Origin of the sequence: Micromonospora inaquosa, from assembly GCF_003857055.1 — a bacterium.
Classification (GTDB): Bacteria; Actinomycetota; Actinomycetes; order Mycobacteriales; family Micromonosporaceae; genus Micromonospora; species Micromonospora inaquosa.
Map to the genome: position 1 here is coordinate 1 of NZ_QGSZ01000263.1, position 57,475 is coordinate 57,475.

48 protein-coding genes and 1 pseudogene are annotated in these 57,475 nt (G+C 69.5%); 34 read left to right on the plus strand and 15 right to left on the minus strand.

The window, feature by feature from the left end; genetic code table 11:
• Positions 1-66: 66 nt before the first annotated feature.
• Both DLJ59_RS23605 and DLJ59_RS23610 read right to left on the minus strand, forming a co-directional pair.
• Positions 67-717 (minus strand): hypothetical protein, encoded by a 651-nt coding sequence (locus tag DLJ59_RS23605; RefSeq protein ID WP_124774790.1) that lies wholly within the window; start codon positions 715-717, stop codon positions 67-69.
• 96 nt (positions 718-813) lie between these two features.
• Positions 814-2,052: an MFS transporter gene (locus DLJ59_RS23610; protein WP_124774791.1), complete on the minus strand. Its 1,239-nt coding sequence runs from the start codon at positions 2,050-2,052 to the stop codon at positions 814-816.
• 177 nt (positions 2,053-2,229) lie between these two features.
• On the opposite strand from DLJ59_RS23610, the gene DLJ59_RS23615 reads away from it, so the two are divergent.
• The gene (locus DLJ59_RS23615) at positions 2,230-2,943 is read left to right on the plus strand and encodes an alpha/beta fold hydrolase (protein WP_124774792.1); all 714 of its coding nucleotides are present in this window, start codon (positions 2,230-2,232) and stop codon (positions 2,941-2,943) included.
• 65 nt (positions 2,944-3,008) lie between these two features.
• Here DLJ59_RS23615 and DLJ59_RS23620 read toward each other — a convergent pair whose 3' ends face one another.
• Positions 3,009-4,892 carry an alpha/beta hydrolase-fold protein gene (locus DLJ59_RS23620; protein WP_158630896.1) on the minus strand — a complete coding sequence of 628 codons (1,884 nt, stop codon included), beginning with the start codon at positions 4,890-4,892 and terminating at the stop codon, positions 3,009-3,011.
• Between the two features lie 237 nt (positions 4,893-5,129).
• Between DLJ59_RS23620 and DLJ59_RS23625 the strand changes: the two genes are divergently transcribed.
• On the plus strand, positions 5,130-5,522 hold the full coding sequence (locus tag DLJ59_RS23625; protein WP_124774794.1) for a nuclear transport factor 2 family protein: 393 nt from the start codon (positions 5,130-5,132) through the stop codon (positions 5,520-5,522).
• 214 nt (positions 5,523-5,736) lie between these two features.
• Positions 5,737-6,336 carry an NAD(P)H:quinone oxidoreductase gene (gene wrbA, locus DLJ59_RS23630; protein ID WP_341869633.1) on the plus strand — a complete coding sequence of 200 codons (600 nt, stop codon included), beginning with the start codon at positions 5,737-5,739 and terminating at the stop codon, positions 6,334-6,336.
• Positions 6,337-6,429: 93 nt separating this feature from the next.
• Here the strand turns inward: wrbA and DLJ59_RS23635 are convergent, their stop codons facing one another.
• Entirely contained in the window at positions 6,430-7,032 is a 603-nt protein-coding gene (locus DLJ59_RS23635; protein ID WP_124774796.1) for a class I SAM-dependent DNA methyltransferase, read from the minus strand.
• Positions 7,033-7,085: 53 nt separating this feature from the next.
• Here DLJ59_RS23635 and DLJ59_RS23640 point away from each other — a divergent pair, with 53 nt between their 5' ends.
• The 4 genes from DLJ59_RS23640 (at position 7,086) to DLJ59_RS23655 (ending at position 9,818) form a co-directional block, all read left to right on the plus strand.
• Positions 7,086-7,883 carry a hypothetical protein gene (locus DLJ59_RS23640; RefSeq protein WP_124774797.1) on the plus strand — a complete coding sequence of 266 codons (798 nt, stop codon included), beginning with the start codon at positions 7,086-7,088 and terminating at the stop codon, positions 7,881-7,883.
• Positions 7,884-7,959: 76 nt separating this feature from the next.
• The gene (locus DLJ59_RS23645) at positions 7,960-8,796 is read left to right on the plus strand and encodes an alpha/beta fold hydrolase (protein WP_124774798.1); all 837 of its coding nucleotides are present in this window, start codon (positions 7,960-7,962) and stop codon (positions 8,794-8,796) included.
• On the plus strand, positions 8,789-9,379 hold the full coding sequence (locus tag DLJ59_RS23650) for a TetR/AcrR family transcriptional regulator (protein WP_124774799.1): 591 nt from the start codon (positions 8,789-8,791) through the stop codon (positions 9,377-9,379). Before DLJ59_RS23645 ends, DLJ59_RS23650 begins: the two co-directional genes overlap by 8 nt.
• Before the next feature lie 124 nt (positions 9,380-9,503).
• The gene (locus DLJ59_RS23655) at positions 9,504-9,818 is read left to right on the plus strand and encodes a chorismate mutase (protein ID WP_124774800.1); all 315 of its coding nucleotides are present in this window, start codon (positions 9,504-9,506) and stop codon (positions 9,816-9,818) included.
• A gap of 19 nt (positions 9,819-9,837) precedes the next feature.
• Here the strand turns inward: DLJ59_RS23655 and DLJ59_RS23660 are convergent, their stop codons facing one another.
• Positions 9,838-10,722 (minus strand): IclR family transcriptional regulator, encoded by an 885-nt coding sequence (locus DLJ59_RS23660; RefSeq protein ID WP_124774801.1) that lies wholly within the window; start codon positions 10,720-10,722, stop codon positions 9,838-9,840.
• A gap of 69 nt (positions 10,723-10,791) precedes the next feature.
• Here DLJ59_RS23660 and DLJ59_RS23665 point away from each other — a divergent pair, with 69 nt between their 5' ends.
• The 7 genes from DLJ59_RS23665 (at position 10,792) to DLJ59_RS23695 (ending at position 19,717) form a co-directional block, all read left to right on the plus strand.
• On the plus strand, positions 10,792-12,039 hold the full coding sequence (locus DLJ59_RS23665; protein WP_124774802.1) for an ABC transporter substrate-binding protein: 1,248 nt from the start codon (positions 10,792-10,794) through the stop codon (positions 12,037-12,039).
• 75 nt (positions 12,040-12,114) lie between these two features.
• Positions 12,115-13,068 (plus strand): carbohydrate ABC transporter permease, encoded by a 954-nt coding sequence (locus tag DLJ59_RS23670; RefSeq protein ID WP_124774803.1) that lies wholly within the window; start codon positions 12,115-12,117, stop codon positions 13,066-13,068.
• A complete protein-coding gene (locus DLJ59_RS23675) occupies positions 13,065-13,895 on the plus strand; it encodes a carbohydrate ABC transporter permease (protein WP_124774804.1) in 831 nt (276 codons plus the stop codon). Before DLJ59_RS23670 ends, DLJ59_RS23675 begins: the two co-directional genes overlap by 4 nt.
• Positions 13,896-13,903: 8 nt before the next feature.
• Positions 13,904-15,085, plus strand: coding sequence for a mandelate racemase/muconate lactonizing enzyme family protein (locus DLJ59_RS23680; protein WP_124774805.1), 1,182 nt, complete (start codon positions 13,904-13,906; stop codon positions 15,083-15,085).
• On the plus strand, positions 15,082-16,290 hold the full coding sequence (locus DLJ59_RS23685; RefSeq protein WP_124774806.1) for a fumarylacetoacetate hydrolase family protein: 1,209 nt from the start codon (positions 15,082-15,084) through the stop codon (positions 16,288-16,290). Before DLJ59_RS23680 ends, DLJ59_RS23685 begins: the two co-directional genes overlap by 4 nt.
• Complete coding sequence (locus DLJ59_RS23690; protein ID WP_124774807.1) at positions 16,287-17,804, plus strand: aldehyde dehydrogenase family protein; 1,518 nt, start codon at positions 16,287-16,289, stop codon at positions 17,802-17,804. Before DLJ59_RS23685 ends, DLJ59_RS23690 begins: the two co-directional genes overlap by 4 nt.
• 329 nt (positions 17,805-18,133) lie before the next feature.
• Positions 18,134-19,717, plus strand: coding sequence for an alpha/beta hydrolase-fold protein (locus DLJ59_RS23695; protein WP_158630897.1), 1,584 nt, complete (start codon positions 18,134-18,136; stop codon positions 19,715-19,717).
• A 122-nt stretch (positions 19,718-19,839) separates the two neighbouring features.
• Here DLJ59_RS23695 and arfA read toward each other — a convergent pair whose 3' ends face one another.
• The gene (gene arfA, locus DLJ59_RS23700; protein WP_124774809.1) at positions 19,840-21,363 is read right to left on the minus strand and encodes an arabinosylfuranosidase ArfA; all 1,524 of its coding nucleotides are present in this window, start codon (positions 21,361-21,363) and stop codon (positions 19,840-19,842) included.
• 386 nt (positions 21,364-21,749) lie between these two features.
• On the opposite strand from arfA, the gene DLJ59_RS23705 reads away from it, so the two are divergent.
• The 8 genes from DLJ59_RS23705 (at position 21,750) to DLJ59_RS23740 (ending at position 34,047) form a co-directional block, all read left to right on the plus strand.
• Positions 21,750-24,122 carry a glycoside hydrolase family 3 N-terminal domain-containing protein gene (locus tag DLJ59_RS23705; RefSeq protein ID WP_208648807.1) on the plus strand — a complete coding sequence of 791 codons (2,373 nt, stop codon included), beginning with the start codon at positions 21,750-21,752 and terminating at the stop codon, positions 24,120-24,122.
• Positions 24,123-24,410: 288 nt separating this feature from the next.
• A complete protein-coding gene (locus DLJ59_RS23710) occupies positions 24,411-25,433 on the plus strand; it encodes a LacI family DNA-binding transcriptional regulator (RefSeq protein WP_124774810.1) in 1,023 nt (340 codons plus the stop codon).
• A 214-nt stretch (positions 25,434-25,647) separates the two neighbouring features.
• Positions 25,648-27,789 carry an alpha/beta hydrolase gene (locus tag DLJ59_RS23715; protein ID WP_244236188.1) on the plus strand — a complete coding sequence of 714 codons (2,142 nt, stop codon included), beginning with the start codon at positions 25,648-25,650 and terminating at the stop codon, positions 27,787-27,789.
• Between the two features lie 104 nt (positions 27,790-27,893).
• Complete coding sequence (locus DLJ59_RS23720; RefSeq protein ID WP_124774812.1) at positions 27,894-29,234, plus strand: ABC transporter substrate-binding protein; 1,341 nt, start codon at positions 27,894-27,896, stop codon at positions 29,232-29,234.
• Positions 29,235-29,306: 72 nt separating this feature from the next.
• Entirely contained in the window at positions 29,307-30,248 is a 942-nt protein-coding gene (locus DLJ59_RS23725) for a carbohydrate ABC transporter permease (protein WP_124774813.1), read from the plus strand.
• The gene (locus DLJ59_RS23730) at positions 30,249-31,133 is read left to right on the plus strand and encodes a carbohydrate ABC transporter permease (protein ID WP_124774814.1); all 885 of its coding nucleotides are present in this window, start codon (positions 30,249-30,251) and stop codon (positions 31,131-31,133) included.
• Between the two features lie 87 nt (positions 31,134-31,220).
• Positions 31,221-32,948: an IlvD/Edd family dehydratase gene (locus DLJ59_RS23735; protein WP_124774815.1), complete on the plus strand. Its 1,728-nt coding sequence runs from the start codon at positions 31,221-31,223 to the stop codon at positions 32,946-32,948.
• Between the two features lie 112 nt (positions 32,949-33,060).
• The gene (locus tag DLJ59_RS23740) at positions 33,061-34,047 is read left to right on the plus strand and encodes a LacI family DNA-binding transcriptional regulator (protein WP_124774839.1); all 987 of its coding nucleotides are present in this window, start codon (positions 33,061-33,063) and stop codon (positions 34,045-34,047) included.
• 84 nt (positions 34,048-34,131) lie between these two features.
• Here DLJ59_RS23740 and DLJ59_RS23745 read toward each other — a convergent pair whose 3' ends face one another.
• Complete coding sequence (locus DLJ59_RS23745) at positions 34,132-35,847, minus strand: cellulose binding domain-containing protein (protein WP_124774816.1); 1,716 nt, start codon at positions 35,845-35,847, stop codon at positions 34,132-34,134.
• A gap of 427 nt (positions 35,848-36,274) precedes the next feature.
• Between DLJ59_RS23745 and DLJ59_RS23750 the strand changes: the two genes are divergently transcribed.
• The gene (locus DLJ59_RS23750) at positions 36,275-37,081 is read left to right on the plus strand and encodes an SAM-dependent methyltransferase (RefSeq protein ID WP_208648810.1); all 807 of its coding nucleotides are present in this window, start codon (positions 36,275-36,277) and stop codon (positions 37,079-37,081) included.
• A gap of 116 nt (positions 37,082-37,197) precedes the next feature.
• Positions 37,198-39,486, plus strand: a complete 2,289-nt coding sequence (locus tag DLJ59_RS23755) for an LLM class flavin-dependent oxidoreductase (RefSeq protein ID WP_124774817.1) — start codon at positions 37,198-37,200, stop codon at positions 39,484-39,486.
• 30 nt (positions 39,487-39,516) lie between these two features.
• Here the strand turns inward: DLJ59_RS23755 and DLJ59_RS38330 are convergent.
• From DLJ59_RS38330 to DLJ59_RS23770, 3 genes and pseudogenes are all read right to left on the minus strand, one after another.
• Positions 39,517-39,726, minus strand: a pseudogene (locus tag DLJ59_RS38330) (alpha/beta hydrolase-fold protein); the annotation flags it as partial.
• A 177-nt stretch (positions 39,727-39,903) separates the two neighbouring features.
• Complete coding sequence (locus DLJ59_RS23765; protein ID WP_124774818.1) at positions 39,904-41,958, minus strand: N-acetylmuramoyl-L-alanine amidase; 2,055 nt, start codon at positions 41,956-41,958, stop codon at positions 39,904-39,906.
• A gap of 20 nt (positions 41,959-41,978) precedes the next feature.
• Positions 41,979-42,800 (minus strand): FG-GAP repeat domain-containing protein, encoded by an 822-nt coding sequence (locus tag DLJ59_RS23770; RefSeq protein WP_124774819.1) that lies wholly within the window; start codon positions 42,798-42,800, stop codon positions 41,979-41,981.
• 239 nt (positions 42,801-43,039) lie between these two features.
• Here DLJ59_RS23770 and DLJ59_RS23775 point away from each other — a divergent pair, with 239 nt between their 5' ends.
• Both DLJ59_RS23775 and DLJ59_RS23780 read left to right on the plus strand, forming a co-directional pair.
• Positions 43,040-44,167, plus strand: coding sequence for a DUF4185 domain-containing protein (locus DLJ59_RS23775; protein ID WP_124774820.1), 1,128 nt, complete (start codon positions 43,040-43,042; stop codon positions 44,165-44,167).
• A gap of 231 nt (positions 44,168-44,398) precedes the next feature.
• Positions 44,399-45,112, plus strand: a complete 714-nt coding sequence (locus tag DLJ59_RS23780; protein WP_124774821.1) for a GAF and ANTAR domain-containing protein — start codon at positions 44,399-44,401, stop codon at positions 45,110-45,112.
• A gap of 109 nt (positions 45,113-45,221) precedes the next feature.
• On the opposite strand, the gene DLJ59_RS23785 is transcribed toward DLJ59_RS23780, so the two are convergent.
• Positions 45,222-45,737: an STAS domain-containing protein gene (locus DLJ59_RS23785; protein ID WP_158630898.1), complete on the minus strand. Its 516-nt coding sequence runs from the start codon at positions 45,735-45,737 to the stop codon at positions 45,222-45,224.
• Between the two features lie 283 nt (positions 45,738-46,020).
• Between DLJ59_RS23785 and DLJ59_RS23795 the strand changes: the two genes are divergently transcribed.
• The gene (locus DLJ59_RS23795) at positions 46,021-46,905 is read left to right on the plus strand and encodes a pyridoxal-phosphate dependent enzyme (RefSeq protein ID WP_124774824.1); all 885 of its coding nucleotides are present in this window, start codon (positions 46,021-46,023) and stop codon (positions 46,903-46,905) included.
• Between the two features lie 3 nt (positions 46,906-46,908).
• On the opposite strand, the gene DLJ59_RS23800 is transcribed toward DLJ59_RS23795, so the two are convergent.
• Positions 46,909-47,550, minus strand: a complete 642-nt coding sequence (locus tag DLJ59_RS23800) for an HD domain-containing protein (protein WP_124774825.1) — start codon at positions 47,548-47,550, stop codon at positions 46,909-46,911.
• An 88-nt stretch (positions 47,551-47,638) separates the two neighbouring features.
• Between DLJ59_RS23800 and DLJ59_RS23805 the strand changes: the two genes are divergently transcribed.
• The 5 genes from DLJ59_RS23805 to DLJ59_RS23820 all read left to right on the plus strand — a co-directional run bounded on the left by DLJ59_RS23805 (position 47,639) and on the right by DLJ59_RS23820 (position 51,390).
• Positions 47,639-48,697 carry a GlxA family transcriptional regulator gene (locus tag DLJ59_RS23805; RefSeq protein ID WP_124774826.1) on the plus strand — a complete coding sequence of 353 codons (1,059 nt, stop codon included), beginning with the start codon at positions 47,639-47,641 and terminating at the stop codon, positions 48,695-48,697.
• A 56-nt stretch (positions 48,698-48,753) separates the two neighbouring features.
• Positions 48,754-48,909, plus strand: coding sequence for a hypothetical protein (locus tag DLJ59_RS36435; RefSeq protein WP_158630899.1), 156 nt, complete (start codon positions 48,754-48,756; stop codon positions 48,907-48,909).
• 176 nt (positions 48,910-49,085) lie between these two features.
• Positions 49,086-50,276, plus strand: a complete 1,191-nt coding sequence (locus tag DLJ59_RS23810; RefSeq protein WP_208648808.1) for an MFS transporter — start codon at positions 49,086-49,088, stop codon at positions 50,274-50,276.
• 63 nt (positions 50,277-50,339) lie between these two features.
• Positions 50,340-50,969, plus strand: a complete 630-nt coding sequence (locus tag DLJ59_RS23815) for a VOC family protein (protein ID WP_124774827.1) — start codon at positions 50,340-50,342, stop codon at positions 50,967-50,969.
• A 37-nt stretch (positions 50,970-51,006) separates the two neighbouring features.
• Positions 51,007-51,390 (plus strand): aldo/keto reductase, encoded by a 384-nt coding sequence (locus DLJ59_RS23820; protein ID WP_124774828.1) that lies wholly within the window; start codon positions 51,007-51,009, stop codon positions 51,388-51,390.
• Positions 51,391-51,405: 15 nt separating this feature from the next.
• Here the strand turns inward: DLJ59_RS23820 and DLJ59_RS23825 are convergent, their stop codons facing one another.
• Both DLJ59_RS23825 and DLJ59_RS23830 read right to left on the minus strand, forming a co-directional pair.
• Positions 51,406-52,233 carry a GNAT family N-acetyltransferase gene (locus DLJ59_RS23825; RefSeq protein WP_124774829.1) on the minus strand — a complete coding sequence of 276 codons (828 nt, stop codon included), beginning with the start codon at positions 52,231-52,233 and terminating at the stop codon, positions 51,406-51,408.
• 7 nt (positions 52,234-52,240) lie between these two features.
• The gene (locus tag DLJ59_RS23830) at positions 52,241-53,824 is read right to left on the minus strand and encodes a helix-turn-helix transcriptional regulator (RefSeq protein ID WP_124774830.1); all 1,584 of its coding nucleotides are present in this window, start codon (positions 53,822-53,824) and stop codon (positions 52,241-52,243) included.
• Between the two features lie 198 nt (positions 53,825-54,022).
• Between DLJ59_RS23830 and DLJ59_RS23835 the strand changes: the two genes are divergently transcribed.
• Positions 54,023-54,283, plus strand: a complete 261-nt coding sequence (locus DLJ59_RS23835) for a hypothetical protein (RefSeq protein WP_124774831.1) — start codon at positions 54,023-54,025, stop codon at positions 54,281-54,283.
• A gap of 13 nt (positions 54,284-54,296) precedes the next feature.
• The gene (locus DLJ59_RS23840) at positions 54,297-55,430 is read left to right on the plus strand and encodes a cupin domain-containing protein (RefSeq protein ID WP_124774832.1); all 1,134 of its coding nucleotides are present in this window, start codon (positions 54,297-54,299) and stop codon (positions 55,428-55,430) included.
• A 56-nt stretch (positions 55,431-55,486) separates the two neighbouring features.
• On the opposite strand, the gene DLJ59_RS23845 is transcribed toward DLJ59_RS23840, so the two are convergent.
• Entirely contained in the window at positions 55,487-57,364 is a 1,878-nt protein-coding gene (locus DLJ59_RS23845) for a copper resistance CopC family protein (protein WP_124774833.1), read from the minus strand.
• Positions 57,365-57,475 lie beyond the last annotated feature (111 nt).

Genomic DNA, 57,475 nt, shown 5'->3' on the forward strand with positions numbered 1-57,475 from the left:
CATCGCCTACCGTTTGCGCTGGTCAAACTGGCGACGCCGACACCAAGCATGCGCCAAACGAGCCCACTACGCCCGCCGCCTCAACCTCGAATTCCCACCATGATCACGAATGGCGGCTGTCGTACTAGTGCCGGTAGGCCCTTTCGCGAGCGCCAGGACCAACGCCGGTGGCCCCGGTGCGGGACGGTCGGGCGGGCCGGGCCGCTCTGCGGTGCGGGCGGTCGGCGTCGCCCGGCCCCGTTCCGGTGCCCGGCCTCCGGAGGTGCCCTGGGCGCCGCTGCGGGACACCGTCGCTGGCGTGGGCGTCGACGGTGCCGGCGACAGTGGCGAGGCGACGCGGGCAGCCGGCGAAGCCGGGGTCGACGGCGCGGGTGTGGCCTGGGGCGATGACGACGGGGCTCGGGTCGGCCGACTCGACGCGGTGGTGACGGGCTTGGTCGACAGTGTCGGCACCGTAACGGCCGACGGCAGGGGCAGCGGGTTCGTCGACGGTAGTGGCAGAGGTACGACCGCGGTCGGCAACGGCAGCGGGACATCCAGCTGCACCTCGACGACATCGTCCACCGAAACCTCGATGGCCTCCGGTGAGGTGGTGACCTCCACCAGCGGGAGCCGCAACGGCGGCGGCGGGTCGGCGTGGGCGGGGTCGGCACCCAACGCCGCGCCGAGCGCCGCCGCCCCGAGCGCCACCGGGGGGAGGCTGTGCCTCAGCCGCATGCCGTTCCCTGCATGTGCGGGGTCTTGCCCCGGGGAACCGAGGGCTACACCTTCCGTCGATGTCCGCAGTGAGCAATGTGGACCCGCCGAGAGTGTTCACACCCGGGCCTCGGTGGGTGCCGGTGTGGCGTCGAGCGGCAGGTCACGCAGCCGGCGGATCGGCGTCGACAGGTAGATGATCGGGGACAGCACGGTGAGTGCCCCGAAGATCAGCAGGGTGGTGCGGGCACCGAGCGGCCCGGCCAGGATTCCGGCGAGCAGGCCACCCACCGGGATGGCGCCCCAGGAGACGAACTTGACCGTGGCGATCACCCGGGACAGCAGTTCCGGCGGGCTGGCGAGCATCCGGTACGTGCGGGTGGTCACGCTGAGCACCACTGTGGAACTGGCCAGAATGAGGTTCCCGACGACGAAGGCCAGGAATGCGGTGGTGCCGGTGCCCAGCGGGATGATGAGGGCGCCGACCACGCCGACGAAGGCCGCGATGATCAGGCCACGGGCGGTGCCGAAACGGTTGGTGAAGCGGGTCGTCAGCGCGGCGCCGACGAGCGTGCCGAGGCCGTCGGCGGCGATCAGCAGCCCGACCATGAACGGCGGTGCGTGCAGCTCGCGCACCAGGTAGAACGGGAAGAGGGCCAGCATCGCGCCGCTGACGAAGTTCGTCGCCGTGGCGTCCCACATGGCCGGCCCGATGATCGGGTGTCGGAGCACGAAGTGCCAGCCCTCCCGGATCATCGTGACCATCGGTGGCCGCTCGGTCGGTCGCTGCACCCGCCGGGCCGGCAGGGTGCGCAGCAGCACTGCGGAGAGCAGATAGCTGACGGCGTCCACGAGGAGCGTCGGCACCGCACCCAGCACCTGCACCGCGAGACCGCCCAGGGACGGCCCGCCCAGCGCGGTGGCGGCATGCGTACCGGAGGTGAGGCTGTTGCGGGCCTGCAACTGCGCGGCCGGCACGATCTCCGGTAGGAAGGTCTGGTTCGCCACGTCGAACAGCACGTTGGCGAAGCTCACCACCAGGGCGACCGCGATCAGTTGGGCCACCGTCAGCAGGTCGAACCACCAGGCCAGCGGGACCGACGCGATGGCCAGGGCCCGCACCAGGTCCAGGCCGACCTGCATGCCGCGCAGCGGCACGCGCTGCACGATCACTCCCGCCGGCAGGCTGATCAGCAGGTACGCCAGGTAGCTCGCCGCCGTGATCAGGCCCATCTCGAAGGCCGACGCGCCGAGCACGGTCAGCGCGGTCAGTGGTAGGGCCAGCGTGCCGACCGCCGACCCGAGGTGACTTGTCGTGCCGGCGACCCACCACCGCCAGAAAGCAGTAAGTCCCATAATGGAACTCACTATAGGTGTGCCTGGAGAAAGGCGTCGACCCCGCCGCCGCGGGCTCGGCCGACCACGTCGGTCACCAGCCAGTCGGACCGGACGTTTCACCTTCGCGGAACGGGTATCCAGGCGTACCAGTGCGACCGACGGTGAACAGGTTCACGGAGTGAGGGGGCACCTGTCATGCCTGATCCACAGCCCACCATCGTGCTCGTGCACGGCGCGTTCGCCGAGTCGGCGAGCTGGAACGGAGTGCTCGAGCGGCTGGGCGCCGCGTACAACTCCGTGGCCGTCGCGAACCCGCTGCGCAGCGTCGCAGGCGACGCCGCGTACGTGCGGGATGTCGTCCGTGGGATCGGCGGACCGGTCGTCCTCGTCGGTCACTCGTACGGCGGCATGGTGATCACGCAGGCCGCAGACGGCGACACCTCGGTGCGGGCCCTCGTGTACGTCAACGCCTTCGCCCCGGACACCGGTGAGTCGGCGTTGATGCTGTCGGCGAAGTTCCCCGGCAGCACCCTCGCCGACACGCTGGTGCAGTACCCGGTGTCGACCGGTGGCAACGAGGTGGCGATCGGCCAGGACCAGTACCACGCGCAGTTCTGCGCGGACGTGTCGAACAACATGGCCGCGCTGATGGCCCGGACCCAGCGACCGATCACCGAAGAGGGCCTGGGCGGCAAGCTCATCGGCGACCCCGCCTGGCGATCGCTGCCGAGCTGGTTCGTGTTCGGGGACGCCGACAAGAACATCCCGGTCGACGCACACCGGTTCATGGCCGAGCGGGCCAACCCCCGGGGGCAACGCGAGATCGTCGGTGGATCGCACGCGATGGCGGTGGCCCAACCGAGCGAGGTCGCCGAGACGATCATCGAGGCGGTTCGGGGCGTGAGCTGACGGTCCGGACGGGCGGCTGACGGTGGGCCGACGACGAGCGGTCGCCGGCCCACCCGGATTGCTGTCTAGCGGACCCGCAGCTGCTGATGGACCGCTGCGGTGGGGGCGTGCACCGGGTCACCGGAGTAGGCGACGTGCACCGGGTACGTCCCAGCGGAGAGCCCGTCGGTCGGCAGCTCGACGACGACCGCGCCGCCGTGGAGCGCAACGACCTGGGTCGCGCCGGCGAAGGTGACGGCGACTTCGCCGGTCACCTGCGAAGCCTTCGGGTGCGCACGCTGTGCCCGCACGTCGACGGTCAGGGTGAACGTGTCACCGTGGACGACCGAGGCAGGCGCGGCCTTCGCCTTCACCACGACCCGTGCCGGGCCCGGTGGCGTCAGGGTGACCTGGGCGGACCGTGACTTGGTCGGATCGACCACCGACGTCGCCACGACGGTGAGCGACGACGCGGTCTCCGCGGCGGCGACCGAGAGCAGACCCGCCGCGGAGATGGTGGTGTCCGGGGAGGTCGCTCCCTGGACCGACCACGTCACCGCCGGGCTCACCCCCTCGTTGGTCGTCACCTGGGAGGTGAACTGCCTGGCCCAGTTCCAGCCCTTCGTCAGGTTCACCGTCGTGGGCGTCACCGACACGGAGTCGACCCCCGACCACAGGTGATCCCGGGCGAAGATGGTGAACAGTTGGCCGGCCGTCATCCCGTCGTGCGCGCCGGGGACCTGGGTCGTCGCGGCTGCGTAGCCCCGGGCCCGGAAGTTGTCCGCGATGGCGTTCTGGGCGTTGAGGTTGCCCTCGAAGACGCCGTTGCCGAGGAAGACGGAGAGCTCATCGTCCCCGACCGCGTTCGCGATGGTGTCGTAGTCCTGGGTGGTGAGGGACGGGTTGCCGGAGAAGTGTCCGTAGAACGCGAAGGTGGTCGGGTAGTTCTTGATGACGACGCCGCCCGTCATCCCGCCGTACGAGAACCCGGCGTAGGCGCGCCCGGAGCGCTCGGTCGAGACGTTGTAGCCGCCCTCGATGAGGGGAAGGATCGTCTGGACCAGGTTGTTGGCCGCGTTGGTCTGGTTGTAGGAGGCGAAGCCGAGGCTGGTGCCCGTGAAGTGGTTGCCCATGGTGACGACCACCGTGGGTTCGATCTCGCCCTTGGCGATCATGTTGTCCAGGATGTTCGGGACGTTCGCGGGGACCATGAAGTCGGTCTCGTCGCCGAAGATGCCGTGGGCGAGATACGCGACCTTGTACGGCTGCGCGCGGTTGGCGTCGTAGTTGGCCGGGAGGTAGACGCCGAGGTAGTGGCCGCTGTCGCCCAGGATGGTGGTGTACGGGATGTACTGGACCGTTCCCCGCTTCGCGCGGTCGGCCACCGGCACCTCGTAGTCCGCACGCTCCTTCAGCACCGGGTCGTTCTGCTTCTCGGCGTACGGCACGTACACGGCATCGAGGACGTCGTTGTTCCTGACCCGGAACGAGGACTCGCCCGGCGGCCGAGGGTTTGTCGAGGCGGGATCCCAGATGCGCTTGTTCTCCCAGCCCTGCGTCGGGTCCCAGACCCGGTACCAGTAGCTGAGACCTCCGGCGTGCAGCGGAACGGAGACCGACCAGTTGCCCTTCGGGTCCCTGGTCATGTCCCGGAGGAACTCGGTGCCTCCGGCGTGGTAGCGCCCCGGCTGCCACTCTTCCGGCTGATAGCGCGTGGTGCCGGTGTTGACGTCGAGCAGCGTCAGGTCTCCGGCAAGGCGTACCTGGGTGGCGTGGGGATTGCGGTAGACGAACGTGACGGTGTAGCCGGTGGGTGAGTTGCGGTCCGCCTTGACGGTCGCGCCCTGAGCGATCGTGGGCCTGCCGGCGGCGGCAGCTGGCGCGGGGACGACGGCCCCCGCCCCGAGTGCCGTGAACGCGAGAATCGAGATCGCAAGCCGGAGCCTGCGTCTCCCGGTCGTTTCCCTCATGCGCGGAGACTCCTCTGTGGTCGCTCGTCGCGGTCTGGCTCGGGCACTGGCAGTCGAGGGCTTCGATGGGACGCTAAATCGAATTAGCATCCGGAAGTGTGGCCGGATACGTCGTTCGATGTCAAGGGTGCCCAGCGTCGGGGCCGGCCGGCGCCCGGTCACCGGGTCGATGGGCGCGGCGCCGGCAGCCTGCGGATTCACCCAACTGGCGGCTGCTCGGGTGGCAAGGTGACCTTCATGAACCGCAAGCACGTCGAGGACTGGCTCGCCGCCTACGAGCAGGTCTGGCGGACGCCGGGTACGGACGCCCTGGTCACGATCTTCACCGCGGACGCGAGCTACCAGCAGGGGCCGTACTGGACGCCCGTCGTCGGCCTGCCGGCCATCGCCGGGATATGGGAGAAGCAGCGCAAGGGTCCCGACGAGGTGTTCCAGATGACCACCGACATCATCGCGGTCGATGGCGACACCGCCGTGTCGCGCCAGGAGGTCCGCTACGGCGACCCGGTCGAGCAGGAGTACCGCGATCTGTGGGTCATGCGGTTCGCCGACGACGGGCGGTGTCGGTCATTCGAGGAGTGGCCGTTCTGGCCGGGACAGCAGCCCGCCGAGCCTTCGGACGGATCGTGACCGGGGAGCCCGCCGAGCTGACCTCACCGAGGTCAGACGGCCATCAGCCAGCATCGGCCCGTCGCGCCGGGGCGCATGGTTCCGTCTGGTGGTGTGCCCCGTCACGGATGTGGGCATGGTCAGGACGTTGGGGTGCAGCGAGGTCGCTGCTACAGTCAAGATTGTTGCGGCCGCAAATTTATCAGCGGCAACTACTTTGTGAAGGATGCTTCCGATGACCAAGCTCTCTGTCATCTACTACTCGTCCACCGGCACCCTGCACGCCATGGCCAAGCGTCTCGCCGAGGCTGGCGAGAAGGCCGGCGCCGAGGTGCGACTGCGTCAGGTCCCGGAGCTCGCCCCGGCCGAGGCCATCGCCTCCAACGCGGCCTGGAGCCAGCACTTCGACTCCACCAAGAACGAGCCGAAGGCGACCGCCGACGACGTCGTCTGGGCAGACGCGGTGCTGTTCGGCACGCCCACCCGTTACGGCAACGTGGCCAGCCAGCTCAAGCAGTTCCTCGACACCCTCGGCCCGCAGTGGGCGCAGGGGCTGCTCGTCGACAAGGTGTATGCCGGCTTCACCGCCTCCATGACCGCCCACGGCGGCCAGGAGTCGACTCTTCTCGCGCTCTACAACACCGTCCACCACTTCGGCGGTCTGGTCGTCGCACCTGGCTACACCGACCCGTTGAAGTTCGTCGACGGCAACCCGTACGGCGTCTCGCACGTCACCGGCGGCAACAACGACGCTCCGCTGGGCGACGCCCAGTTCGCTGCCCTCGACCACATGGCTCAGCGGGTCGTCAAGATCGCCGGGAAGCTCAACGCCTGAGCGCGCTGCCGCCGAGCCGGACGCACGCCTCGACGTGCGCGCAGAGCTGGGCGAGGGCCGGCCTCCCGCGAAGGGGGCCGGCCCTCGGCGCCCTCACACCACGACCGCGGCCATCGCCGCATGGGGTCGGTGCTGGTCGTCGCCGGGTCGGGGTAGGCGTTCGACCTCCCGGAAACCGGCGCGGGTGAGTCGCTCCGAGAACTCGTCGAGCGGCCACCGGTAGGCGGTCACGACCTTGTGGTCGAAGGCGCCGACCTCGTCGGCGGTGAAGGTGCCCAGCACCAACCGTCCCGCCGGGGCCAACACCCGCCGGAACTCCTTGAGTACGCCGTCGAGCTCCGGCGGCGGCAGGTGGATCAACGAGTACCAGGCCAGGATGCCGTCGATGGAGCCGTCGGCGACGTCGAGGTGGGTCAGCGACCCGAGCTGGAAGTCGACGTCCGGGTGGGATGCGCGCGCATGCGCGATGAACTCGGGGACCAGGTCGATGCCGGCCGCGTCGACGCCCAGCGCTCGAAGGTAGCCGGTGATGTGGCCGGGTCCGCAGCCCAGATCGAGGACCGGGCCCGCTCGACCCGTCAGGTGGCGCTCGATGAAGGCGAGGTCGTCCGGGTGTACCTGCTCACTGGTGCCGAACATGCTGATGTAGAGCTCCGCGACGGACGTGTAAGCCTGCCGCACCGTGTCCGTTTCCATCGCGGCACTATACGGGTCCCCAAGCCTTGCTTAACTCGCCTACCGTGACGTCCATGACACGTCGAGCCGCGCTGGCCGGCATTTCTGCGGGCCTTCTCCTGCTGGTTTGCTGGATGGGCACGCGGACGGAGGACGAACCCGAACCTCGAACTGCCCCCCGGACGACCGCCAGCGCTGATGTGGCCAGCGCTGATGCTTCCACGACCGCCGAGGCGATCGGTCTGCTGCGGGCGGGCACGGCGTTCGTCAATCAGACGAGTTATCGCAGCGACGTCGATATCGCCAGTCAGATCGCGTCACTGTCGCACACCGACACCGTCAACAAGCGGATGCACACGACGATCACGGCACCGGGTGGAACGATCGAGATCCGGATGATCGACGATGACGTCTACCTGAACCCCGGCCAGCTCCTTCAGGGCGTGGGCGACGAATGGCTGGTCCTCGACCCGGCTCGGGTGCCGTCGGACTTCGCTCTGAGCTTCGCGCCGGGCAAGAACGACTCCGGCGGCTCGGCTCGCCTCATCGCCGCGATCGTCACCGCCCGTGCGGACGGCGGTCAGATCACCGGGACGATCGACGTGACCCGGATCGGCGCCGGTAACGGGATCAGTTTCCGGCCCGGTCCCGGTGGTGTTTTCCCGGACAGCGCACGAAGCCACGCGTTCCGGGCAACGCTGGACGCCGAGGGTCGGCTGGTCAGCTTCCTGTTGCCGGAGGCCAGCGGGTTGCCCAACGCGTCCCTGCGCTACAGCGACTTCGGCACGACAGTCACTGTCGTACGGCCGTCCGGCGCCGTCGTCGCCCCTGATGCCGTCTATCCCCAGCTCGGCATGGGTGGGGGCCGGTAGCGGCGTCAGGTACTTGCGCCCTCTGGCTAATGGGGTTAGCCTCTAGCTAATCGCATTAGCCAGTCTTGGAGGCGTCATGACCGAATACCTGGGCATTGCCGGCAACACCATCGCCTACGAGGTGACCGGGCAGGGGCCACTTGTCGTTCTGGCGCACGGCATGGGCGACAGCCGGCACTCCTACCGGTTCGTCGCACCCGCTCTGGCCGCGGCCGGGTACCGGGTCGCCAACGTCGACATTCGCGGCTGCGGCGACTCCAGCCTCGGCTGGGACGACTACAGCCGCACCGACATCGCCGGCGATCTCGTTGCCGTCGTCCGCCACCTCGGTGGCCCGGCCGTGATCATCGGCCAGTCGATCAGCGGCGGCGCCGCGACCATCGCGGCGGCCACCGCGCCCGAACTGATCACCGGCGTCATCGAGTTGGCGCCGTTCACCCGCGCACAGTCCGTCGACCTTGCCGGGTTGGTGCGGGTGAAGCGCTTCCGGGCCGGCTACCTCCAACTGGCGCAGGTGCTCCTGCGGGGCAGCCTGGCGAACTGGCGCAAGTACCTCAACGTGGCGGTCCCGACCAAGCCCGCCGACTGGGACAGCGAGCTGGCACGCATCGAGGCCAAGATGAGTGAGCCCGGCCGGATGAAGGTCCTCCAGGCCATGGCCAAGACCAGCGCGGGCGACGCCGGTCGGCAACTGCCCAACGTCACCTGCCCGGTCCTGGTGATCCAGGGGAGCGTCGACCCCGACTGGGCCGACCCACGGGCCGAGGGCGAGCGCATCATCGCCGACCTGCCGCGAGGGCTCGGCGAGCTGGCTGTCATCGAGGGCGCGGGACACTACCCGCACGTTCAGACGCCCGACGAGGTCGTCGCCCTGGCCCTGCCCTTCCTCGCCCGGACGCTGATCAGTGCCTAAGGCTCGGCTCACCCCGGCGTCGGTCACCGAAGCCGCAGCCGCGCTGGTCGACGAGGTCGGCTTCGACAACCTCAGCATGGGCCTGCTCGCCGAACGGCTCGGGATCAAGACCCCCTCGCTCTACAAACACGTCAGCAGCCAGGCCGACCTGGCGCACCGGATCGCCATCCTGGCCATGACCGAGGCCGGCGCTGCCATCCGCGACGCCATTCAGGGGCGGTCCGGCAGTGCTGCCCTCGCCGCGGGCGCGCAGGCGATGCGGACGTACGTGCGGGAACACCCCGGCCGGTACGCGGCGGCGAACGCCACTCGCGCGACCGGCCCCGACGACCCGTTCATTCCGGCAAGCGAGCGGGTGCTCGCCTCCTGGGCGGCCATGCTGAGCGGGTACGGGCTGGACCCCGCTCAGGAGATTCACGCCATGCGGACGCTGCGCAGTGTCGTGCACGGGTTCGCGACCCTGGAGGCGGCCAGCGGGTTCCAGATCGACGCGTCCGTCGACGAGAGCTTCACCTGGTTGGTCGACTTCATGGATCAGGGCCTCCGCGCCTGCGCCACCATCGGCAGCGCCGTCACCCGCTGACGCCGGTTCGCGTTGTTCGCGATCGACGGGTCGGCGGAGTCGGTGCCCAGCCCGATGTGCGGGTGGACGACCGGCCCGGCCGCGCGTCGCCTGATCGGGTTGCCGTCGTGCGAGGATTTCCGGCGTGGCAGAAACCGCAGCGACGCTCGGCGAGATCCGCGCGCGCATCGACGAACTGGACGGGAACCTGGTTGGTCTGCTCGCCCGGCGCGAGGCGCTGGTCCGGCAGGCCGCCCCGCTCAAGAGCGACGGTCAGGCGGTCCGTGCGCCGGAGCGGGTGGCGCAGGTGGTGGCCCGGGTCCGCGCGCTGGCCAGCGAGGCCGGCGCCGACCCGGACCTGATCGAACGGATCTACCGGGGCATGATCCAGGCCTTCATCGAGATGGAGACCGACGAGCACCACCGAATCAGCGGCGGGTCGGCACCGAGAACGCGGTGATCGGCCGGGATACGCGGGTTCAGGTCGCGGAGCGGTCCACACCGTCCGGGCTCGCCACGGACGGCGGAGCGTAGCCGAGCTCGTACGAGATCTTGTTGGCGGTCTCCAGGAGCAGCGGAAGGTTGCTCTTCAGCTGGTCGAGGCTTGCGATGACCTCGATCGCCGTGATCGAGGCGGCGGCGATGACCTGCCCCCGCGAATCCCTGATCGGCGCGGCCACGCACATCACGTAGGCGTCGTGCTCGCCGTTGTCCATGGCCCAGCCGCATACCTGGATGCGGGCAAGTTCGGCTTCCAGCGCGTCGTGGTCGGTGAAGGTGGTGTCGGTGAATCTCTCGAAGACGACGTGGGAGAGCAGGCGGTCGCGTTCCTGCCGGGGCAGGTAGGCCAGGATCGTCTTGCCGACGGCACTCGCGTAGATCGACACCGCGCGTCCCACCCGAGACGGCAGCTTGACGGCGTCGAACGCCGGGCTGTCCACCTTGTCGATATAGATGATCTCGTCGCCGGTCAGTTGCGCCAGGTGTACGGTGTGGCCGGTCTCGCGTTGCAGCGCACGGAGGTGTGCGGCCGCGGGCTGGCGGAGGTCCATCGAGCCGAGCGCGAGCTCGGACAGTTCGATCAGGCCGCTGCCGAGCACGTAGGTGCCCGCGCCGGTCCGGCGGACGAAGCGCGCGGACTCCAGTGTCTGCAGGATGCGCAGGGCTGTGGACTTGTGGACGCCGAGCACGTCCGCAGCCTCGGTAAGGGACAGCGGGTGCTCCGCGGATCGACGGATGAGGTCGATCGCGCGGCGAATCGATTGCGCCAAGGCTGTGTCTCCCCTCGCGCGACGGGCAGCGCCGTCGCTCTCATTGCACATTGTGCAATATAGATGACGCGATGCGCAATCGCCACTTGACACCGTTGCACATGGCGCTACGATCGTTGCAATTTCATCCGCTCGACGCCAACTCGTAACAGTGGAGTAACGATGGGTAATCAGCGCTCTCACTTCGGCATCGCCAGGGCGACATGTGCCCTCGGCTTGGTTGCCGCTCTCTTGACCGGTTGCGGCTCGGACGGCGACTCCGGCGACGGCGTCACCAAACTGACCTTCGCCGCCTCGACCTTCGGTGACCCGGGCCGCGGGCCCCTGTTGACGAAGTGGCTCGATGAGTTCAATCAGAGCCAGACCAAGGTTCAGGTCTCCGCCGCCGCGGTGCCGTACCCGACCTTCGGCCAGACCGTGCTCACCCAGATGGGCAGCGGCAAGGGCCCCGACCTGGTCCGCTTCGACATGCCCGAGTTCGAGGCGGCCTCGGACGCCGGCCTGGTCGCACCGCTGGACAAGGTGATCGACGCCAGCAAGTACGACCTGCTCAAGCAGCCGGACCAGTTCATGGTCCACGACGGTGTCCGACACGGCGTCATCTTCGAAGCGTCGAACTACGCGATGTTCTACAACGCGGACCTGATCCCGACGCCGCCGACCACCTACGAGCAGTTCACCGCGACGGCCAAGTCGCTGACCAAGGGCGACGTCTTCGGTCTGGCGTTCCGGCAGACCGAGGCCGAAGAGGCCGGCGTCTGGCAGGACATCTTCAACTACGTCTACGGCTTCGGCGGCGCATGGTCCGACGGTAAGAACCTGACGATCAACTCGCCCGAGAACCTCAAGGGCCTGCAGGCGTTCAAGGACCTCTACGACGCGAACGTGATCCCGCGCGGAGCGGACGCGGCGACGTTCCGGCGGATGTTCGCCGAGGGCAAGGTCGGGATGGAGCTCAACAACGGCGGCTACGTGACCGCCACGCGCGGCCAGAACGCCAAGCTGAACTTCAGCGTCGCACCCATCCCGTTCCCGGTCCGCAAGCAGGGCGCGATCCTCGCACCAATCGTGATCAACGAGGCGAGCGAGGGCAAGGAGGAGGCGGGCACCTTCATCAAGTGGGCGCTGGAGCCGCAGAACCAGGTCAAGCTGCAGGAGATCCTCGGCGCGAGCAGCGTCGCCACCACCACGCAGCGCAGCGCGGAGACGCTCAAGCAGACCCCGTTCCTCACCGTCTTCGACGGGCTCACCGAGACCAGCCTGCCGCAGATCGTCTTGGGGTTCGAGGCCAAGACGCCGGACATCCGCAAGGTGGTCGTGCAGAACGTGGTCGCGGCACTGCAGGGCAAGGCCGACCTGAAGTCGGCCCTGGATCGCGCCCAGCAGCAGGCGACCGAACTGGTTCGCTGACCGCTCGACACGGCGACGCTGCCGGCGCGACGATCCGTGCGCCGGCAGCGTCCTTCCCCAGAAGGATCGAACCCGATGACTGTGGTCGAGCAGACCGGAGCACCGAAGACAACACCCCCAGGCCGGGCCCGGCGTCGGCCCAGCCCGCTGGGTAGCAAGTGGACGCCGTACCTGTTCCTGGCACCCGCCGCTCTGTTCATCCTCGTCTTCCAGGCGGTACCCCTCCTGCAGGAGGTGTACCTCAGCTTCACCAGGACGCGGCTGCTCAATCCCACCCGCAGCGAGTGGGTCGGGCTCGACAACTTCAACCGGATCTTCGGCGACCCCGAATTCCACCGCACCCTGCTGATCACCGTCATCTACGTGATCACCTGTGTCGTCGTCGCGATCGGTGCCGGGCTGGTCGTCGCGCTCCTGCTCAACAAGAAGTTCCGGGGCCGTGGCGTGGCGCGGGCGCTGGTGACCGTCCCCTGGGCCGCCCCCGGAATCGCGGTCGCGCTCATCGCCACCTGGATGCTCAACGCGCAGTACGGCATCGTGAACCGCTTCCTCGACGCCGTGGGGCTCGGTGTGCCCGGCGGTGCCATCCTGGACAGCCCGCGCTACGCGCTTCCGGCGGTGCTCGCGACGACCATCTGGCAGCTGTTCCCGTTCACCTCAGTGGTGCTGCTCTCCGCGCTGCAGTCTGTTCCGCAGGACCTCAACGAGGCCGCGACGGTGGACGGCGCCGGACGGTGGGCCACCTTCCGCGCGGTCACCTGGCAGGTCATCAAGCCGACAGTGGGTCTGTTGGCCCTGCTGATGACGATCTGGTCGCTGCGGCGATTCGAGCTGATCTGGCTGATGACCAAGGGTGGACCGGTCGGATCCACCGAGACGCTCGTCATCGACCTCTACTCGCAGGCGTTCGACTCGAAGGAACTCGGATCGGCGGCGGCCATCGGAATGGTCGGCGTCGTCATCTCGCTCATCGTCATCATCGGCAGCCGCCTCGTCGCCCGTGCCGTGGAGAAGGGGGACGTCCGATGAGGCGCTTCCGTTTCGGTGTCACCGCACGGATCATCGCCGTGCTCGTCGTGCTCGGTGTCGCGGTGTTCCCGCTGTACTGGATGTTCGTCACTGCGCTGTCCAGCAACAGCGACCTCTTCGCCGACCAGCCCCGGCTCACGCCGGACCTCGGCCAGTTCGGGGTCTTCGTGGACGCGCTGGCCGAGGGCAAGGCGGCCGGATGGCTGCTCAACAGCCTGATCATCGCCGTCGGCACCATGGTTGTCTCCGTCGGTCTGGGCATCCCGCTCGGCTACGCGCTGTCCCGGTTCTCGTTCTGGGGTAAGGCGGTGGTGACCGTCGTGCTGCTGTTCACGCAGATGCTTCCCGAGGCGCTCATGGTCGTCCCGCTGTTCGCGCTGTTCCGCCGCTTCGAACTGCTCGACTCGCTGACCGGTCTCGTCCTGGTGAACTCCGCCTTCGTCCTGCCGATCGTCGCGCTGATCCTCAAGGGCGCCATCGACGGCATCCCGAAGGAGTTGGAGGAGGCCGCGCGTGCCGACGGTGCCCGGCCCTTCACCACCCTGACCCGCATCAACGTGCCGCTCATCGCGCCGTCGATCGCGGCCACCGCGGTCATCGCCTTCTTCCACGCCTGGAACGAGTACGTGTTCGCGGTGACGTTCATCTTCAACCCCGACCTGCAACCTGCCTCCGTCGGCATCGCGAACTTCATCGGCGAGCTGGGAACACCGATCCAGACGGTGATGGCCGTCGCCTTCCTGTTCACACTGCCCGCCGTCGCCTTCTACCTGTTGGTCCAGAAGTACGTGGTGTCCGGCATGACCGCCGGTGCGGTGAAGGGTTGAGCCGAAAGATGAAGATCGTCGCTGTCGACACACTGGTCGTCGACTTCTACCGCACGAACCTCGTCATCGTGCGGGTGCACACCGACGAGGGGATCATCGGGCTCGGTGAGGCCACCCTGGAGGGCAAGGAACGCGCCGTCCAGGGTGCGATCGCCGAGCTGGCCGAGGCGGTGGTGGGCCTCGATCCCACCAGCATCTCGAAGATCCTGTACGAGACCGCGCGGGACTGGTACTGGCGTGGTGGTCCGGTCATCATGACCGCGTTGAGCTCGCTGGAGATGGCCCTGTGGGACATCTCGGCACGCGAGCTCGGCGTCCCGGTCTCCCGGCTGCTCGGCGGTGCGACCCGGGACCGGGTCCGCGCGTACGCGAATGGCTGGTTCTCCGGTGCCGTCACCCCGGAGGACTACGCGGCCGCCGCGCGCCGGACGGTGGAGTCCGGCTTCCGGGGCCTCAAGTGGGACCCGTTCGAGAACTACGACCTGACCATCACCACCGCGCAGTTGGACCGGGTGCTCGCCCAGATCGACGCCGTCCGGGGGGCGGTGGGCCGCGATGTCGAGCTGTTCGTCGAGGGGCACGGCCGCTTCGACGTCCGCCACGCCATCAAGGTCGCCAACGAGATCGCCCAGTTCGACCCGGTGTGGTTCGAGGAGCCGTGCCCACCGGACAACCTCGACGCGCTCGTCGACATCCGTCGCGCGTCGCCGGTGCCGATCGCGGCGGGGGAGCGGTGGTACGGCCGGCAGGGCTTCGCTCCGGCGCTGGCCCGCCAGGCCGTCGACTTCGTCCAGCCCGACGTGACGCACGCGGGCGGGATCGCCGAGCTGGCCTTCATCTCCACGCTCGCCGCGACCAGCTACGTGGGCTTCGCGCCGCACAACCCGAGCGGTCCACTCAGCACTGCCGCCACGCTGCAACTCGGGGCGACGCTGCCCAACTTCCGGTACCTGGAGATCATGGCGACCGACGTGCCGTGGCGTCCGGAGATCACCAACGAGCGGTTGGTGCTGACCGAGGACGGCGACATCCTCATCCCGACCGGAGTGGGCCTGGGCATCGAGGTTGATCTCGCCGCGGTCGAACAGCACCCGTTCACCCCGCACCCGCTGCGGATGTTCCAGGACGCCGTCTACGACATCCGTCCCCGCGACGAGCGGTCCTTCTTCAACCTGGAGAGCGACTCATGACGGTGCCACGGCCGCGAGGGCTGGCCGCAGGTGCGGACTGGGTCGGCACCGCCGCCGAGGCGTTGCCGGACGACTCCGACAGCGTCCTCATCGGCCGGATCTGGGATCCGGCCGGCGACGGCCCTTCGCCGGTGACCGTCCGCGACGGCGAGGTCATCGACATCAGCCACAGTTTCCCGACCGTCCGCGACATCTGCGAGCTGCCCGACCCCGCCGCGACGGTGGCCGGGCTCGACGGGCCGAGGGTGGGCGACTTCGGGGAGATACTGGCCAACACGGGGGCCGCGACCCGGGACGGTAACCGCCCCTGGTTGCTTGCCCCGGTCGACCTACAGGCGCTCAAGGCCGCCGGCGTGACCTTCCCCATCTCCATGATCGAACGGGTGATCGAGGAGCGAGCGCGGGGAGACCTGGCGCTGGCGGCGGAGATCCGTCAGCGGATGCTCGCCGACGTCGGCGTCGACCTGCACAGCCTTTCGGCGGGTTCGCCGGAGGCGGATCGGCTCAAGAGCCTGCTGGTCGCCGAGGGCATGTGGAGTCAGTACCTGGAGGTGGGGATCGGCCCGGACGCCGAGATCTTCACCAAGGGGCAGATTCTCTCCGCCGTCGGCACCGCCGTTCCGGTCGGCGTGCTCGCCGCGTCGACCTGGAACAACCCGGAGCCCGAGGTCACGCTCATCATCCAGTCCAGCGGCCGGGTCGTCGGCGCCACCCTCGGCAACGACGTGAACCTGCGCGACATCGAGGGCCGCTCGGCGCTCCTGCTTCCGCTGGCGAAGGACAACAACGCCTCCTGCGCCCTCGGCCCGATGATCCGGCTCTTCGACGACCGGTTCGACATGGATCGGGTACGCGAACTCGAGGTGCGCCTGGATGTTCGCGGCGTGGACGACTTCCACCTGGAGGCGGTCTCGGAGATGACCCGGATGTCGCGCGATCCGCAGGAACTGGTCCGGCAGCTGATCGGACCGCACCACAACTATCCCGACGGCGCGGCCCTGATGCTCGGCACCATGTTCGCGCCCATCCAGGACCGGGACCGCCCCGGCGAGGGTTTCACCCACAAGGTCGACGACGTGGTACGGATCAGCTGCCCGGCGCTCGGCACCCTGGTCAACCGGGTGCGGCACGCGGAGGAGTGCGAGCCCTGGCACTTCGGCGTCCGCGATCTGATGGGCAATCTGGTAAGGAGAGGACTGCTGTGAACGTGGTCATCACGGTCGATCCGCGCGACGGTCAGCGTCGCGCGACGGATCTCACCGAGACCGACGAGTCTCGGCTGGAGGTGATCGCCGGTCAGGCGTCCCGGGCGGCGCAGTGGCTGGCCGCCCGCGGCCGGCTCGGCCGCGCGGAGTTGCTGGACGCGATCGCCGCCTCGCTGGAGGCCCACCGGGTGGACCTGGTCGCTGCCGCCGAGGCGGAGACCGGGCTGAGCCACGCGCGACTCGACGGGGAACTCACCCGGGCGGCGGTCCAGTTCCGGATGTTCGGCGAGGTGCTGCGCGACGGGGCGTACGTCGAGGCGGCCATCGACCACGCCGCCGACACACCGCTCGGACCCGGCCCGGACGTGCGGCGGATGCTCGTACCCCTCGGGCCGGTCGCCGTTTTCGGGGCCAGCAACTTCCCGTTCGCCTTCTCGGTCGCGGGCGGTGACACGGCCGCCGCGCTCGCCGCCGGGTGTCCGACGATCCTGAAGGCCCACCCGTCGCATCCGCTGACCTCGCAGGCCTCCGCCGCCGCGATCGAGTCGGCCGTCCGCGACCTCGGCGGGCCCGAGGGAGTCGTCGCGCTCGTGTACGGGGAGCAGGCCGGCCGTTCGCTGGTGCGCCACCCGGCGGTCCGCGCGGCAGCCCTGACCGGCTCGGTCGGCGCCGCCCGCGCCATCCAGGCGGCCATCGACGAACGGCCCGACCCCATTCCGCTGTACGCCGAACTGAGCAGCGTGAACCCGATCGTCATCCTGTCCGACGCGGCCGCCGCCCGGGGAGAGCAGATCGCCGAGGGGCTGTTCGGCTCCTTCACGAGCTCGGGCGGTCAGCTGTGCACCAAGCCCGGCCTGGCGTTCATCCCGTCGGATCCGGGCGGTGACCGGCTGGTCGACGCGCTGCGGGCGAGAGTCGACTCGTCGGGTGGCACGGTCCTGCTCAACGAGCGCATCCGGGACGCGTACGAGAACCGGGCCACGGAGTTCGAGCGGGCCGGCGCTCGGGTTTCGGCACGGCCACAGGTCGACCGCGGCGCGGGCTTCACGGTGGCCCCGACCCTCCTGGAGGTCGGCCTCTCCGGTCTGACCGCCGAGATCGCCGACGAGTGCTTCGGTCCGCTCCTGGTCGTGGTCCGGTACGACGGCGACGCCGACCTCGACGCCGCGCTGGCCGCCGTCCCGCCGTCGCTGACCGGCTCGCTGCACCGTGGACCGAACGACGACGCCGACGTCGTACGCCGCCTGGTCGACGTGCTCGCCGCCCGCGCGGGGCGCATCGTCTTCGACGGCTACCCCACCGGTGTGCGGGTGTCGTGGGCCCAGCATCACGGTGGACCCTGGCCGTCGACCAACGCCGTGCACACGTCGGTGGGCGCCACGTCGATCCGACGGTTCCTCCGCCCGTTGGCGTGGCAGGACGCCCCGGCCTGGGTCCTTCCCGAGGAGTTGCGAGACGAGTACACCGCCATTCCCCGGCGAGTCGATGGGAGGTTGGCGCCAGCGGCCGAATAACCGGATCCGCCGGCCATTTTCCGGGTGCGTTTCCGCGCCACCTGTGGCTGGTGCGCGAATTCATTGACGAGATTGACACGACAGTGCATTCGCGCGCCAGTCGTTCTGGTGTCGCTGAAGCGCGCCCGAATTGTTTTTGGTGCAATTTTTGGCCTGGTTCATGAATCAGTCTTGACCGTCTATGCAATTCATGGTTTTGTTTTCGACAGGGAACGATGTTAGCGCTCGCATTGCTGCATCGCCCGTTACTGGTATCCCTTCGCCTCACCATCGAATGGTCGGTCGGCCGCTCGGTGCGGTCTGACCACAAGCCGAAGAGGGAGCAGGACATGCCCGTTGCACTTCCCCGTCCCCTGATGCCGGCACCGACGCGCCGGCTGATGCTCGCGCTGCTCGCCGCCATCACCGTCACGGCCGGGACGGTCGCCGCCCCGGCGGCCTCGGCCGCACCGCCGGCGCCGCCCGCGCCGCTGGGCCCGACCGTCACCCGCACCGACCAGGCCCCGACCGGGTACACCGTCACCTTCCGGTACCAGGCGCCCGAGGATGTCCAGCAGGTCCACGTCTACGGCGACTGGTTCTACTCCCGACCGGAGAACATCGACTGCCAGGACTGCGGCGACGCGCGACCGCCCGCCGAGTGGCAGCCCGGCGACGTCGCGGCCACCCCGTGGCACATCCAGGCCATGCGGAAGGGTCCCGACGGGGTGTGGACCTTCACCACTCCGCTGCCGGCCGGCACCTTCCGCTACGCGTTCACCCACGACTGCACCAACGAACTCGCCACCGGCTGCGCCTTGCACGACGACCCCGCCAACCGGTGGCAGATCCAGCCGCAGTACCCGGGAGCGCCCGGCGCGGTACGCAGCACGATCTACGTCCCGGCCAGCAAGAAGTTCCCCACGTACGACACCGGCTACCAGGCGCCGGTGGCCAAGGTCGGCCAGCTGGAGTCCCGGCGGTACACCTCGCCGCTGTCGACCAACCCGGCGGGCGTCCACGACATCGTCGTCTACCTGCCGCACGGCTACGACCCGAACCGGGCCACGCCGTACCCGACCCTCTACCTGAGCCACGGCAGCGGCGACCACTCGACCGCCTGGACGATGCAGGGCGTGGCCCACCTCATCCTGGAGAACGCGATCAAGGACCGGGCGGCGCAGCCCATGGTGATCGTCTCCACCGACTTCAACGGCCTCCCCGGTGGCAACGAGGGCTACGTCAACGAACTGCGCAACAACATCTTCCCGTTCGTCGAGCAGAACTACCACGTCTCGGCCCGGCCGCAGGACCGCGCGTTCGCTGGCTTCTCCGCCGGTGGCAGCCGGGCGTACACCATCATGTACAACCACACCGACCTGTTCGGCTACCACGCGGCGTGGAGCGCGGGCGGCCCGGCAGCCACCCAGGCGCAGGTCGACAGCATGAAGGCGGTGGCCGGCGGCATCATGATCGGCACCGGGCTCCAGGACCGCCTGGGCAACATCGCCGAGAACTCGCAGCGCAACGCCGCCGCGCTGCGGGCCGCCGGGGTCGAGTTGGACGAGTTCAACGTGCCGGGCGTACACACCTGGCACGTCTGGCGTCCGCTGCTGGACCACTACCTGCGCACCCTGACCTTCCGGTCCACCACGACCGATCTCGACGTCACCACGTCATCGGCGGGCGCGTCGCACATCACGAAGGTCACCGCCACCGCGACGGTTGGCGCGGTCAGCGCCAGCACGTCGGCGCCCTCCGGCACCGTCGACTTCTTCGCCGGTGACACGCACCTCGGGTCGGCCCGGGTGCATGACGGTGTCGCCCAGCTGAAGAAGACCGTCCATGGTGAGCTGAACGCGCCGGTGGTCGCCCGCTACCAGGGCGACAAGCTCTTCAACGATTCCGAGAGCGCACCGGTCGACGCCCGGTAGCCCTGGGCTCGACCCCCGTACTCCCTGTGGTGGGGAACCCCCGGCCGCGCGACCCTGGTGATGCCAGGGTGTGCGCGGCCGGGGTGCGTCCGGGGCCGGCGAAACGGTGGTTCGTCAGCCGATCACGAGGTCGCGTCGGTGGCGCGAAGTCGCAGCATGGTCCAGGACGCGGGCGGAAGAGTGAGCTGGACGCTGGCGTCGGCGCCGCGTGCCGTGCCGTTGGGACGCGGCGCGGCGTGGTCCGGGCCGTCGGCCGTGTTCTTGGCGTGCAGGTCGGTGCCGCCGACGGTGACGCACTCGATGATGTCGGTCACCTGGGCGCCGGCGACGTCGATGTGCACTTCGGCGGGGGTGTCGAGGGCGCGGTTGACGAGGAAGACGGTCATCTCCCCGGTGCTGTCGTCCCAGGTGGAGACCGCGTCGACAGCGTCGACCTCGCCGTAGCGGTCGGTGCTCGTCGTGCTGCCGTCACGCAGCACGTCCAGCACGGCGCCCTGGGCGTGTCGGGCGGTGCGGGCGAAGGGGTGGAAGATGGTCTGCCGCCAGGCCGAGCCACCCGGCTCGGTCATGATCGGCGCGATGACGTTGACCAGTTGGGCCTGGCAGGCCGCGGTCACCCGGTCGCTGTGCCGCAGCAGGCTGATGAGCAGCCCGCCGACGACGACCGCGTCGGCCACGCTGTAGTGATCCTCCAGCAGCGGCGGCGCGACCGGCCAGTCCTCGCCGCTCGGCGGCGTGGACGGGGCTGCGGACTGGTACCAGACGTTCCACTCGTCGAACGCGATCATGATCTTCTTGGTCGACCGGCGGATCGCTCCGACCGAGTCGGCGATGGCGGTGACGGCGTCGATGTACCTGTCCATCTCCTCCGCCGAGGCGAGGAAGCTGGCCAGGTCGTCGTCGACCGGCTGGTAGTAGGCGTGCAGCGAGATCAGGTCGACGTCGTCGTACGCCTCGGTCAGCACGTCGCGCTCCCAGCTGCCGAAGGTCGGCATACCGAGGTGCGAGGAGCCGCAGGCGACGAGTTCGAGATCGGGGTCGAAGCGGCGCATGGCCTTCGCGGTCTGCGCCGCGAGACGCCCGTACTCGGTCGCGCTTCGCTGGCCGACCTGCCACGGGCCGTCCATCTCGTTGCCCAGGCACCACAGCCTGATCCCGTACGGGTCGATCGCGCCGTTGTCGCGGCGCTGGTCGGCGAGGTGACTTCCACCGCGGTGATTGGCGTACTCAAGCAGGTCGACGGCCTCGGCGGTGCCCCGGGTGCCGAGGTTGACCGCCATGATCGGGTCCAGGTCGGCCTTGCCGACCCAGCGCATGAACTCGTCGAGCCCGAACGCGTTGGTCTCCAGGCTGTGCCAGGCGAGGTCGAGCCTCGTCGGTCGTTTGTCGACCGGGCCCACGCCGTCCTCCCAGCGGTAGGAGGAGACGAAGTTGCCGCCCGGATAGCGCACCGTGGTGACGCCCAACTCGCGTACCAGCGCGAGGACGTCGCCCCGGAAGCCGTCGGCGTCGGCCGTCGGGTGCCCCGGCTCGTAGATTCCGGTGTAGACGCAGCGGCCCAGGTGCTCGACGAACGTGCCGAAGAGCCGGCGCGGCACGGGTGCGACGCGTCGGCGGGGGTCCAGGGTCAAGCGGGCCGTGTTCACGACGTGCTCCGGCGCGCTGTCGGGGTGGGTGTTCAGGGCTGGCTCCCTTCGTGCGAGGTCCGACGCGGAGATCTCTAGCGGAGCGCCGGGACCGAGGGGTGGTGGAGGCGGTGCGACCTCTGGACAACGTGATCGTCCTCGATTACGTTGTCGATCGATGTAAACGTTACCGATTACGTTTACGTAAGGGAACACGGCACCTGGATCAATGTGTGGTCGGCGCGGCCCCCGGGCCCTGCCACCCCCCAGCTGGCCAGGGGTCTGACTCCCGCCCGCTTCGCCGCCACCGCCTCCCGGCCGTCGCCCACAGCCCGCGACCAGGCGCAGGTGGCGTGGTGATCGACGAGGCCGGAAGACCAGCTTGTCGCGGTGATTGGGGTGACCGGGTGACCACTGTTGAGCCGGAGATCGAGGCGACCTACGCCGATGCGACAGCACCCGTCGACGAACGGGTGTCGGATCTGCTGGCCCGCATGACCCGCGAGGAGAAGCTCGCGCAACTGGGCAGCACGTGGTCGTTCACCCTGCTGGAGGGCGGGCGGTTCGCGCCGGAGCGGGCCCGGCCAATCCTCGGACACGGCCTGGGGCACGTGACCCGCGTCTCGGGCGCGACCAGCCTGAAGGCGTCGCAGGTCGCGCGGGCCGCCAACGCCATCCAGCGCTTCCTGGTGACCGAGACCCGGCTGGGGATCCCGGCGATCGTGCACGAGGAGGTCTGCTCCGGGGTGATGGCCCGCGAGGCGACGATCTTTCCGCAGGCTATCGGCGTCGCGAGCAGTTGGGCGCCGGAGCTCAACCAACAGCTGGCCGACGCCGTCCGCGCGCAGATGCGCGCAGTGGGAAGCCACCAGGGGCTCTCGCCGGTGCTGGACGTGGTGCGCGACCCGCGGTGGGGCCGGACGGAGGAGACCTACGGCGAGGACCCGTACCTGGTGTCCCGGATGGGGGTGGCGTTCGTCAACGGCCTGCAGGGCGCCGACCTGACCGACGGCGTCTTGGCCACCGCCAAGCACTTCGTCGGCTACGGGGCGTCCGAGGGTGGGTTGAACTGGGCGCCGGCCCAGCTGCCGCCGCGGTTGCTGCGTGAGGTGTACCTGTATCCGTTCGAGGCGGCGGTCCGCGAGGGCGGGCTCCAGTCGGTGATGGCCGGCTACCACGAACTCGACGGCGTCCCGTGCCATGCCAACCAGGAGCTCCTCACCGACGTCCTCCGTGAGCAGTGGGGTTTCACCGGCAGCGTGGTGTCCGACTACTTCGCGGTCAACGACCTCCACACCTACCACCACTTCGCTCAGGACAAGCAGCAGGCCGCGACGGTGGGCCTCGGCGCGGGGGTGGACGTCGAGCTCCCGGCGACGGACGCGTACGGGGACGCCCTCAACCGTGCCCTGGACACCGGCGAGGTCAGCGAGGCCCAACTCGACGAGGCGGTCTCGCGGGTCCTTCGACACAAGATCGAACTCGGGCTCTTCGAGAACCCGTACGTCGACGAGGACGCGGCCGCGACGACGGCGAACGCCGACCGGCACCGGGACGTGGCGCTCGAGATCGCCCGCCGCAGCCTCGTCCTGCTCAAGAACGACGACGTCCTGCCGCTGCCCGGGAAGGCCGGAACGGTCGCGCTCATCGGCCCGAACGCCGACAACGCCCGACACCTGCTCGGTGACTACTCGTTCGTGGCCCACATCGAGGCGTTGGCCGCGGCGCGCAAGCGGCGTGGCCTGCTCGGCGAGATGATGACGATCCCGGACGATCTGGAGATCGACGAGAGCACCGACGGTGTGCCGACGGTGCGTGACGAACTCGCGGCGCGGCTGGGCGACCGGCTGCGCTTCGCCCCGGGCTGCGACGTGCTCGATCCCTCGACGGAGGGGTTCGCCGAGGCGGTCGCGGTCGCCGCGGCGGCCGACGTGGCGGTGCTGGTCCTGGGGGACCGTTCGGGAGTGACGCCCGACGCCACCACGGGGGAGTCGCGCGACCGGTCCAGCCTGGACCTGCCGGGCGTGCAGGAAGAGCTGCTGCGTGCCGTCGTCGCCACCGGCACGCCCGTCGTGGCGGTGCTCGTCGCCGGCCGACCCGTCGGCAGTGACTTCCTGCACGAGGAGTGCGCCGCGGTGCTGATGGCCTGGCTGCCGGGGGAGACCGGGGCGCGGGCGATCGCCGAGGTGCTCCTCGGTGAGGTGAACCCGAGCGGAAGGCTGCCGATCTCGTACCCCCGTGGGGTGGGCCAGATCCCGGTCTTCTACGGCCACAAGGTGTCCGGCGGCCGGTCACACTGGCACGGCGACTACGTGGATTCGCCGGTCGCCCCGCGATACGTCTTCGGCCACGGCCTCGGGTACACCTCGTTCGCGATCGACGACGCCACGGTGCGCGGCGCCGAGGTCCGCGCCGGGGACAGCGTCGGTGTCGAGGTCACGGTCACCAACACCGGGCAGCGGGCGGGGGAGCAGGTCGTGCAGCTCTACGTCCGCGACCCGCAGGCGACGATCACCCGGCCGGTGCTGGAGCTGAAGGCCTTCGCCCGCGTCGCGGCGGACGCCGGCCAGCGGGTGGCGGTGCGGTTCGCGCTCCCCACAGGTCAGCTCGGTTTCTACGACCGGAGCATGACCTACGCGGTGGAGGCCGGGCAGATCGAGGTGTACGTCGGTTTCTCGGCTGCCGACCACATCCACGCCGGCACCTTTGTCATCAGTGCGGACCCGGACCAGCCGACGACGAAGGTCTTTACCGCGACCACCGAAGTGCGGCAGCTGTGATCGTTCACCCGGGCCGGGGAATGGTGCTTGACGGAGCGTGCCGTCCTGTTGTCAACGAGTAGGACCGGTGCAGAAAACGAGGCTCCGCTTCGTCCGCTCCGAGAGCGCGCCGTTCGCGTTCTCCGCGCGGCAACTGATGGTCACCACGCCCTTGCGCGTATCCGGTTAGGACCCTCTTCTCCACCGTCGACTTAGGGGGAAGAGGTCTTGTGTTCGTAATCGTTCTCAGATACGTTGGCAACATCCTGGAAACGTAACCGATAACGATTGCAGTCCAGAGAGAGCGGCATGATTGAAGCCAATGCGCCGGTAACAATGAGTGATGTCGCCCGAGTCGCCGGCGTTTCCACCGCCACCGTCTCGCGCGTCGTCAACGGGCATTACGGCGTCAGCGCTCGCACTGTCGCTCAGGTGCGCTCCGCCATCGACCAACTCGGCTACGAGTCGAGTCTGGTGGCCACCAGCCTTCGGCGCAGCCGCACCAACGTTCTGGGCCTCGTCGCGCACAGCTTCCAGTCGTACACGGCGGAGGTGCTCAAGGGCGTGATGAAGGCGTTGAGTCGCTCGGGCTTCGATCTGATCATCTACGCCAACAGCGACCTCTACGGGTCGTACTCGGAGGGCTGGGAGCAGCGGCACCTCACCCGACTGTCGGGCACCCTCACCGACGGCTGCATCGTCGTCACGCCCTGGGGTGACATCCGCAGCCGGACGCCGGTCGTGGCCATCGACCCGGTGCGGGGCTCAGCGGCGCCCGCGGTGATGGCCGACAACCTCGCGGGCGCCACCACCGCCGTCGAGCATCTACTCGGCCTGGGTCACCGGCGCATCGGGTTCATCGCGGGGCGCGACAGTCTGGCCTCGGCCTGGGCGCGCGAGGAGGGATACCGGGCCGCGCTGGCCAACGGCGGCGTCCCGGTCGACCCGACGCTGATCGGCCGAGGGGATTTCAACCCCGAGTCGGCAACGCCGCTGGCGCGCGTCCTGCTGCAACGACCGGACCCGCCGTCGGCGATCTTCGCGGCGAGTGACGGGATGGCCCTCAAGGTCCTGGAGGTCGCCAGGGAGTTGGGGTTCTCCGTGCCGGGGGACCTGTCCGTCGTCGGGTTCGACAACATTCCCGAGTCCGCGTCGACCGAGCCGGGTCTGACCACTGTGGATCAGTCGATGTATCAGCTCGGGTACGAAGCCGCCCGGATGCTGAAGTCGCTGGTGACCGGCGAGTGGGACGAGCCCCGCCAGATCGTGCTTCCGACCAGCCTCGTCGTGCGCGGCTCGACCGCACCACCGAAGAGCGTGGCACGACCATGACCTTCGCTCATAGGCGCGCAAGCCTGATCGCTCCCGACGGGGCGATCAGGTCGGCTGTGCCCGTGGCAGCAGCCTGAAGGAGGTGAACGCAGCACACACGGCCAGATCCACCGTTGAGTTTGAGCCGGTCAGTCGGGTCGCATCCGCGGCCGGCACATGAAAGGAGTGGAGCGTGACTACCGAACAGTATCATGGGCGCTTACGCCGTCCCGGCGTGCGTGGACGGTTCTCGGCGGCGTTCACCGCCGGAGTCATCGCCACCGCGGCGGTGCTCGTCGCGCCGCAACCAGCAGCGGCGGACGCGCCGTGGCTGGACGTCTCCCAGGACCGCTACGCCTCGTTCGCCGTCCCTGCGGCGTACGTCCAGGAGAAGCTGGGCACCGTCTCGCAGGTCGTCGTCGAGGGAAACTTCGGTCCGTCCGCCAGCTGGGCGGAGTTTGGTCTGACCCGCCGGGGTGACGTGTGGTCCGGCGTTCTCGGCGCGCTCGAGCCCGGGCTGTACAACTACCAGTTCACCGCCGACGACACCAAGACCATCAAGGACCCGACGAACAGCGCCGGTGTCGCGTCCAACCCGCTGCTGAGCACCTTCTTCGTCGCGGGCGACTCGGCACGGTGGCTGGTCGACGCGCCGGTGGGCACCGGCGGAAAGATCGAGACGCTGACCTATCGCACCAGGAACGCGCAGCGCTCGGCCGTGGTCTGGACGCCACCGGGCTACGCGGCCAAGGGCCCGAAGGGTTACCCGGCGCTTTTCCTGCAGTCGGGTGACGGTGTCGCCGCCACCGACTGGCTCGATCTCGGTCGATCCAAGCAGATCCTCGACAACCTCTCGGCCGCTGGCGCGATGAGCCCGATGGTGGTGGTGATCAACAACGCCAACGCCGGGGACGACAAGGAGTTGAAGGACCTCCGGAAGGCGGTCACCGACAACTACCGGGTCCTTCGTGACCCGGGGCATCAGGCGATCGCCGGTGTGTCCGACGGTGGCACGCAGGCGCTGCGGGCCGCGCTCACCAGGCCGGGCCAGTTCGGTTACGTCGGCTGGTTCTCGGGCAGGTCGGCGCCGGAGATCGACCGGAAGGACGCCAAGGCGATCAACCGCGGTGTCAAGCTGCTGCGCCTGTACACCGGCAACGTCACCGATCCCGCGCACAACGCCACCTACCGACTGACGAAGGCGTTGGACCGAGCCGACGTGCGGTTCGAGTTCGACGGTGTCAACCCGGACGGCGGCGCGAACTGGACCACCTGGCAGGAGAACCTCGTCGACTTCCTGCCGCGACTGTTCCGCGACGTGCGGGACCACGGGCCGAGCCCCGGTCACCAGCCACTCAAGCGGGAGTTCACTCCACCGCCGGCCGGTACCACCCCGACGCCCTTCGTCACCGAGGACGGGTTCGTCACCTTCGAGACGACCACGGACTTCACTGACGCTCAGCACGTCACGGTCTGGGCGAACGTCGCGCCGGGCGGCAGTTGGCTGCGACTGCCACTGACCCGCGACGGTGACCGGTGGCGGGCGACAGTGGGCCCGCTGAAGCCCTGGTTCTACTACTACCGGCTGATCGTGGACCGGGTCGCGGTCAAGGACACCGCCAACCCGACGAAGGTGACCACCGAACCGATGTGGAGCACCTTCTTCATCCCCGGGCCCGGCGCGCGACTGCTGTCGGACGTGCCCGCCGGTCAGGGCGGAACCGTCGAGAGCATGACCTACTCCAGCACCGTGGCCGGTCAGGACCGCACCGCGCTGGTGTGGACCCCACCGGGGTACGACCCGGGCCGGGAGCAGCCGTACCCCGTCCTCTACCTGCAGCACGGCGGCGGGCAGAACTACACGGACTGGGTCGAGATGGGCCGCGCCAAGCAGATCCTCGACCATCAGTACCTCGACGGGGACCTCACGCCGATGGTGGTCGTGATGGGCAACGGCAACTCGGCGAACTTCAACCGGGAACTGCGGGAGAACATCGTTCCGACGGCCCGTGCCCGCTACCACATCTCCAGCGATCCGTCGCAGCAGGCGCTCGCCGGGCTGTCGATGGGCGGCGGGCAGGCGTTCGGGGTCCTGAAGGCCTACCCGGGTGAATTCGCCTACGTCGCTGCGTTCTCGGCCGGCTTCGGCAGCGGCACCGGCGTCGACGTGGCGGCGATCAACAACGGCACCAAGATGTTGCGCCTGTACGTCGGTGACCAGACCGACTTCGTCTACCCGAGCTTCATGGCATCGCTGACCACGTTGAACGACCTCGGTATCCGCTACGAGTTCGACGGGGTCACCCCGGGGCCGCACGGCTGGGACGTGTGGCAGAAGAACCTCATCGACCTGGCGCCGCGACTGTTCAAGCGCTAGGGGCCATCGCTGGCGACGCCACCGGGTGCGGGGCCTCCTGCTCCCGGTGGCGCCCGCCAGCGCATGGATGCTGTGCACCGCCATCGCCGAAGGGAACCATCTCAATGAAGAGAAGACGGATACTCGCCACGGTAGCCATGCTCGCGGTGGGGAGCGGGCTGGTCGCCTGCTCGTCCGACGAGGGCGGCAGCGACGCGAGCAATTGCACGAACACCATCACCAAGAAGGACCTGCCGGTCGTGACGATGTGGGGTTGGTACCCCAACACCCAACTCGTCGTCGACAACTTCAACAAGCTGAACAACGAGGTGCAGGTCTGCTGGACCAACGTCGGGCAGGGCGGGGACGAGTACGACAAGTTCCAGACGGCCATCTCGGCGGGCACCGGGGCGCCCGACGTGATCATGGTCGAGGCGGACCGCATCCCGACCTTCCAGATCCAGGGCGCGCTCGTCGACATCAAGCAGTACGGCTTCGACGCGGTCAAGGCCAACTACAGCGAGGGTGCCTGGAAGGACGTGTCGGTCGGTGACGCGGTCTACGGCGTCCCGGTCGACGGCGGCCCGATGGGCATGATCTATCGCAAGGACATCTTCGACAAGTACAAGATCACGCCGCCGAAGACCTGGGCCGAGTACGAGCAGGCCGCGCAGAAGGTCAAGGACGCCGGTGGTCCGCTCTTCGGGGACTTCGGCGCGAACGTCCCAGCGGTCCTGATGGCGCTCCAGATCCAGAAGGGCGCAAAGCCCTTCACCTCCGATCCGGCGCAGCCGAACGCCATCGGTGTGAAGCTCAACGACCAGGCGTCCAAGGACGTGCTGGACTACTGGGGTGGCCTGGCCAAGAAGGGCCTGGTCGGCACGCAAAACCAGTTCACCCCGGAGTACATCTCCGGCGTGATCAACGGCAACTACGCGACGTACATCTCGGCGGCGTGGGCACCCGGCTACCTCACCGGCGCGGGCGTCGGCAAGGGCCAGGACACCGGCAAGTTCGCGGTGGCGCCGCTGCCGCAGTGGGACTCGGCCAACCCGGTGCAGGTGAACTGGGGCGGGTCGGCGTTCTCGGTGACCAAGCAGGCGAAGAAGCCGGAGCTGGCCGCGAAGGTCGCCTACGGGCTCTACGCCGACAAGGAGTCGCTCACCGACGGCTGGACCAACCAGATCATCTTCCCGCTGAACCTCACGGCGCTCAAGGATCCCGCCTTCGTCGACCTGAAGGTGGCGTTCTTCGGCGGCCAGCAGGCGAACAAGGAGGTCTACGTCCCCGCCGCCGACGCCTACCAGGGCGTCCAGTACGCCCCCTTCGGCCAGTACTACCTCGACGCCATGGAAAAGCAGGTCAGCGAGGTCATCAAGGGCTCCGTCACCGGTTCGCAGGCTGCCGACCGGCTCCAGGAGGACGTGGCGAAGTACGCCAAGGAACAGGGCTTCACCGTTCAGTGACCGGCTGGGTGGGCCGCGCCGGCACCGGCCGGCCCACCCTCCCCCCTCAGCGTCCACGTCCCGGAGACCAAGATGACATCCCTGACCGAGAAGCGCGCAGCGCGTACGCAGCCTGAGACGCGCAAGATCCGTGGCAAGGTACACCTTCGCGAACACCTGATGGGATGGCTCTTCGTCGGGCCGTTCGGGGTCGTGTTCCTGGCGTTCCTCATCGCGCCGCTGGCGTACGCGCTGTATCTCAGCCTCTTTCAGAAGAAGCTGATCGGCGGCACCAGCTTCGTCCTCTTCGACAACTACGTGAAGGCGTTCACCGACCCGAGCTTCCTGTCCGGGGCGTGGTTCGTCATCCGCTTCTCGCTGGTCTCGATCCCGGTGCAGATCATCATCGCGCTCGCGATGGCGCTCATCCTGGACTCGGTGACCACCCTGTTCGCCCGCTTCTCCCGCCTCATGATCTTTCTTCCGTACGCGATCCCCACTGTCATCGGGGCGGTGATGTGGGGGTTCCTCTACAGCCGGGGCTTCGGCCCGCTCACCGACATCTTCGGGCTGTTCGGCGCCACCGCACCCGACTTCCTGGGTAGCGACCTGATCTTCTACGGGTTGCTCAACGTCGTCACCTGGCAGTGGGCCGGCTACTACATGATCATCCTGTACGCGGCGTTACAGGGCGTCGATCCGACGCTCTATGAAGCGGCCCGGATGGACGGCGCCGGGCGTTGGCAGATCGCGACGCGGATCAAGATCCCGCTGATCGCGCCCGCACTGATCCTGATCCTGGTCTTCTCGCTCATCGGCACCCTGCAGTTCTTCAACGAACCGCAGATCCTGCGATACCTCGCCGCCGGCACGATCGGCTCGGACTTCACCCCGAACATGTACGCGTACCAGCAGGCGTTCTCGCTCGCCAACTTCAACTACGGGTCCGCGATCTCCTTCGCCCTCGGCGGGATCGTGTTCATCTGCGTGTACGCCTTCCTGTTCTTCACCCGCAAGCGGAGGAGCTTCCTGTAGATGGCCGACCACACCAGCGTCCGCGCAGGCGCCCGCCGACCGCAGCGCTATCTCCCCATGCAGATCCTCCTCGGCTTCCTGGTGATCTATTTCCTCGTACCGTTCTGGTGGGTCATCGTCAACAGTTCCAAGGACGCGCCGGGCCTGTTCGGCGGCGGCAACACCCTCTGGTTCACCGACCAGATCGACTACCTCGGCAACCTCCGGCAGCTCTTCACCTACGACGGTGGCATCTACCTCCGGTGGATCCTCAACTCCACGCTGTACGCCATCGCCGGCGGAGTCGGCGCCACCGTCCTGGCGGTCATGGCCGGCTACGGGTTCGCCAAGTACCGGTTCGCGGCCCGACGCTTCAGCTTCGCCGTCGTGCTCGGCGCGCTGATGGTGCCCGCCACCGCTCTGGTCATCCCGACCTTCATCATGTTCTCCCGGCTGGGCCTGACGAACACCGTCTGGGCGGTGATCCTCCCGTCGCTGCTCAACCCGTTCGGCGTCTACCTGATGCACGTCTACGCACGCGACGCGGTGCCCGACGAACTCCTGGACGCGGCGCGGGTCGACGGCGCGGGCGAGGTGCGGACGTTCATTCAGATCGCTCTTCCGCTGATGCGTCCCGCGGTGGTCACCGTGCTGCTCCTGTCGGCCGTGGCGTCCTGGAACAACTACTTCCTGCCCCTGGCCATGCTCTCCGACAACCGGCTCTTCCCGGTCACCGTCGGTCTCGGCCTCTGGCAGGGAATCGCGTCCGCGAACAACGCGGGAACCACCTCGCTGTGGAGCCTCATCATCCTGGGCTCCCTGGTGTCCGTGATCCCACTGATCATCGCGTTCTTCAGCCTCCAACGACACTGGCGTGGCGGCCTGTCCGTCGGAGGTCTCCGGTAGGCAGCGCCGGCGCCACCAGCCAATCCACCACACGCGCAATTCTCGCCGCACTGGACGCGGCCGGACGGATGACAGAGAGGTGTGCTGATGTCGACGACGAATCGACCGCTGCGCAGCGGGCAGTGGTTCGGCGCGGAAGGCCGCAACGGGTTCATCCATCGGTCCTGGATGCGCAACCAGGGGTTCGCGGACGACGTCTTCGACGGTCGACCGGTGATCGGCATCGCCACCACCTGGTCGGAGTTGACGCCCTGCAACGCCCACCTGCGCGACCTGGCCGAATCGGTGAAGCGGGGCGTGTGGGAGAGCGGTGGCCTGCCGCTGGAGTTTCCGGCGATGAGCCTGGGCGAGCCGCTCATGCGACCCACGACCATGCTCTACCGCAACCTGCTGGCGATGGAGTTGGAGGAGTCGGTCCGCGCCAACCCGCTCGACGGGGTGGTCCTGCTCTCCGGCTGTGACAAGACCACACCCGGCCTGCTGATGGGAGCGGCGAGCGTCGACCTGCCGACCCTGATGATGACCGGCGGCCCGATGCTCAACGGCAAGTTCCGCGGCCAGGACATCGGCTCGGGCACTGTTGTCTGGCGTTTCACCGAGGAGATGCGGGCCGGTCGGATGACCGCCGCCGACTGCTCCGAGGCGGAGGTCGGCATGTCCCGCAGCCGGGGCCACTGCATGACCATGGGCACCGCCTCCACGATGGCCTGCGTGACCGAGGCGCTGGGCGTGCAACTGCCGGGGGCGGCCGCCGTGCCGGCGGTCGACTCCCGGCGGTACGCGCTCGCGCACGCCGCCGGACGTCGGATCGTCGCCATGGTCGAGGAAGACCAGCGGCTGTCCTCGGTGCTCACGAGGCAGGCGTTCGAGAACGCCGTCCGGGTCAACGCCGCGATCGGCGGTTCCACAAACGCGGTCGTGCACCTGCTCGCGATCGCCGGACGACTCGGCGTTCCCCTGTCGCTGGAGGACTTCGACACCCTCACCGCCGACGTGCCGATGCTCGTCAACCTCATGCCGTCCGGTGCGTACCTGATGGAGGACTTCGCCTACGCGGGCGGCCTACCGGTGGTGATGAAGGAACTCGCCCCGCTGCTGCACATGGACCACGTCACGGTCAGCGGCCGGAGCGTGGCGGATAACGTCGACGGCGCCCAGTGCTGGAACCGCGACGTCATCGGCACGATGGACGAGCCGTTCCAGCCCGCCGGTTCGGGCACCGTGGTGCTGCGCGGGTCGCTCGCGCCGTCCGGGGCGGTATTGAAGGTCTCCGCCGCTTCCGCCCACCTCCTCACGCACACCGGCCCGGCACTCGTCTTCGACCGGATCGAGGAGTACGTCGTCGCCGCCGACGACCCGGACCTCGACGTCACCCCCGACACGGTGATCGTCGTACGCAACGCCGGCCCACGGGGCTACCCCGGCTTCCCGGAGGTGGGCAACGTGCCCATGCCACGACGACTGCTCGCCGACGGCATCACGGACATGGTGCGGATCTCCGATGCTCGGATGAGCGGCACCGGCTACGGCACCTGCATCCTGCACGTGGCGCCGGAGGCATCAGTGGGTGGCCCGCTGGCGCTGGTCCGCACCGGTGACCTGATCTCCGTCGACGTCGCGACGCGCCGCTTGGAGCTCCTGGTCGACGACGCGGAACTCGCCGAACGCCGCGCCGCCTGGCAGCCGCCGAAGCCGGTGGCCGACCGAGGTTGGGTACGCCTGTACAGCGAGCACGTCCTACAGGCCGACAGCGGCGCCGACCTCGACTTCCTCGTCGGTGGCAGCGGCAGCGCGGTGCCCCGGCACTCACACTGACGGCCGCGAACGGACGAGGCACACGAGAAACTGATCCCATGGAAGAACGGACGGCCCGCCAGTGCGAGTTCACGCAAAGGCCGCTGTGACAGCGGCCGACCGGCCACCGGTCATGGCCGACGTCGCTCGCCTGGCGGGCGTGTCACACCAGACGGTGTCCCGGGTCATCAACGGGGCGCCCAGCATCAGGCGCGAGACGCGGGAACGGGTCCTCGAGGCCATCCGACGACTCGACTACCGCCCCAACACGGCCGCCCGCGCGTTGGTTCGCGGGCGGTCCGGGATGATCGGCATCATCGGCACGGCCAGGACACTGTTCGGCCCGACGAGCATCCATCGCAGCGTCGAGGACGCCGCCCGCGCGGCCGGCTACTTCGCCACCTCGGTGAGCCTCTCCGAGGTGACGGTACGGGCCCTCAGCGACGCCACCGAACACCTCATGCGCGTCGGCGTGGAGGGCGTCGTGATGATCGCCGGCAACGACGAGGCTCTCGAGGTGGTGCGGATGACGCGCTCGGGGGTCCCCTTCGTCGTCGTGGAGGGCGACCTGTCCAGGGCCAGCGTGACCGTCGGCGTCGACCAGGTGCTCGGCGCTCAGATGGCTACCGATCACCTCCTCGACCTCGGACATCGGGAGATCGTGCACGTGAGTGGCCCGCTCAACTGGGCCGAGGCCCGCGCCCGACTCAAAGGTTGGCGGCAGGCGATGAGCGCGGCGGGCCTACGCCCGCCGGAGCCGATCGAGGGCGACTGGAGGGCGCACAGCGGCTACGTCGCCGGGCTGCGGATCGGTGCGATGCGCGGGACCACCGCGGTGTTCGCCGCCAACGACCAGATGGCCATCGGCGTGCTGCGCGCGCTGCACGAGCGCGGGCGGCGGGTGCCGCAGGACATCTCGGTCGTCGGATTCGACGACGTCCCCGAGGCGCCCTACCTCATCCCGCCGTTGACGACGGTGCAGCAGGATTTCGACGCGGTCGGTCGCCGGGCCATCACCGCCGTCACCCAGGCCATCGACGACACGGTGCCGCAACGGCTGCCGCTGGTCATCCCCAATCTCGTGGTGCGGCAGAGCACGGCGCCGCCGACCGCCAGCTGAGCGGGAGCGGGCTGCGTGAACGGGCGGGAGCCCCAGCGTGTGGCCGGGGCTCCCGCGACGATCGCGTTCGGTCGAACCAGGTTCTCAGAGGGTGAACACAAGGGTGGAGATGCTGCGCGCGCCGACGTTGATGGTGGCCTGACCGCCGTTCACGGCGGTCGGCTGGCTGGCCGCGTTGGCGTTCTGCGAGGTGAGGTAGTGCTCAGCCCGGCTGACGTTCTGCGGGGCCTGGATCACGGCGTTGTTGACCGCGTTGTTCGAGCGGTTCAGGATCACCAGGGTGATCTTTCCGTCCCCCTGGTAGGCCGTCACCTCCAGCGGCGAGGCCTTGGAGCTCTTCGTCAGGGCGACCCGCTGGTAGCCGGGGCGGACGTACTTCGCGTACTGCGAGAAGGCGTAGCCGCGCTTGAGCGGAGCGCCCGCGACGGTGCCGAACGCCGACTCGCCGTCACCGATGAAGGAGTAGTAGCGCTTGCCGTACCACCAGATGTAGGCGTTCCAGTTGGCCTCCATCGACTTGTGCACCGTACGCATGATGTCGTCGAGGGTTTCGTTCCAGACCGCCGCGTTGGCGGGGTTGCCCCAGATGTTGGAGCCACCGCCGTCGGCGGCGTGCAGGTTCCACTCGGTCATCCACACCGGCTTGTTGTACTGCTCCGCCAGGGAGTACGGCCGCAGCCGGCCCGACTCCTCGGTGCCGTACAGGTGACCGCCGATGTAGCCGATGTTGGTGCGCGCGGCCGCGTCGTTGAGGGTCGGGTCGGTGAAGTTGTAGTTCATGTTCACCGCCTCGGCGACCATCAGCTTCGTGTTCTGCACCCTGCCGCCCTGGTCGCGGACGAAGGTGCGTAGCTCGGTGCCGCTCCAGTCCATCGAGTCGTAGTCCGGGTGCCAGTCGGGCTCGTTCTGCACCGAGGTCACGTCGATGGTCACGCCCTGGCCACGCATGTACTGCACGTAGCTGTTCAGGTGGTTGGCGTAGTCGTCGTAGTAGTCGGTCCTCAGCTTGCCGCCGTTGACCCGGCTGTTGTTGGTCTTCCACGCCGCCGGCGCGGTCCACGGCGAGGCGAGGATCTTCACGTTGGACCCGTACGACTTCGCCGTCTTCAACGAGTTCACGTGCGTCGCCCACTCACTGGAGACCGGCGACAGGCCGGTCCGCACGATGGACAGCCCCAACTGGTTGGCTCCCATTCCGACCAGCGTCTGGGTGTCCGTCGTCGACCAGGCGCTGCCCCAGATGGACTGGGCGGCCCCGAAGCCGTCCACGGTCTGGTACCTGGTCGCGGTGTTCACAGTGATGTCGGCCGGCCCGGTCGGCGGTGGGGTGGTCGGCGGTGGCGTGGTCGGCGGTGGCGTGGTCGGCGGTGGCGTGGTCGGCTCCGTGCCACCGGTGCAGCCCACCCCGTTCAACGCGAAGGTGGTGGGATCGGGGTTGCTGCCGGTCCACGAGCCGTTGAAACCGAACGAGACCGTCCCGTTGGTCGGGATGGCCCCGTTGTAGCTGACGTTCTTCGCGGTGACGGCGGCGCCGCTCTGGGTCAGCGTCGTGTTCCACGCCTGCGTGACGGTCTGTCCGGCGTCGTAGCGCCAGGTCAGCGTCCAACTCGTCACCGCTTCACCGAGATTGGTGATGGTGACGTTGGCGCCGAATCCGCCCTGCCACTGCGACGACACGCTGTAGTTCACCGAACAGCCGGCGGCCGCGGCCCCGGCTGGCACCGCCGCGGCGACCGCTGTCGATGCCAGCAGGACGGCGCCGGCCGACACCAGGGCAGCGTTGATCGCTCTTCTTCTCACGAGACTCCTCCTGGAATGGTGGTGGCATCCACGCCTCGGGAGGGCTCGGCTTTGGCGAGATTCAGCGATGGTTGGGCGGCAAGGAGGTTGGGAGCGCTCCCAGGTGCTTGATTCCAGAAAGTTAATTCGTCCAACGATTTATGTCAATGCAATCGACCCCGAGTTGGCGGCGCCGTCACCGGCCGCAGGCACCGCCCCGCCGGCGAGTCGCAGGTGGTGCTCGGTGGACGCGACGACCAGGCCCGGGAGGCGACCGAGTCCATCGTGTTGAGTCGGCTGTGGATTGACCGGGTGGTGAGGATCCCCGGCCTTCTATACCGTGGCACGGTCACGGGCGGCCACTTCCTCGACTGGGCTGTTCCGGGACGACGTCGCGTACGTATGAATATGGGGGTTTGTCGTGACCATGGAATCGCCGACGACCGGCCTGCCCGAGGCCGGTGCGGCCGCCGCGCAACAGAAGATCGACACGTCGGTGCCGCACTCGGCGCGGATCTGGAACTACTGGCTCGGTGGCAAGGACAACTTCGCGGTCGACCGCGAGGCCGGGGACCAGTACCGCCAGGTCTTCCCCGGCGTTGTCGACGTGGCCCGGGCCTCCCGGCAGTTCCTGGTCCGCTCGATCATGTTCCTTGCCGCCGACGCGGGCATCCGCCAGTTCCTCGACGTCGGCACCGGGCTGCCGACCGCCAACAACACCCATGAGGTGGCCCAACGGATCGCGCCGGAGGCGCGGATCGTCTACGTCGACAGCGACCCGCTGGTGCTGGTGCACGCTCGTGCGTTGCTGGTGGGCACGGCCGAGGGCAGGACCGCATACATCGACGGTGACCTGCACGACCCGGCTGCGGTCATCGCCGAGGCCGGCAAGACGCTCGACTTCACGCAGCCGATCGGTCTCATTCTCAGCGGGGTCATGGGCCACGTGCCCGACTACGAGACGGCCCGTTCGATCACCCGACAGCTGGTGGCGGCGCTGCCGAGCGGCAGTTACCTCTCACTGAACGACGGTACGAGCCTGGTCAGCGCCGAGATGCAGCAGGCGCAGGACGACTACAACGACAGCGGAGCGACTCCGTACACGCTGCGCTCGCCCGACCAGATCGCCGGTTTCTTCGACGGCCTGGAGCTGGTCGAGCCCGGCGTCGTGCCGTGCCCGCAGTGGCGACCGGACGACGCTGTCGACACGCCTGTCGACATCGACGCCTTCGGCGGCGTGGGCCGCAAGCGCTGACGCTGTCTCCCGGGTCCGGCAGCCCAGGAATTTTCCTCTCCGAAGACGTGTTGTCCCACAAACGATAGGAAGAAAATACGAACTGTTGATCAAACTATCGCGTGGATGGTGAAGCAATGTCGGACTACGGGCACGAACTCCGGTTCGGGTCGTTCCTGACGCCCAGCGTGCACGCCCCGGATCAGGTGGTGGCGCTGGCCGAGCTGACCGAGGCGGCGGGGCTGGACCTGGTCACCTTCCAGGACCACCCCTACAACGCGCAGTTCCTCGACACCTGGACCCTGCTGACCTGGGTGGCCGCCCGCACGCAACGGCTACGGATCTCGGGGAACGTCCTCAGCCTGCCGCTGCGCCCGCCGGCCGTGCTGGCCCGGGCCGCGGCGAGCCTGGACCGGCTGTCGCACGGACGGTTCGAACTGGGCCTCGGCGCCGGCGCGTTCTGGGAAGGGGTCGAGGGCATGGGGGCCCGGCGGCTCACCCCGGGACAGGGGGTCGCCGCCCTGCGGGAGGCGATCGACATCCTGCGCGGCGTCTGGGACGACGCCGCCGACGGGCCACTGCGGCAGGACGGCGAGTACTACCCCGTTCCCGGCATGCAGCGCGGCCCTAAGCCGGCCCATGACATCGACATCTGGCTCGGCGCGTACCAGCCGAAGATGCTGGCCCTGACCGGCCAGAAGGCCAACGGCTGGCTCCCCACGCTGGAATACCTGCGATCTCCGGACCGGGTGACCGCCAACCGGCTCATCGACGAGGCCGCCGTCGCCGCAGGGCGCGAACCCCGGGAGATCCGACGCCTGCTCAACCTGTTCACTGTCGACGTCTCGGCGCGCAACCGCGGCTTCCTCCAGGGACCCACCGAGCAGTGGGTCGAGCAACTCCTTCCGCTGGTCCTCGACGAAGGGTTCAGCACGTTCCTGATCGGCCGCGACGACCCGCGCCTCATCCAGACCCTCGGACAGGAGATCGCCCCCGCGCTGCGGGAGGCTGTCGCCAAGGAGCGCGCGGGGCATGGGGCCGGTCCGGGACGGGTCCGCACGACCGTCGCGCTGGCCGAGCGGCACCCGGGCCTCGACTACGACGCGCTACCCACCTCGCTGGCCGAAAGGTCCGTCGAGCCCGGTGACGCGCAGTACGAGTCGGTCCGCCACACCTACAGCCGGTCCGGATCGCCGGCCCTGGTGATTCGCCCGCAGGACGCCGCCGAGGTGGTCGACGCCGTGTCGTACGCCCGCACGCAGGACGTCCCCCTGTCGGTGCGCAGCGGTGGGCACGGCATCAGCGGCCGGTCGACGAACGACGGGGGAGTCGTCATCGACATGTCGAGGATGAACAAGGTCGAGGTGCTCGACCGGGCGACCCGTCGGGTGCGGCTGGAACCGGGCGCCCGGTGGGGCGACGTGGCCCAGGCGCTTCACCCGTACGGCCTGGCCATGAGCTCGGGGGACTACGGAGACGTGGGCGTCGGTGGGCTCGCCACCACCGCCGGCGTCGGATACCTGGCGCGCAAGCACGGTCTGACCATCGACCACGTCGTCGCCGCCGAGATCGTCACCGCCGATGGCCGCCTGCTCCGCGTCGACGACGAGCATCACTCCGACCTGTTCTGGGCCGTCCGTGGCGCCGGTGGAAACTTCGGTGTGGTCACCGCGCTCGAGCTGGAGGCGTACGAGGTGGGAAACGTGGTCTACGCCCAGCTTGTCGCGGACGCGACCGACAGCGCCCAGCTGCTGGGCCGGTGGGGCCAGCTCGTCGAGGACGCGCCGCGGGAGCTGACCAGCTTCCTCTCGCTCTTCCCCGGCCGTCGGGGAAACCCTCCGGCTGCCCAGGTCACCCTCGTCTACGCCGGTGACGACGTCGAGGCGGCGCAGTCCGCCCTGAGCCCGTTCCTGGAGATCGGGCCGATCCTCGATCAGCAGGCGCAGCTGGTGCCGTACGCGGCGATCGTCGCGCCGCCGGGCAACCAGCACCGGGGGCAGGGGCTGGAGGACACCCGCAGCGGTCTGTTGCACCACGTCACGCCGCAGGCGGCCGACCTGATGGCGAACATGATCCATTCCGGCGATGTGATGATCATGCAGCTCCGGTCCGTTGGCGGGGCCGTCAACGACGTCGCCCGCGACGCGACCGCCTACCCGCACCGGCAGCAGAACTTCTCGGTGCTCGCCGCCACGGTCCCGGACCGCCGACCCCAGCTCGACAAGCTCTGGGCCGAGCTGTACGCGCATCTCGACGGCCTGTATCTCAGCTTCGAGAGCGACACCGATCCGGCTCGGCTGCTGGATGCCTGGCCCGAGCCCACCCTCGGCCGGCTACGCGCCATCAAGGCCACGTACGACCCGGACAACGTCTTCAACCGGAACTTCCCGATCCCACCGGCGACACCGGCCGGCCCGGTCGCCTAGACGGCGCCGGACAGGTACCCGCGCGCGCCAGTACCGACTGACCGAGCAGAAGTGGCCGTAGTACTTGGCCGCGTACCTCAGCGCGCCGAAGCCGCCCATCGAGAAGCCGGCAACCGCGCGCCCGTTGTACTCGGCGAAGGTACGGAAGTTCGCGTCGATCCAGGGCAGCAGCTGGGCGATGTGGAAGGTCTCCCAGTTGCGTGGTCCGACGAAGCTGTTCACCGGATTGCAGTACCAGCCGTCGTCGCGGTCGACGATGCGCAGGCCGTGCCCGTCACCGGCGGCCTGGGCAGCCGACGACGTGGCGAGGGCACCAGCGAACATCCCGGCGGCGGCCGCTGCCACGGAACCGCCGATCAGTCGGCGCCGGCCGATCGACGCGGCCGGGGGTACCTCGAACATTGCGGTCTCCCTGAGTCAGAGGGTGGTCTCGTTGGGCAGCCCGAAAAAGTCGTGCCACTTCACGCCGCCGAGGAAGTTGGTGCCGGTGGACAGCCCGACGTAGACGTCGTTGAGGGTGCCCTTGGTGAAGGCGATGACGTCGTCCCTGCCGTCGCCGTTGTAGTCGCCCAGATAGGGGAACTCGCCGGGCAGGCAGAAGAAGTCGTTCCACTTGACGGTCGTGCCGACGAACGAGGTGCCGGTGGAGACGGCCGCGTAGACGTCGGCCTCGGCGTTGCAGGTGAAGGTCACGATGTCGTCGCGACCATCGCCGTTGATGTCCCCGACCCGCGGCAACTCGGAACCGACCGCGAACAGGTCGTGCCACGTCTGCGCCGCCCCGAACGAGGCTCCCGTGGACAGGGCGACGATGACGTCGGACGCCGCGACCGGGCCCTGGGTGAAGGTGATGATGTCGTCGCGGCCGTCGCCGTTGACGTCACCCAGGGCCGGGTACTCACCGGCGATCGAAAAGTACTCGTGCCACTTGAGCGCTGTTCCAGCGAACGACGAACCGGTGGACAGCGCCACGTACACGTCCCCGGCGGCGTCATGGGTGAAGGCGACGATGTCGTCGCGGCCGTCGCCGTTGACGTCCCCCACCGCGGCGACCTCGGAGTTCGGCGTGAACCAGTCGTGCCACTTGGTGGCGCCGGCGAACGACGACCCGGTCGACAGCGCCACGTACACGTCGGCGAGCGAACCGTGGGTGAACGCGACGATGTCGTCGCGCCCGTCGCCGTTGAAGTCCCCGGACAGCAACGTCTCGTCGTTCAGCCCGAAGAAGTCGTTCCACTTCACCGACGTCCCGGCGAACGACGAGCCGGTGGACGCCGACACGTACACGTCGTTGAGCGAGCCGCGGGTGAACGCGACGATGTCGTCGCGGCCGTCGCCGGTGAAGTCCGTCGGCGACCCCGCCAGGTACCGGCCCCCCGAGCCGCCGGCGTTGACCAGGGAGATGTAGTAGTTCCAGTTCCAGTTCGGGCCGGGGTCGGTGTGATCGTTGCCGGGCATCTCGTTGTGGCCCCTGATCGCCGCACGGGTCTTCGGCAGCCCGTACTTGTCACAGAGGTAGCGGGTCAGCGCGGCAGACGACCGGTACATGGCGTCGGTGAACCAGGCCGGGTTGTCCACGAACCCCTCGTGCTCGATCCCGACCGCGTACGGGTTGGCCGAGCGTGCGTGGTAGGCGGTGTCGCCCTCGCGGACCATCTGGGTGATCTCGCCGTTGCTGGATTTCACCACGTAGTGGGCGCTCACCCCCGCCGTCGGGTTCTGGAACCAGCTCACCGTGCCGGCGTACGACCCCTGAGTCACGTGCACCACCACTGTGGTTATCCGCGCCGACCGGCCGGCCTGGTAGTTGCCGCTGTAGGCGGACACCCAGCGGGCGGGCGCGTACTCCGGCACCGCCGCCGCGGCGTTCGCGCCGGCGGCTCCCGCGGGAGCGACGTCCGCGTAGCGGCCGAGGTCGGGTCGCAGCGGTTGCGCCGCGACCCGGACCGGGCCGGCGGCGATCCCGGCACGCAGCAGGTCGTAGACATGGTCGGCGTAGAGCCGGGCGGTCGACGCGTTGACGGCGGCGCTGTAGCGGGCCACCACCGGGTACCAGGCGGAGAGCCGGTCGCGTGCTCCGCCGGTCAGCCCCTCGTCGTCGGCCAGGTCGCGGAGCACCGCCGCGCCGCCCCGGACGTTGGCGGACGTGACCGAGCGCAGGCGGTCGACCGGTTCGCCGGTCAGCGTGGCGGCCCGTTCCAGGCTGTGCTGGGTGGGGTTGCTGACCAGGTGCATGACCCCGTACCCGTTGGCCTGGCTGGGTAGGCCGTCGTGCCCGTCCAGGCGGGACTCGCCGTAGGCGACAGCGACCAGCAGGTCCCGGGGTACGTCGAACTCGGCGGCGGCCCGGGCGAAGTCAGCGGTGAGCGAGCCGGGCGCCGCGGGTCCGGCCGCGTGGGCCGGCGCGGTCGCGACCTGACCGGCCAGCGCCGCCGCCAGGAAGAGGGTGCACGCGCGCCTGGTCAGTCGCATGGGGGTCTCCATTCCGCTGGTCACAGCGTCGTCTCGCCGTTGAGGCCGAAGAAGTCGTGCCATCTGGTGGCGCCGAGGAAGCCGGTGCCGGTGGAGAGCGCGACGTAGACGTCGCCGGTGTTGCTGTGGGCGAAGGTGACGATGTCGTCCCTGCCGTCGCCGTTGACGTCGCCGGTGGTGGCGGTCTCGCCACCGAGGGAGAAGAAGTCGTGCCACTTCGCCGAGGTGCCGGTGTAGGAACTGCCGGTGGACGTGCCCACGTAGACGTCGGCCAGGGCGTTCTGGGTGAAGGTGACGATGTCGTCGCGGCCGTCGCCGGTGACGTCGGTGGCGGATCCGCCGGCGATGGCGTGGGTGCGGGTCGCCTCGTTGAGTTGGGCCCGGGCGGTGGCGGCCACCTGGTCGTACCGATCGGGGAAGCCGGACCGTTGGACGCACTGGGCGACCTGACCCGCGCTGTAGCGGGGGTTGTCGCGGTCGCAGAGGATGGCTCGGGTGACGTACTGGGTGCTGGCGTAGACCGGGTCCATGATCTGCTCCGGCGTGCCCCACCCGTAGTCCCAGCGCTGCTGGAACACCCCGAGCGACGACTTGTCGCCGCAGGGCAGGTTGTTCATGTGTGACTCGACCCAGCCCGCCTCGAACGCGGACAGCATCACCTTGTCGTTGGCGTTGTGGGCCCGCGCGACCCGATAGACGATCAGGGTCACCGCCGGGTCGCGGTTGGCGGGGATGGAGGGGCAGGCCAGAATGCCGAGCGGGTCCGCCTGCGCGGGGGTGGCCGGGACCGTCGTGCCGGCGATGCCGAGGGCGACAAGCAGGGCCAGGAGAGTACGTCTCACGCTGCTCCTCGGGGATGGTCAGTTGATGGCGGCTCTGGACCGCCACCGCCCGGAGGTCGATTGCTGAGAGTTTCTTCAGGGCGCTGACGTCTGTCAATGTTCTATGAAGAATTCCTTCAATGTATCGTTCTGGACGGGCAGGTATTGACAGCGACGATTGCCGGCGGGTTTACTCGCCCGCAACCGCCGTCCGATCACTGCGGCGCGGCAAGGACGTAGTGCGACAGGAGAGGGCAGCCATGGGCATACGTCGTCGCTCGTTGCTTGGCCGCGCCGCCGTGATCGGGGCCGCCAGCGCGGTCGGCTCCGGTGGAGCGCTCCTGAGCACTGTCGCTCCGGCCCGGGCCGCGGTCTGGAAGAAGCGGCTGACCGGAGCGGACCTCGACACCAGTAGCCGCTGGCGGGTGGCCGGCACCGATCTGGGTATCCCCTACGTGTTGGAGAACGGGTCGATCGGCTACCTCTTCGGCGACACCTTCGACACGCCGTGGCCCGAGGGCCCGCCCCTGCCGAACGACTGGCGGTCGCCGGTGCTGTTGCGCTCCGCCGTCCACCCCGGCGCGCCGGGCGGAGTCGTCTTCGACAGTGCCGCGAGGGTCACCGGCAACGGACGGGCTGCCGAGTTGATGCACAACGGCCACTACGGCATCGGCATCGACGGTCTTGCGGAGGTGACAGTCATTCCCAACGACGGCATCAGCTTTCCGGAGACCGGTCGGCAGCTCATCTCCTACATGAGCATCGAGAACTGGAACTCCGCCGGCCCGGCCGGCCCGCAGTGGAAGTCGCGCTACGGGGGGCTCGCCTTCTCCGACAACGGCAACGACTTCGTTCGTACGCCGTTGAAGTGGTGGAACAGCCCGGACAACAAGGACCCGTTCCAGATGTGGACCATGCAGCGCGACGGCGAGCACGTCTACGTCTTCTCGGTCCGGTCCGGGCGGCAGGACGGCCCGATGATGCTGCGCCGTGTCCGGTGGGACCGGCTGTTCTACCCCGAGTCGTACGAGGGCTGGGGCTGGAACGGCACCAACTGGGGCTGGGGGAGACCCTGCACACCCATCCTCACCGGTCGCTTCGGTGAACCGTCGGTGCGTCGACTGGCCGACGGGACCTGGGTGATGTCCTACCTCAACTGTCAGATCGGGTGCCTGGTCACCCGCACCGCGTCCGGGCCAGACCGGGCCTGGACGGCGGAGAAGATTCAGCTGACGAGCTGGCAGGAGCCCGGGTTCTACGGTGGGTTCATCCACCCCTGGTCGAGCCGGAACGCCGGCGACCTGCACCTGATGGTCTCGAAATGGACCCGCACCCCCGATGGCCGCAGCACCGCCTACCACGTCAGCCAGTTCACCGGCTCGGTGTGACGGGCCGTTGACCGACAGTCGTCGTGGCGCGGTGTTCACGGCCCGACCCGTCTGAGCTGATCGGCGCAAACGCAGGCCGACCGGGCCTGAACCGGGTGTGGGTGGGTGATTCGAGGGGTAGCACCAAGATTGCCGAGGACCGCTCCGAGCGGAGCTGCTGGGCAGTTGACGAGGTGCGGCCATGTCGGAAGACCTGTCCTGGCGGACGCCGATCGAGGAGGGCGCACTGCGATGACGCAGCCGACGATGGATCCCGCCGACGCGTTGGCCGAACTGGGCCGGGTCAGACTCGATGAGGTCAGCCTCGACGACGTGCTGCTCCGGATCGCCGAACTTGCCAAAGGGAGCATTCCCGGGACAAGGGAGGTGACGGTCACCCTGGTGCGGGGCCGGGTCGGTTGGACCGGGGCGTTCACTGGTGAGTTGGCCCGTCAGTTGGACGAGTGGCAGTACGAGCAGCACCGCGGCCCGTGCCTGGATGCCTCTGCCAGTGGTGACACCATCTCGGTACCGGACATGGCTAACGAGGGGCGCTGGCCGGCCTGGGCAGAGAGGGCTCGCGCCGCGGGAGTGCGGAGCTCCCTCTCGATCGGGCTTCCCATCCAGGGGTCGGTGGTCGGTGCGCTGAACGTCTACAGCGATTCGGTGAACGCGTTCGAGCCGACTTCGATCGCCAGCGCGGAAGGCTTCGCCGCGTACGCGGCCGTGGCGCTGGCCAACGCCCACCTGTACGAGAACGCCGCCACCTTGGCGGCGCAGATGCAGGAGGCGATGCGGAATCGGGCGGTGATCGAGCAGGCCAAAGGAATCATCATGGGGAGCCGGCGGTGCTCGCCGGAGGAGGCCTTCGCGCTGCTGTCGAAGATCTCCCAGGACACCAACCGGAAGGTGCGCGAGGTCGCGGAGGCCCTTGTCGCCCAGGCGGTGGGAAAGACTCGGGGGTGACCTGTCGCCCTGTCGACACCTCGCGCGGACGGGTCACTGCCCGAGTCAGATCTCCGAAGGCTTGCGCACGGCGTCGCGGACCCGGTCGATGACCGCCACGCCCTTTCCTTCATGCGGGGACGGTGGCCGAGCCACCCAGGAGTGGGCGGCTAGGAAAGGGCCGAGGGACTGACGTGTCTGTGCCGTACGGCGGGGGAGTCGCGGAGTCGCGTCGTTCTTGCGCACCGGGTGGTGTCGGCGCGTCGTCGAGTTCGAGGTGCCGCAGCACCCCGGCGACGTCGAGGACACGCCGGACGAACGGCGAGAGGGCGCGAAGCGTCAGCTGGCCGCCCGCGTCGGCGGCCAGCTGCCCGGATCTGAGCAGAGCGCTGATGCCGTGCGCGCCGAGGAAGCGGACCGCGGACAGGTCCACCGCGATCAGCGGCGTCGGGGCGCGGCAGAGGGAATCCACCAGTTGGGTGAGCAGGTGGGCAGTGCTCATGTCGAGCTCGCCGACAACGCTGATCACGCTCTCGGAGCCGTCGTGGCTCAACGTCAGCGACATGATCGGCTCGATGAGGGCGGTGCCCTGATCACTCAGGAGGTCAGGTGACACCGGCCGGGAAATGGGGGTCTGCTCAATCACATGCTGTCTCCGCCCTCGACGAGGGTGGTCGACCTGCCGTGCGTGTGCACGAACAGGGCTGACCACTGGAGGGCGCATGTCTTGACCCGGCGACCACCCTACCCGCCCTGAACGGTGGTAAACCCACCGGCGGGCCCCGGGCAGCGGCACGCGGCACCGCGCCCCGGTCGCCACGCAGACGTCGGTCCGCCGCCCCGGACGGCAGCACGTCGGGAATGGCCGCGCAGGAGCCGCCCACCGCCAGAAAGCTGCGTACGGGGCCGCGGAGTGCTTAGCTGCACGGATGATCACACCCGTTCCCCTCGGCACGTGGCCCACGCCGTTGGAGGCTGCGCCCCGGCTCGCCGCCCGGCTGGGGCTGGCCGAGCTCTGGTTCAAGCGTGACGATCTCACCGGCCTCGGTGGGGGCGGCAACAAGATCCGTAAGCTTCAGTACACCTGCGCGCAGGCGATCGCCGTCGGCGCCGGCACGGTGCTCACGTCGGGCGCGCCGCAGAGCAACCACGCCCGACTCACCGCGGCAGCCGCCGCTCGGCTCGGCCTCTCCTGCGTACTGGTGCTCGCCGGACCGCCCCCGGAGACCCCACGAGGCAACCTGCTGCTCGACCGGCTCGCCGGGGCGGAGATCGTCTGGGCTGGGGACCGCCCGCTCGCCGAGGTGGTGGCGGCCGAGGCGGAGCGCCGATCGGCGTACGTCATCCCGTTCGGCGGCACCTCACCCGCCTCGGTCCAGGGATATGTGGACTGCGCTCGGGAGCTGCGTACCCAGCTGCCGGCCATCGACGGGGCCGAGGTCGTGGTGGCGCTCGGCTCGGGCGGCACGATGGCCGGCCTGGTGCGGGAGCTGGGCGCGGAGCGGGTGGTCGGCGTGGATGTCGGTGCCCTGCCGGACCCCCGGGCGACCGTCGCCGAGCTGCTCGTCGGCGAGGTCGACCCGGACGCGTTGCGGATCGACGGCTCCCAGGTGGGTGCCGGGTACCGCACGCTGACCGACGCCGTGCGGGCGGCGCTGGAGATCACCGCGGGTACGGAGGGAATCTTCCTGGACCCGACGTACACCGGTCGGGCGATGGCGGCGCTGCTGGCCGGCAGCTTCCCGCGCGGCGCCCGGGTCGTCTTCCTGCACAGCGGTGGGCTACCGGGACTCTTCGGTCACCCCGAGCTGTAGGGCTCATTCGGGCCAGGCGGAATCCTCAATGACCCGAACGAAGTCGATGTGGCGGTAGCCCGGCACCCGGTGCTCCAACACGTCGCCGTTCACGGTCCCGAAGGTGGTGTCCGGCCGGTGCCGGAAACCGGCCGCGAAGGCGTCGACGATGGCCCGCTTGAAGTTCGGTCGCGGGTGTGCCGTGGTGACCGCCGCGATGTCCGCCGGCGACAACTCGTGGTAGCCGATCCCGAGCACGTCCGTCTCGACGCCCGCGGTGACCAGGGCGACCTCGGGCTCCAGGCGGTACGGAACCTCGGGCGTGGTGTGCAGGGCGATCCCTTCCCAGACGAGTCGGGCCTCGTGTTCGCCGATGCCGTTCGAGCGGAGGAAGCGGCGTGCCTCGTCGGCGCCGTCGAGTTCGAAGCGCTGATCGTCGCGGCGGTAGCGTTCGGTTAGTCCCAGATCGTGGAACATCGCTCCCACGTAGAGCAGCTCGGGGTCGGCCTTCAGGCCCAGTCGCCGGCCCTGGAGGGTGCCGAAGAGGAAGACCCGCCGCGAGTGATGGAACAGCAGGTCGTCGGTGGCCTGGCGGACCAGTTCGGTGGCGTCGGTGGCGAGCTGCGAGTCGGGGATCTCGATGCCGGCGATCGTTGTCTGGCTCATCACGGTCCTGTCGGTTCGGGAGCCCGGCCGGGCTCCGATGCGTCCAGCATCACCCGGCCGACCTGCCGAAAGCCCTGTCCTGTCTGCCATGCTTCCCTCAGATCAGGACAACATCGGAGGGGTTGGCGCGGTGGGCAGTCGGGCGACGGAAGCACACCGGGTCACGGCCCTCGTCTTCGACGGCATGACGTTGCTGGACCTCGCCGGGCCGTTCGAGGTCTTCGCCGAGGCCGCCAAGTTCGGCGCCCGGTACGAGTTGGAGGTGCGCTCCAGCGACGGTGCCGCCGTCCGCGCCTCAACGGGCCTGCTCGTCCAGGTGGATGGCGCTGTCGACGCGGCGACCGACGTCGGGACCGCCCTCGTGGTCGGCGGCGACGCGCTGGCGGTACGCCCGATCGGTGCCGACCTCACCACCGCCGCAGCAGCGCTGTCACGCCGCGCCGAGCGCACCGCCGCGGTCTGCACAGGCGCGTTCGTCCTGGCCGCCGCCGGCCTGCTCGACGGGCGGCGGGCGACGACGCACTGGCAGCACGCTCGGCTGCTTTCGGCGGCTTTTCCGCAGGTCAGCGTGGAGAGCGATGCGATCTTCGTGCGGGATGGGACGATCTTCACCTCGGCCGGGGTGTCCGCTGGCATCGACCTCGCGTTGGCCCTCGTGGAGCGCGACCACGGTCCGGAGGTCGCCCGGTCGGTGGCCCAGTCGCTCGTCGTCTTCCTACAGCGCCCGGGCGGCCAGTCGCAGTTCTCGCCGTCGCTCGCCCTGCCCCGACCCCGCACTCCGGTGCTGCGGCAGGTGATCGACGCGGTGGCTGCCGACCCGGCCGCCGACCACTCGGTGACGGCCCTCGCCGCCCGGGCGCACGTCAGCCCTCGTCACCTCTCCCGGATGTTCCAGCAGGAGCTTGGCAGTAGCCCCAGCAAGTACGTGGAGGGTGTGCGGGTCGACGCGGCCATCCGGCTGCTGCACGCGGGGAAGTCCGTCACCGCCTGCGCTCATCTCGTCGGCATTGGCAGCCCGGAGACGTTGCGCCGGATGTTTCTCGCCCGGGTGGGGGTGCCACCCCGCGCCTATCAGCAGCGGTTCCGGACGACGGAACGTGACTCGACGGCGATGCCGGACGACGACGAGGGCCTGCCGGATCGGTGAACCGCGCCGACCTCTCGTCGGATCAGACGCTGGCGAAGTGCTCGCGGTGATCGCGGATGAACTCGGCGAACGTCCGCGGCTGCCGGCCGACGGTCCGCTCGACATGGTCGTTGGTGAAGCCGCCCCACCCCGAGAACCTCGGCCGACCACTGGTCGAGACCGGCCTGGAGCAGGCCAGCCTCCCGGCGGGCGGTCAGGACACCGAGGGCTGAACCGGCGGCGCGGGACGCCGTACCCCGTGCTCCTCGGAGCGAGCGCAACCGGCGGCGGACCACGCCGACCCGGTCGAACTGGCATGGCGCCGCGCTCGCCGGGTAGGCCGCCATGACCCTGGGGCCGGTGGAACGCCCAGGCCGGACCGCTTTCCGTGCAGTCGAGGAGCACCGACATGTCGATCTCAGGGCGGGCCCGACTCTCGCCGTCGGCCTCCCTGGTGCTGTTGGCGTCGATCCTGGTGTCGTTCCTGGCCGCCTCGGCAGCCCCGACCCCGCTCTACGGCGTGTACCAGGAACGCTGGCACTTCTCGCCGGTCACGACCACGGTGGTGTTCGCTGTCTACGCGCTGGCGGTGCTGGGCTCGCTGCTCACGTTCGGCAAGTTGTCCGACCACGTCGGTCGGCGGCCGGTGCTGGCCGTCGCGATCGCGGTGCAGATCCTCGCGCTGGTCGTCTTCATCTTCGCCAACGGCGTTGCGGCCCTGCTGGTCGCCCGCCTCGTGCAGGGGCTGGCTGCCGGTGCCGCCACCGGCGCCGTGGGGGCCGCCATGCTCGACATCGACCGTGCCCGGGGCACGCTCGCGAACTCGATCGCCCCGGGTATCGGAACCGGAAGCGGGGCCCTGCTCTCGGCGTTGCTTGTCCAGTACCTGCCCGCGCCGACGCGGCTGGTGTACGTCGTCCTGCTGGTGATCCTGCTGATCCAGGCCGTCGGGGTCGCGTTGATGCCGGAGACCGTCACACCGCTCGCCGGGGCCCGACGCAGCCTGCGGCCGGAGATCGCACTGCCCCGCTCGGTGCGCCAACCGGTCCTGGTCGTCGTCCCGGTGCTCTTCGCCGTCTGGGCGCTCGCCGGGTTCTTCGGCGCGCTCGGCCCGGCGCTCGTCCGCAGTCTCATGAACACGTCGATCGTGATCGGCGGTCTGGTCCTCTTCGTCTTCGCCGTCTTCGGGTCGATCGCCGTCGTGGTGCAGCGCAACACCGCCGCGCGGACCGTGATCCTGACCGGGATCGTCGCGCTCATCCTCGGCATGATCGTCACGTTGGCGGCGGTCATGGCGCAGTCCGTCCCGGGCTTCTTCGTCGGTCTCGCGCTCGGGGGCGTCGGCTTCGGCAGCGGCTTCCAGGGCAGCCTCAAGACGGTCATGCCGCTGGTCGAGGCGCACCAACGCGCCAGTGTGCTGTCCGTGCTCTACGTCATCTGCTACATCGGCTTCGGTCTCCCCACGGTGATCGCCGGCTTCCTCGTGGTCTACGCCGGCGGGCTGCCGCGGACCGCCGACGAGTACTCCGTCGCCGTCATCCTCCTCGCTCTGATCGCCCTGTTGGGGGTGCGCCGGGCCGCCAGGATGCCGCCGGGCTGATGCCGGAAAGCCGGCACCGAGCACTGACGCAAGCAGTACCCGATGATCAGGAAGGGGACAGCGATGAGCCCGAAGGTTGCCCAGGGTGACGCGAGTGCGGCGTCGCGGATCGAGAGCCTCGACGTCAAGCTTGAGGTGATCGTCATCCCGGTCTCGGATGTCGAGCGGGCGAAGTCGTTCTACCAACGGCTGGGGTGGCGGCTCGACCAGACCCCACCCGGCATCGTCCAGTTGACGCCGCACGGCTCCGCGTGCTCCGTGCAGTTCGGCCCCGGGCTCACGTCGGCGGCGCCCGGCTCGGCCATGGCCTACCTGATCGTGTCCGACGTCGAGGCGGCCCGCGCCGACCTCGTCGCCGCCGGCGTCGAGGTCGGCGACGTCTTCCACGTCGGCCCGGACGGCCCGGTCGACGGGCCGGACCCGCAGCGGCGCAGCTACTTCTCGCGGGCCACGCTTCGCGACCCGGACGGCAACACCTGGCTGATCCAGGAGATCACCACCAGGCTTCCCGGGCGCATCGAGGGCGGCCTGACGTCGTACGGCTCGGTGAGCGACCTGGCGGGCGCGCTGCGGCGCGCGGCCGCCGCGCACGGCGAGCACGAGAAACGTACGGGCGAGCGGGACGACAACTGGCCCGACTGGTACGCGGCGTACATGGTGAGCGAGCAGTCGGGGGCCAAGCCGCCCGAGTGAGTCCGCCGCTGGCCGGTCAGCGCAGTCCGCGGATGAGTTGTCGACCAGAGGTCTGCTCAGTGGCCACTGGTCGGCGGACCGTCAGCTGGCCGGCACGGACTTCCGGGCGAACAGCCCACGCTTCCAGGGCGAGCACCTGACCGCCAACCTGCGCCTCGTGGACGCGCTCGGCCGGGTCGCGCAGCGGCCCGGGGCGACCACGAGCCAGGTGGCGATCGCCTGGGTGGCGGCGCAGGGTGAACAGATCGTGCCGCTGGTCGGGGCGCGTCGACGGGATCGGCTGACCGAGTCGCTGGCCGCTGTCGACCTGGTGCTCGACCAGGACGCGTTGGACGAGATCGAGCGCGCCGTGCCGGCCGGCGCCGCCTCCGGGCAGCGGTACGCGACTCCGATCATGGCCTCCCTCGACAGCGAGAAGTGACCCCGGCGGGCGGGCTCAGGACGCTGCTCGCCAGACCCAGTTGCGCCGTTCGTAGAGCGGCACCAGCCCGGCCCGGCGCAGGTTGTTCAGCGACGGGTTCTGCTGACCGGGCGCGGGCTTGCCGGTCTCGGCGAACAACCACCGGCAGCCCGCCTCGGCGGCGGCTCGGGCGCGGGCGGCGATCAGCGCCGACTGCGCCCCGAGGCCGCGGTGACCGGAGGCCGTCGCGGCGGCGTTGAGCGACGCGGCCTCGCCGTGCAGGAACAGGTTGGCGCCCGCCACCAGCTCACCGTCGTCCCAGGCCGCGAAGGGTCGCCACGCCGGCTGGCCGACCGTCGCGGCCAGCATGTCGGTGAGCCCACCGGTCGGCATGCCGAACCCGGTGAGCAGCACATCGGCCCAGCGTCGCGCCTCGGCGGCCGGCACCGGGGCGACGCGCAGGCTGGTCTGCGACGCGGCGACGTCGGCGGGTCGGGCGGCGAGCTTGACCCAGGTGCTTCCCGGAGCCAGCCCGCGCGCGGCGGCCACCTCGTCGAAGCCCGCGGGCAGCACGGACGGGACGAGCTGGAGCACAGCCTGGTCGACGCCGTGCTCCCGGTAGAAGTCGAGGACGCGATCCAGGATCTGCACGGTGAACGGCTCGGTGGTGCCGAAGCCGAGGGCCTTGCTCCAGTACCCGCCGGAGGGATCGTTGCGCATGGCGAGGGCGACGCCGCCGCCGATGCGGGTGGTCGCGATCCCGAGATCGGTGTACGTGGGTCCGGGTGCCTGTGACTCGTAGGAGTGCATGAATTCGCACTCCACGGCTTCGGCGAGCGGGGTCAGGTCGGCTGGCGCGGTCATCGGGCGATTATCGTCTGGTCCTTTCCCAGGTCCGCACCAGCTGCATCCGGTTGTGGATGCCCAGCTTGTGGTATATGGAGCGGAGTTGGGTGTCCACGGTGTGGAAGGAGACGAAGAGGCTCCTGGCCGCTTCCTTCTTCGTGGCGCCAGCGGCAAGCATCTCGGCCACCCGCTCCTCGGCGGGGGTGAGCGCGTCGATGCCCCCGCTCGACGGCTTGTCGAGCGATGGCCGGTGCCGCGGGGTGGCGGCGAGGTCGGCGCAGCGCCGATCGGCGATCGCCTGGTCGCCTGGGGCGCCGATCCGGGCGTAGAGGGCCGCCGCCTCGTGCGCTGCGTCGCGCGCCTCCCCGGAGCGCAGCCGAGGGCTGTTCGCGAGGTCGAGCAACGCGTCGGCCAGCGCCGGCCGGGCGGCGGTGGTGCGTAGCTGGTCGACCGCCGACCGGAGCGCGTCCGGGTCGCCGTCGCGCAACCCTCGGCTCTGGTCGGCCAGCGCGTGCCACAGCGGCACCGGCGTACGGGTGCGCACCAGCTCGACCAGTTCGGTGACCCGGCGCGCGGCCCGGGTGTCGCTGGCAGCCACCGCCGCGCGGACCAGTCGGGGGCCGAGATGTGGCACTGGCAAAAGCGGCCGGACCGACCGGTGCAGGTCGGCGACGACCCTGGTGAGCAGGCCCGCCGGCGCGCTGAGGGCGGGATCGCGAACCGCCACGCAGAACGCGAAGCTCCACATCGTACGGTTCGGCCACCGATCCTCGGTGGCGCAGGTGCGGAGGATGGCGCGCGCGTCGTCGTGCTCGCCACGGCGGTAGCGGACCTCGCCGATCACCGCGACCAACAGGGCACGCACCTCCTCGCTGATCTCCGCCGAGCCGGAGCTGAGCGTCGTGACCGCCAGCGCGGCCGCCTCGGGCAGCTCTCCCACGGCCACCATGCGCAGGCAGTCCAGCGCGGTCAGCCCGGTGAGCGGACCATCGGCCTCGTCGGGCGCCTGCCGGGTCGCGGTCCGTGCGTCCTGGTGCCGGCCCAGGCCGAGCTGCACGAGGATCCGTTCGGCCCGGATGGACGGGCTGTCGGCCCGTGCCGCCCAGGAGCCCGGGTCCAGGGCCGCCAGCACGGCCTGGGCGCCCGGCAGATCGCCGTGCGCGAGCGAACGGGCGGCCCGGCCGAGGGCGAGATGACGAGCGGACGACTGGTCACCCGACGCGGCGTGTGCGGTGCCCGCGTCGCGGAGCAGGGCATCGGTGTCCGGATGTCCCGTGCGGGCCGCGATCGTGGCGAGCATTGCGAGCAGGGTGCTGTGGCTGCGGGCGTCCAGTCGAAGGTTCAGCGCCTCCCGCAGACCGGCGAGGGCGATGGTCGGCTGCTCCAGTGCCACGGTCTGCGCCAGGCGACCGAGCAGGAGGGCGCGTTGGCGCTCGCCGCTGCGACTCGTCGCGATCTCCGCCGCCAGGACGTGCAGCGCCTCCATCCCGCGTCCGGCGAGCCGGAGCTGAGCCGCGGTGACGAAGAGCCGGTGCCGTCGTTGCTCGGCGGCGTCGGCGGTGATGTCGTCGGCCGGGAGCATTCCGGCGGTGAAGGATGATTCGGACAATGGCGTTCTCCCCGGTTGTTACCAGGCGCGTCGAAATGCCGTCCTGCGACCGAGCCTAGCCATGACGGCAGGTACGGGCGACCGGATCGACGAACCGGCGGGATTGCGCCGAAAGGCCCGCGGCGTCCGGGATGCGCCGCACGGTAATGGCGCGATCGCGTGATGCGACGGCCGGTCCTCGGCGTCGACCATCGAATCATGGCCCTGCTCATCGAACTTCCCGGTCTGCACCGGCTCCGGGTCGTACTGCTGATGTTCGTCCTCTATGCCGGTACCGGGGCGGGTGGTCACGCTCCGGCATGGACGCGGCTGGTGCTGATGGCGAGCGCGGCGGCGATTCCGGTCGCGATCGCGGTCCAGTACGGCCGGCCCGGAGTGCGTGCCCTGCTGGGGATCTCGTCCCGGCTACGGCTGCGGAGCGGATCCGTTTCCGCGCCCGAGCCGATCCAACCCGAGTGAGGAGGCAGCGATCATGGCGAACAGCGATCCCGAGCCGCGACGCGGCGACCAGGGCGCCGCGCCCTTCGCGGGCCGTAACGTGGAGCTTGAGCGGCAGAACCCGGACCTCCTGGTTCCGCCGACGACCGACAGCCGGCTGGTGCCCAACCTCAAGTTCTCCTTCTCGCAGGCGCACACCCGGGTGGAGAAGGGCGGCTGGACCCGGGAGGTGACCAGCCGCGACCTCCCGATCGCCAGTCAGCTGTCCGGCGTCCAGTTCGGTCTCGAGCCGGGCGCATACCGGGAGATCCACTGGCATCAGCAGTCCGAGTGGGCGTACATGCTCAGCGGCAGCTGCCGGATCAGCGCCGTCGACCACGAGGGACGCAACTTCATCGAGGACGTGAAGGCCGGCGATCTGTGGTTCTTTCCGCAGGGTGTGCCGCACAACATCCAGGCGTTGGAGGACGGCGCCCAGTTCCTGTTGGTCTTCGACGACGGCGCGTTCTCGGAGAACAACACGTTCCTGCTCAGCGACTTCTTCGCCCACACCCCCCGGCACGTCCTGGCCAAGAACTTCGGCTGGACGCTGGAACAGATGGAGAACCTGCCCGAGCGGGAGAAGTACATCTTCCAGGGCGACGTCCCACCACCCTTGCACCAGGACCGGGTGGTCAGCCCGACCGGCGACATCCCACGAAGCTTCAAGCACCGGATGCTCGCGCAGACCCCGCAGCGTTTCCGCGGCGGCACGGTCCGGATCACCGACTCGACCAACTTCGCCGCCTCCGTGACCACCGCCGCGGCTCTGGTGGAGGTCGAACCGGGCGGGTTGCGCGAACTGCACTGGCACCCCACCACCGACGAGTGGCAGTACTACATCTCCGGCACCGGGCGGATGGGCGTCTTCGCCGCGCAGGCCGCCGCGCGGACGTTCGACTTCCAGGCCGGCGACGTGGGTTACGTCCCCTTCGCCTACGGCCACTACATCGAGAACACCGGTGATGAGCCGCTGGTGTTCCTGGAGATGTTCCGCCATCCCCGGTTCGAGGACATCTCGGTGATGCAGTGGATGGCCAACACACCCCACGAGGTCATTGCCGACACGATCAATGTGCAGAAGTCGATCGTCGACAGCCTGCCGAACACCAAACAGGTTGTGCTCTGAGCGACGGGGCCGCCCGTCGGCCGGGGGACACCGACCGCCCGTATGACGACGAACGATCACGGCAGATTGATGGTGAACTCCCCGGTGTGCACCTTGCCGGCGACCTGGAAGTCGAAGAAGGCCCGGTACCGGCCTGAACTCGGTGCGGTCAGCCAGAACTTGACCGTCCCGTCGACCAACTCCGGCTCGGGGTGGACGTGCACGTAGCCGAGATCGCCCTCCCGAACGACGACCAGGTGCCCGTACGCGCCCAGGTATCGCTCCAGCTGGGCGGGCGTGGCCGTGTCGGCGCGGTTGATCTGGAAGTGGATCGGCGCCGTCACCCCTACCGTCGGGGTACCGGTCATCGACACCGCGTACGGACCAGCCGTTGCCCGCGCCTGCGCTGGCGGCAACGCGGCCGGGCTGTGCGCGCCGGGCACTGTGTGGTCGACGCCCAGCACCAGAGGCTGCTGCGTGCCGTTGGCCGCGGTGACGGAGAAGTCGGCGTAGACGCGGTAGCCGCCCGGGCGGGCCAGCGTCAGGGGGACGCTCCAGGTGCCGTCGGGTGCCATCGTCGGATGCAGGTGCTGGTAGCCGGTCAGGTCGCGGCCCACCACGATCAGGTGCAGCGGCTTGTCGTGAACGACAGCGAAGCGGGTCGCCGCCTGCCGGTCGGTGCCGACGATCCGGAACCGGTAGTCAGTTCGTACGCCGGGCGGTTGGGACCGTTCCAGTGGTTGCAGGGTGTACCCGTTGGCGCTGACCGTCGTTCCGGTTGCCAGCGTCTGGCCCGTCCCGCCGTCACCCGGGTGCGTGTGCGGGCCGGTCCCCGGCGCGTGTTGGTGCCCGTCGGCGGCCGACACCTCCTGGCCCGAGGCGGGTGGCCCGCCCGCTGCCGCTCGCGCGGCGCCGGTCGCCGGACTCTCGTCGGCGGCACCGACGCGCGCCAACCCGAAACCGGCCAACAGGGCCACCACCAGCCCACCGACGATCAGCGCCAGCCGGGTGTTGCCCAGTCGGGATTCCGGTGTGCCGGCGGCGACATCGACGCCGGCTCGCGGTTCGGAGTCGAGTGTGGTCGCGCCGACACCGCCGCCGCGACGGGTCGTACCCGTCCTGCCGCCGGCGGTCCTGCTTGTGGGACGGGCACCGGCGCCGCGTCGGCGAGACGTCGCCGCCGAGGTACGGCCCCGGCCGGTGGGTCTGCCGGTGCGAGCCGGGCGGCGACGCCAGCCGACAAGCCCGGCCACCCCCACCGCCACCACGACCGCCATCGCCCAACCGGTCCAGGCCGGTATTCCGGAATCGCTGTCACTGCTCGACTCGGTCGGCGCAGCCACCGCAGCCGTCGGGGTCGATGGGTCGGCAGCGGTGGTCGGCACCGCCGAAACCTGCCCGGATGTCTGGTGCTGCTCGGTGGCGGCGAGCAGCGCCGGGTCCGGCTGGGTGGATGGTGGGCTCCACCCCTGCGGCGCTGCCGTCACCGGCCCGTCGTAACGGAACGTCATCGTGCCCCGCACGGTGTCGCCGTCGGACGCGATCGACAGGTAGCTCACCGAATACTGGCCTTTGGCGGGCAGATGCGCGACGGCCACGACCGCCGGGAATCCCGTCGTGTACTCGCGTGGCTCGAACTGCCCATTGACCAGGAAGTACTCGCGTACCGGCTGATCCAGCGGCTTCGGCTCCCCATACGACCAGCCGTTGTCGACCCGGGTGCCGCCGGGGGCGGTGATCGTGAAGTACGCGTTGGCGGCGGCCTTCTCGGTGAAGAACAGCTGCACCGACGCCAACGGTCCGCGCACCGTGGCGTTCGCCGCTGGCGTGGACCCGGCGAGGGTCCCGTGCGCAGCGGCGGGCCGCGCGGACGCGAGGAGAGCGACAGCCGAGGCGAGGAGGAGCGCGAGGAGGCCCGGGACCACCCGCCCGGAAATCTGAGGGTGACGGCGCATTTGAATATCCTCACCGTGCTGAGACTTTTTACAAGAGGTGACGATCTTTTTCCTCGGATGGCAAAAGCTGACCCCGGGCGTGACGGGTGGTCGGCCGGGTCGGGCGAACGT

Bases quoted from the DNA above. Each gene is read 5' to 3' on its own strand.
- DLJ59_RS23605 (WP_124774790.1), bottom strand. From the start codon at position 717: ATGCGGCTGAGGCACAGCCTCCCCCCGGTGGCGCTCGGGGCGGCGGCG.
- DLJ59_RS23610 (WP_124774791.1), bottom strand. From the start codon at position 2,052: ATGGGACTTACTGCTTTCTGGCGGTGGTGGGTCGCCGGCACGACAAGT.
- DLJ59_RS23615 (WP_124774792.1), top strand. From the start codon at position 2,230: ATGCCTGATCCACAGCCCACCATCGTGCTCGTGCACGGCGCGTTCGCC.
- DLJ59_RS23620 (WP_158630896.1), bottom strand. From the start codon at position 4,892: ATGAGGGAAACGACCGGGAGACGCAGGCTCCGGCTTGCGATCTCGATT.
- DLJ59_RS23625 (WP_124774794.1), top strand. From the start codon at position 5,130: ATGAACCGCAAGCACGTCGAGGACTGGCTCGCCGCCTACGAGCAGGTC.
- wrbA (WP_341869633.1), top strand. From the start codon at position 5,737: ATGACCAAGCTCTCTGTCATCTACTACTCGTCCACCGGCACCCTGCAC.
- DLJ59_RS23635 (WP_124774796.1), bottom strand. From the start codon at position 7,032: ATGGAAACGGACACGGTGCGGCAGGCTTACACGTCCGTCGCGGAGCTC.
- DLJ59_RS23640 (WP_124774797.1), top strand. From the start codon at position 7,086: ATGACACGTCGAGCCGCGCTGGCCGGCATTTCTGCGGGCCTTCTCCTG.
- DLJ59_RS23645 (WP_124774798.1), top strand. From the start codon at position 7,960: ATGACCGAATACCTGGGCATTGCCGGCAACACCATCGCCTACGAGGTG.
- DLJ59_RS23665 (WP_124774802.1), top strand. From the start codon at position 10,792: ATGGGTAATCAGCGCTCTCACTTCGGCATCGCCAGGGCGACATGTGCC.
- DLJ59_RS23670 (WP_124774803.1), top strand. From the start codon at position 12,115: ATGACTGTGGTCGAGCAGACCGGAGCACCGAAGACAACACCCCCAGGC.
- DLJ59_RS23675 (WP_124774804.1), top strand. From the start codon at position 13,065: ATGAGGCGCTTCCGTTTCGGTGTCACCGCACGGATCATCGCCGTGCTC.
- DLJ59_RS23680 (WP_124774805.1), top strand. From the start codon at position 13,904: ATGAAGATCGTCGCTGTCGACACACTGGTCGTCGACTTCTACCGCACG.
- DLJ59_RS23685 (WP_124774806.1), top strand. From the start codon at position 15,082: ATGACGGTGCCACGGCCGCGAGGGCTGGCCGCAGGTGCGGACTGGGTC.
- DLJ59_RS23695 (WP_158630897.1), top strand. From the start codon at position 18,134: ATGCCCGTTGCACTTCCCCGTCCCCTGATGCCGGCACCGACGCGCCGG.
- DLJ59_RS23710 (WP_124774810.1), top strand. From the start codon at position 24,411: ATGATTGAAGCCAATGCGCCGGTAACAATGAGTGATGTCGCCCGAGTC.
- DLJ59_RS23720 (WP_124774812.1), top strand. From the start codon at position 27,894: ATGAAGAGAAGACGGATACTCGCCACGGTAGCCATGCTCGCGGTGGGG.
- DLJ59_RS23725 (WP_124774813.1), top strand. From the start codon at position 29,307: ATGACATCCCTGACCGAGAAGCGCGCAGCGCGTACGCAGCCTGAGACG.
- DLJ59_RS23730 (WP_124774814.1), top strand. From the start codon at position 30,249: ATGGCCGACCACACCAGCGTCCGCGCAGGCGCCCGCCGACCGCAGCGC.
- DLJ59_RS23735 (WP_124774815.1), top strand. From the start codon at position 31,221: ATGTCGACGACGAATCGACCGCTGCGCAGCGGGCAGTGGTTCGGCGCG.
- DLJ59_RS23740 (WP_124774839.1), top strand. From the start codon at position 33,061: ATGGCCGACGTCGCTCGCCTGGCGGGCGTGTCACACCAGACGGTGTCC.
- DLJ59_RS23755 (WP_124774817.1), top strand. From the start codon at position 37,198: ATGTCGGACTACGGGCACGAACTCCGGTTCGGGTCGTTCCTGACGCCC.
- DLJ59_RS23765 (WP_124774818.1), bottom strand. From the start codon at position 41,958: ATGCGACTGACCAGGCGCGCGTGCACCCTCTTCCTGGCGGCGGCGCTG.
- DLJ59_RS23775 (WP_124774820.1), top strand. From the start codon at position 43,040: ATGGGCATACGTCGTCGCTCGTTGCTTGGCCGCGCCGCCGTGATCGGG.
- DLJ59_RS23780 (WP_124774821.1), top strand. From the start codon at position 44,399: ATGACGCAGCCGACGATGGATCCCGCCGACGCGTTGGCCGAACTGGGC.
- DLJ59_RS23795 (WP_124774824.1), top strand. From the start codon at position 46,021: ATGATCACACCCGTTCCCCTCGGCACGTGGCCCACGCCGTTGGAGGCT.
- DLJ59_RS23800 (WP_124774825.1), bottom strand. From the start codon at position 47,550: ATGAGCCAGACAACGATCGCCGGCATCGAGATCCCCGACTCGCAGCTC.
- DLJ59_RS23805 (WP_124774826.1), top strand. From the start codon at position 47,639: ATGCTTCCCTCAGATCAGGACAACATCGGAGGGGTTGGCGCGGTGGGC.
- DLJ59_RS36435 (WP_158630899.1), top strand. From the start codon at position 48,754: ATGAACTCGGCGAACGTCCGCGGCTGCCGGCCGACGGTCCGCTCGACA.
- DLJ59_RS23810 (WP_208648808.1), top strand. From the start codon at position 49,086: ATGTCGATCTCAGGGCGGGCCCGACTCTCGCCGTCGGCCTCCCTGGTG.
- DLJ59_RS23815 (WP_124774827.1), top strand. From the start codon at position 50,340: ATGAGCCCGAAGGTTGCCCAGGGTGACGCGAGTGCGGCGTCGCGGATC.
- DLJ59_RS23825 (WP_124774829.1), bottom strand. From the start codon at position 52,233: ATGACCGCGCCAGCCGACCTGACCCCGCTCGCCGAAGCCGTGGAGTGC.
- DLJ59_RS23835 (WP_124774831.1), top strand. From the start codon at position 54,023: ATGGCCCTGCTCATCGAACTTCCCGGTCTGCACCGGCTCCGGGTCGTA.
- DLJ59_RS23840 (WP_124774832.1), top strand. From the start codon at position 54,297: ATGGCGAACAGCGATCCCGAGCCGCGACGCGGCGACCAGGGCGCCGCG.
- DLJ59_RS23845 (WP_124774833.1), bottom strand. From the start codon at position 57,364: ATGCGCCGTCACCCTCAGATTTCCGGGCGGGTGGTCCCGGGCCTCCTC.